Origin of the sequence: Lysobacter sp. CA199, from assembly GCF_052078715.1 — a bacterium.
In the GTDB taxonomy this organism is placed as follows: domain Bacteria; phylum Pseudomonadota; class Gammaproteobacteria; order Xanthomonadales; family Xanthomonadaceae; genus Lysobacter.
On the sequence record NZ_JBQJIL010000015.1, the window covers coordinates 57026 to 113337 of the forward strand.

The window sequence follows — 56312 nt, forward strand, 5'->3', positions numbered from 1 at the left end:
CATGCCGAAGTTGCGCACCGAGGCGCCGACTGCGCGGTCGTAGCGTTCCAGCACGGTGACGCGGTGGCCGCGCACGGCGAGCGCGCGGGCGATGGCCAAGCCGACGATGCCGGCGCCGATGACGAGAGCGGATTCGGATTTCATGCGGGTAAGGATTCGAAAGTCAGACGGGAGCGAGCGCGAGCGCCGCGGCATGGCGGCTGGCGCGATGATGGAAGTACAGCGCCGACAACAGCAGGCAGATGGCGCCCAGTGCGGCCAGGGCGATCACGATGTGGGCGAAGAACTGGGTCCACGACAGTTGCAGACCGGAGAACTCCTTGGTCAGCAGCACCGCCACGCTGCCCAGGTAACCGAAGGCATCGGACAGATACATCAGGAAGCCGACGTTGCCGGCGACGCGGAAGGTCGCGATCAAACGTTCGTAGAACACGCAGTTGAACGGTACGTAAGCCAGGTACAAGCCGAAGCCGACCAGCGCCAGCCACCACAGCGGCGGCAGCGCGCCGGCCTGGAACGCCAGCGTGCTGATGCCGGCGACGCTAAGCCCGGCGAACATCAGCGCGTGCAGCGCCATCAGGCCGCGCAAGTTGTCGCGGAACCAAGTGAGCCCGGCGGTCAACGCGAGAACCGCCAAAGCGATAGGCGTTTCGATCAACGCAAACACCCCCGCGCTCCCGCCGTAGCCCAGATCGTTGAACAACTCCGCCTCGAAGTTGTCGCGGAAATCGCGCACCACTGTCAGCGCGACGTAGCACAGGATCATCAACGACAGGCCAGGGAGGAACTTGCGCACGAACGCGCGGCGTTCCTCGCGGTTCATCGGCAGGCGTTCGCTGCGTTCGCGCAGGTCGTCCGCGTCGGGTTCGGGCACGCGTTCGAGCAGGTGCAGCGCGATCAGCAGCGGCGGCACGAACAACAGTCCGGTCAGGAACGGCATCCAGTACTCGCTCACGCCCGACAACAACAGCCACTTGCCCACGCTTTTGACGATGCCCGAGGCCATGATGAAACTCGACGCCAGAATCGCGCCCATCGCTTCGGTGGTGCGGCGTCCTTCCAGATAGCTGAACACCAATCCCCAGACCATGCCCAAGGGCAGGCCGTTGAGGAACAAGAACGGGATATTCCAGGGCGCCGGTGTCAGCGCGAAGCCGAGCAGGGCCAGCCAGGCCACGCCGATCAGCATCAGCAGCAGGCGCGCGCGGCGCTCGCGGCGCAGTCCGCCGATCACGCCGATGCCGATGAACTTGCTGCACATGTAGCCGAGGATCTGCGCGACCACCAGCCACACTTTGTAATCGACGTCGAACCACTGCTGGCCGTGGAACGACGCGGCCGCGAACGGCTTGCGGAATGCGTACATGCACGCGTAGGTGACCAGCGCCGCGCCGCCGGCGAGCAGGGTCACCTGCCACTGGCGCATGCGTTGGCTACGCGGGGCGTACGCGCCGATCATGCCGCCGCGCTGCGCGGATCGGTGGCGATGCCGAGCAGGGCCGGCAGTTCGAACAGCGAATCGATGATGCGGTCGGGCTGGTGGGGCTCCAGCTCGGCGCGGGTGTAGGCGCCGGTGGTGATCGACACCACCAGGCCGGCGCGCGCGCTGCGGCCTTCGCCGATGTCGACTTCGGTGTCGCCGATCTTGACCAGTTGCGCCGGATCGTCGATGCCCAAGCGCTGCATCAGCGCGCGCGCCATATGCGGCGCGGGCCGCCCTTCGGCGACTTCGTCGCTGGCGATCAGCGCGTCGATGCGATCGGCCCAGCCCAGGCGTTCGACGATCGCGTCGGCGATATCGCGCGAGAAACCGGTGTTGAGCGCCACCTTGATGCCGTTGGCGCGGAGCAGGGCGAAGATCGATTCGGCGCCCGGCAGCGGTTCGATGCCGGGCCATTCGCGATAGCACACCAGCATGCGCTGGACGAAGTCTTCGTGGATGAGCTTGATCGTCGCCTCGTCGGCCTGGCCGCCGAGCAGCCGCGCGATCGCCAGCGGCTTGGGATAGCCCATCAGCGGCCGGCAGGCCTCGTGGTCGATCGGATGGCCGGCGGCGGTCATCGCGCCGACGAAGGCCTGGGCGACGAAGCCGGGATCCGACACGGTGGTGCCGGCGATATCGAACAGAGCGAGGCGGTAGGTCATGGCGGTTGAAGGCACTGCGGAACAGGCCTTCAGCTTGAAGATCGCGCGCAACCCGGTGATGACAGGGCGGGGACAACCGGTTGGACCTGTCTAGTCGGTCCGGGCGTGGGCGGGGATCCGGGTCCGGCGCCACGGGTTCAGGGTGATGTGACGGCCGATGGCGTCCGCGGCGCCGGTCTCATGTCCGAGTTGGCCGGCTTACCAGATGATCTTGAAGTACCAGTCGCCCTCGGCATGGGCGTAGCCTTCCTGCCAATCGTTGGGGATCTTCGAACGCTGGAAATCGTCGAGGCTGTCCAGCAGCGGTCGCGGTGGGGTCGCTCGCCATACGACCAGGACGCGCCAGCCGCGATTGGCCATGCCCCAGGAGTCCAGCAGCAGTGCGGCTTCGTCGTGTTCGGAGCGGAAGGCGCGTGGTACGTCGATCTTCTTCATCAAGGACCGGTACGCGCCGGCGCGGGTATGGGAAAGATCGATTTTCTCCGCGCTCTTGAAGTTCCAACGCTCGTCTTTTTCGAACTCGCCGCCGTAGTGGAGGATGTCGGTGATTCCGTCCTCCTGCATCATTTTCCGCAGCGCTTCGTAGCCGGATCGCTCGGCGTGAAACTGCGCCATCAATGCCTGTTGCGTGGGCGGTGGCGAGAAACAGCCAGCGAGGCCGAGCAGGCTCAGCCAAAGCAAACCCGTCCGCGTAATCCTGGCTAAGTTCACGCGCCCGCCTCCGGCTTCAGCATGCAGCCCGCTTACCAAACGCATATACGGCCGCGTCGGTGTGACACGACGCGCCGGTCCGCTCAGCGCCGCCCGTTGAACAAAGCCTTCACCGAAGGCCGGGCGAGCACGATGAAGGTGAACACCCCCACCACCGTGCCGAAGGGCACCGACAGGCAGGTCAGTCCGGCGACGATCTGGCAGAACCCGCTGCCGCGACGGTCGCGCAGGCGGCGAGCGGTCATGAATTGCAGCACGCCGACCAGCAGGCTGAACAAGCCGACCAGGACGAATATGGGCAGCATGATGACCAGGAATTTGTCCGTTGCGGGCAGGCCCGCGGAGCTCTCCGCCACGGCCGGCGCCATGGCGGAGGTCGATGCGGCCAGCGTGACGAAGAACGCGACGAACACCACCGACAGCACGTTCAAGCCGGCGAATATGTAATAGAAGATGCCCAGAACCCGCAGATGCGAGGCGTCTTCGGGGCTGGCGGGCGCGGGTGCGGGCAGATCGGTCGGCGACATCGGTGGATCCTCCTTGGATCAGGGAGCGGACGCGAACGCGGCTTTGACGTCCGGCTTGAGCAGCAGCACCAGCGCGAACACGCCGAGCACGGTGCCCAGCGGCATGAACATGCAGCTGACGCCGGCGGCGACGAGGCAGAAGGTGTGGTTGCGGCGTTCGCGGATGCGCCGGCCGGCGAACGCGAACAATACCGCGCAGGTCAGGCCGCCGATGATGAAGACCGAGCCCATCACCACGAACATCCAGCCCATGAACTCCGGCGGCGGCGCCTGCTGGTTGGTGCCGGCGGGGAAGCGGTGCGACAGCATCGCCACGCCGATCGCCACGTGGATGGTGGGTAACAGCGAGAACAGCCCGGTGAAGGCCGCGAGCAGGTAATAGAACAGGCCGATCAGGTCCAGGTGTTTGGGATCCGACGAGGGCGGTGCGGCGACGGTTGCTTGGGGCGCGGGGTCGTTCATTACGCGGCGGCTCCTTCGGTGCGTGCGGCGCTGGCGGCATCCGCGCCGCCAGCGGCGGATCAGGCCCGCCTACCCGCCCGCGGCCACGCCGCGAGCGACCCCAGTGTCGCAAGAAACATGTCGGTGTGCGCGTCCCACACGTCGCCCTGCTGGCCGTTGTAGGACTCCGCGTCCTGCGGCGACATGGTCAGCGCGATCGCCCATTCGATCCATTCGTAGATCAGGCTGGTGCACATGATCGCCGCGACCGCCAGCACGAAGGCCTGGCGCGGCGACAGCGCCGGCCAGCGCTGGCGGAAATACTCGCGCACCGCCGGGGCGAAGCACACGCCGTAGAGGAAATGGATCAGCCGGTCGAAGTGATTGCGTTCCAAACCCAGCGCGCGATCCAGCGACCAGCCGCCGGTGAGCCACTGGATCCACTGGTCATAGGGCACATACGAATACAGCCAGCGCGCGGCGATGCAGTGCGCGATCATGAAGGCGCAGATCGCGACGAAATGGCCGCCGCGCAGCGGCCAGTGGCGATCGTGCCGCCACAGCCAGATCAGCCCGACCACGGTCAGCACGCTGTGCATGCCTTGTTCGTACGGGCTTTTCGGGTCGATCCAGGTGATGGCGAATACCGCCAGCACCAGGGCCAATGCGATCTTCTTGCTATACCGAGGCCCGATCGCGCTCATGCGTCCCTGCATTGCGGTGCTCATCCGATATGGACGCGCTCGCCTTCGCTGTGGCCGACCACTTCGCCGATGCGCCAGTGGGCCAAGCCCAGGCGCTTGAGATCGGCTTGCGTCGCGGAGACCGCTTCGTCGGGCACCACCAGCACGAAGCCGATGCCGCAGTTGAAGGTGCGCCACATTTCTTCGCGCGGCACCGCGCCTTCGCGCTGCAGCCAGTCGAACACCGGCGGCAGGGTCCAGGTGGCGGTGCGGATGTCCAGGCCGAGGCCTTGCGGAATCACGCGGATGATGTTTTCGGTCAGGCCGCCGCCGGTGATGTGGGCCATCGCGTGGATGCGGTGCTCGCCGTTGTTGGCGCGCAACAGTTCCAGGATCGGCTTGACGTACAGCGCGGTCGGTTCCATCAGCGCGTCGATCAGGCGCACGCCGCCGACGGCGACGTCGCCCGGCCGGCCGGCACGGTCGAAGATCCGGCGGATCAGCGAATAACCGTTGGAATGCGGGCCGCTGGAGGCTATGCCGATCAGCACGTCGCCCTTTTGCACGCGCGCGCCGTCGAGGATCTGCGATTTTTCGACCGCGCCGACGGTGAAGCCGGCCAGGTCGTATTCGCCCGGCGGATACATGTCGGGCATCTCGGCGGTTTCGCCGCCGATCAGCGCGCAGCCGGCGAGTTCGCAGCCGCGCGCGATGCCGCCGACCACCGACACGGCGGTCTCCACGTCGAGCTTGCCGGTGGCGAAGTAGTCCAGGAAGAACAGCGGTTCGGCGCCCTGAACCAGCACGTCGTTGACGCACATGCCGACCAGATCGATGCCGATGGTCTCGTGGCGGTTGAGTTCCTGGGCCAGCTTGAGCTTGGTGCCGACGCCGTCGGTGCCGGAGACCAGCACCGGCTCGCGGTACTTGCCCGACAGATCGAACAGCGCGCCGAAGCCGCCCAGCCCGCCCATGACTTCGGGACGGAAGCTGCGTTTGACCAAGGGCTTGATGCGTTCGACCACCTCGTTGCCGGCGTCGATGTCGACCCCCGCATCGCGGTAGGTCAGCGGCTTGGGGGAGGTGTCGGAAGGAGATGCGGTCACGGCGGCCCCGGCGGTCGCGGAAGGAAACGCGGGATTTTAGCAGCCGCGAGGCGGTCAGAAGTGAGCGCGGCCTGGCCGCGGACCGGCTGCGGTCAGGCTGGGAGCGGCTTTCGTCGATCCGCGGCCGCCGCGGCCGGCCTCCGGCAGCGGCCCGTTCAGGCCCCGAATGGACGTTCCGACTCCACTGCGGCACCATTTCGGACCTTGAGCGCCGACATCGGACTTTAGGTCCGCGGTTCGGCCTTCGGGCCGGGTTTGCGGCTCGCCATGCGGGCTGGAAGCCCGCTCCTCAGCGGTACCCGCTCTTCGGCGGTACGGATAGACATAGGGATAGCGATGGGCTTGTCGATGGGTAAGGCACTACGGGGTTGGGCGGTCGCAGCGATGCTGCTGGCGAGCTTCGCCGCGAGCGCGCAGCGCGTGGAGGGCGACCGCGCCCAGGCCGATGGCGCGTACTCGGCCGAGGTGCCGGTCGGCGGCCAGAGCGAGAGCGAGCGCAACGGCGCGATGGCGCGCGCGCTGGCCCAGGTGCTCAGCAAGATGTCCGGCGACCGCACCGCGGCCAGCCGGCCGGGCGTGGGCCAGGAACTGCGCCGGGCCAAGGATTACGCGACCGGCTACGACTACCGCCAGGACGAGGGCGTGTCCCAGGTCACCGGCGCGCCGACCTTCCAGACCACCCTGGTGGTCAATTTCGATCAGGAAAAGGTCGACAACCTGGCCTCGACCCTCGGCCTGCCCATTTGGCCGCAGCCGCGGCCCAAGCCGGTGCTTTGGCTGGCGATCGACGACGGCAGCGGTCCGCGCCTGGTCGGTCTGCCCCAGGCCAATGCGGCGCGCGCGGCGCTCAATCGCGCGATCGAACGCGGCTACAAGCTCGGCCTGCCGACCGGCAGCGCGGCCGAACAGGCCAGCGTCGGCGCGATCTGGCGAGGCGATGCCGCAGCGGTGGCCCGCGCCTCGGCGCGTTACAGCCCGCCGATGCAGCTGATCGGCAAGCTCTACCGGGTCAAGGCCGGCGGCTGGAAGGGCGAGTGGAGCTTCGTCGACGGCGGCAAGGTGGTCGGCAGCTGGGTCAGCACCGATCCGGACGCGCGCAAGGTCATGTCCGGCGGTGCCGACGGCGCCGCCGACGCCCTGATGAAGCGTTACGCCAAGCGCGGCGTGGCCGGTCCGCCGGGCACCTATCGCGTGGTCTTCACCGGCGTGCGCAGCGCCGACGACTACATCCGCCTAGCCGGCTATCTGCAGGGCCTGGCGGTCATCCGCAAAATCACTCCGGTGCGCGTCACCCCGGACAGCCTGGAGTTCGACTTGGAACTGTTGTCCGGCCTGCCCGGCCTCAAGCGCATGGCCGATGCCGGCGACACCCTGCTGGCGCTGGAAGGCCTGGAAGGCCAGCCGCCCGTGTATCAGTTGCACTGACGCATGGAACGGACTCCTCTGGAAGACATCGCCCTGTTCCTGCGCCGTCTGCAATGGACGGCGCTCGGCGTGGGCGCGTGCTGGCTGCTGTGGGTACTCGCCCCGGTACTGACTCCGTTCGTGGTGGCCGCGATGCTGGGCTGGCTGGGCGACCCGCTGGTCGACCGGCTCGAGCGCACCGGCCGTTCGCGCAACACCGCGGTGATCCTGGTGTTCACCATGATGGCGCTGCTGGTGGTGCTGGTGCTGCTGATCCTGGTGCCGCTGATCGAACGCCAGATCAGCACCCTGATCGTGTCGCTGCCGCGCTATCGCGACTGGTTCACCGGCACCGCGATTCCGTGGCTGGAGCAGCGCACCGGCTTCGAGATCAGCAACTGGCTCGATCTCAATCACCTGATCGAACTGCTGCGCAGCAACTGGGAGCGCGCCGGCGGCGTGGCGACCACGCTGCTGGGCTATCTGTCGCGTTCGGGCTTCGCGGTGATGGCGATGGTCGCCAACATCGCGCTGCTGCCGGTGCTGACGTTCTTCTTCCTGCGCGATTGGGACGTGCTGGTCGACCGGGTCGCCTCGCTGATTCCGCGCGATCACCTCGCCACCGCCAGCCGCCTGGCCAAGGCGTCGAGCGATGTGCTCGGCGCGTTCCTGCGCGGCCAGTTCCTGGTGATGATCACCCTGGGCGTGATGTACGGCATCGGCCTGTGGGCGGTCGGCCTGGATCTGGGCATCCTGATCGGCATCATCGCCGGCCTGCTGACCTTCGTGCCGTATCTCGGCCCGGCCAGCGGCATCGTCCTCGGCGTGATCGCCGCGCTGGTGCAGTACGGCGATTGGAAATACGTGGCCGGCGTGCTGGCGGTGTTCGGCATCGGACAGGTCGTCGAAAGCTACTGGCTCACACCCAAGCTGGTCGGCGACCGCATCGGGTTGCATCCGGTGGCGGTGATCTTCGCGGTGTTGGCCGGCGGCACGCTGTTCGGCTTCCTGGGCATGCTGCTGGCGCTGCCGATCGCGGCGGTGGTCAACGTGCTGTTGAGATATGCGCAGGAGCGCTACACCCACAGCCGGCTGTACGCGGGCGATCATCCGACCATCCTGCTCGATCCGGCGATCACGCCGAAGGAAACCGCTTCGGCCAACGGCAACAACAGCGGCAAGGCCGGCAACGGCGGTACGGAGCGCGAGACAGAGTGAGCGTTCCGCAGTTGCCGCTGGCCCTGCGCTATCCGCCGGACCAGCGTTTGGATACCTATGTCGATGCGCCGGCCGGCGCGATCGCGCAACTGCGCGCGCTGGCCACGCAGAGCCACGAAACCGCCGGTTATCTGGATCCGACCGGCGCCGATTGGGTGTACCTCGCCGGCCCGGCCGGCGTGGGCAAGACCCATCTGCTGCTCGGCGCCTGCGCCGCGGCCGAAGACGCCGGCCGCCGCGCCGCCTATCTGCCGCTCGCCGCGGCCGCCGGGCGTCTGCGCGATGCGCTGTTCGCGCTGGAAGGCAACGACTTGCTGGCGCTGGATGGGATCGAGGCGATCGCCGGCGACCGCGACGACGAGGTCGCGTTGTTCGATACCCACAACCGCGCGCGTCAGGCCGGCATCGCCGTGATCTACGCCGCGCGCGAAAACCCGGACGAATTGCCGCTGAACCTGCCGGACCTGCGTTCGCGACTGTCGCAATGCACGCGCATCGCGCTGACGCCGCTCGACGACGCCGGCCGCGGCGAAGTGCTGCGCCAGCGCGCGCAGCGGCGCGGACTTGCGCTGGAAGAGGCGGCGCTGGATTGGCTGCTCAAGCGGGTGGACCGCGACCTGGGCGGATTGACCGCCTTGCTCGACAAACTCGACCGCGCCTCGCTCGCCGCGCAGCGCCGCATCACCGTGCCGTTCCTGCGCCAGACCCTCGGCGCGGAGTAAGCCGAGTCCCTGGACTCCCGCGAAACCGCCGGGCTTGGCCATCGTGCGGAAGTGTTGGGCTTGCTCTGTAGGAGCGGCGCGAGCCGCGACCAACCGAAGCGACGCAATACCACTCAACCCACCGAAGCGATGAAATTCGGCGGCTCTAGAGCTTGAGGTGGATCGGCTTCGGAGGTGGCGCTGGCGTGAATCGCTTCGGTTGGTCGCGGCTCGCGCCGCTCCTACAGGGGACGCTTCGCGCGGTCTGAAGCGATGAAATTCGGCGGCTCTTGCAATGAGAGCTTGAAGTGGATCGGCTTCGGAGGTGGCGCTGGCGTGAATCGCTTCGGTTGGTCGCGGCTCGCGCCGCTCCTACAGGGGACGCTTCGCGAGCGACGCAATACCACTTAGCCCACCGAAGCGATGAAATTCGGTGGCTCTTGGAATGAGAGCTTGAGGTGGATCGGCTTCGGAGGTGGCGCTGGCGTGAGTCGCTTCGGTTGGTCGCGGCTTGCGCCGCTCCTACAGGGACGCTTCGCGCGGTTGGCGGCATCGCGTCAGGAGCAGTTCGAGCCGCGAGGTGTCAGGCCGGTTCGCCGAGCAACCGCTGATACACCGCCAGGTCGTTCGCGCTGAAACAACAAAACGTCACTTCCCGCAACTCGGGCGCGGCATGCGCGCGCGCCGTGGCGATGGCGATACGCGCCGCGGCTTCCAGCGGGTAACCGAAGATGCCGGTGCTGATGCAGGGAAACGCGATGCTCGTCAGCCCACGCTCGGCGGCGATCTCCAGCGAACGCCGATAGCACGAGGCCAGCAGGTCGGGCTCGCCTTCGCCGCCGCCGCGCCACACTGGGCCGACGGTGTGAATGATGTATTTCGCCGGCAATCGATAGCCGCCGGTGAGCTTGGCCTGTCCGGTCTTGCAGCCGCCGAGCAAACGGCATTCGGACACCAGTTCCGGCCCGGCGGCGCGATGGATCGCGCCGTCCACGCCGCCGCCGCCGAGCAGCGAGGAATTGGCCGCGTTGACGATCGCATCGACCGTCAGCGTGGTGATGTCGCCCTGGATCGCGCTCAGCCGCATCGCTCAGTCCCGCGCCGGCCAGTCGATGAATTCTGGCGCGACCGTGTCGGTCAGCCATACGCCGTTTTCCGAGCGGAAGAACGCGATCCCGCCGGCATGCATTTCGCCGGCGCGGATGCGCAGCACCAGCGGCTTGCCGTGACGGCCGCCGACCTTGATCGCGGTGGCCTGGTCGGACGACAGATGCACGTGCTGGCGGCTTTGCTTGACCAGCCCCAGATTGCGGATCGATTTGGCGAAGCGCGTGGCGGTGCCGTGGTACAGCGTGGCCGGCGGTTCCAGCGCGGTCAGGGCCAGGTCGACCTCGATCGAGTGGCCCTGGTTGGCGCGGATGCGCAGACCGTCCTCGCTGATCGCGAAGCGCTGTTTGTCGTTGTCGCGCACCACCTCGTCGATCAGCGCGCGGGTCACCGGCTTGCCGTTGGCGTTGGCCAGATCGATGAGTTCCTCGATGTCGGCCCAGCCGTTGGCGTCGAGGCTCAGGCCGATGGTCTCGGGTGCGTGGCGCAGCACCAGGCTGAGGAATTTGCTGGTCTTGGTAAGGCTTACGGCGGTCATGGGCGGTCCGGTGGGAGGTGGGGCGGCGGCGCGGTCGTCAGGCCGGATCTTGCGGAAACTAAGTATGGGTCGTCGTGGCCAGCGTGGCGTCGAGCCGTTGCAGGCGTTCGGGCGTGCCGACGTCGGTCCAGCGGCCACGGTGGTGGCTGCCGCCGAGCCGGCCGCGTTCGGCGCGGTCGCGCAGCAGCGGCACGGTGCTGAAGCGCGGCGGCGTGCGTTCGGTGCCGAGCGCGTCGCCGAGCAGCGCGCGCCAACCGTCGAACAGCGAAGCGCGGTACAAGCCGATGCCCGTGTAGGTCATGCGCGACTGGCCGAGGTTGCGCAGCCGATCGCCTTCGAGCTGGAAATCGCCCAGCGGACGTTCGGCCGGATTGTCCACCAGCAACAGGTGCGCGTCGCCGTCGAACTCGCGCGGCAGCGCGGCGAAGTCGTAATCGGTCCAGATATCGCCGTTGGCGACGATGAACGGCGCATCGGCGTCGGCGCCGTCGCGCAGCAGGTCGAGCGCATGCAGCATGCCGCCGCCGGTTTCCAACGGCGTATCGCCCTCGAAGGAATAGTGCAGACGCAGGCCCCAACGCGCGCCGTCGCCGAGCGCAGCGGGAAATTGTTCGGCCAGCCACGAGGTGTTGATCACCACCTCGCGCACGCCGATCGCGGCGAGTTTTTCCAGATGCCATTCGATCAGCCGCTTGCCGCCGACTTGCAGCAGCGGCTTGGGCGTATGCAGGGTCAATGGCCGCATGCGCTCGCCCAGGCCGGCGGCGAAGATCAGCGCCTTCATGCCGGCGCGCCTGCGTTCGCGGCCGGAGCCAGGGCAGGGCGCACGTAGCGTTCGACGATTTCGGCCAGCGGCGCCAGCTCGGGATAACGCGCCAGCACGATGTCCAGATACGCCAGGAACCGCGGCGCATCGGCCAGGTACTTGGGCTTGCCGTCGCGATGGTTGAGCCGCGCGAACAGGCCCAGGATCTTGATGTGGCGTTGCAGCCCGGCGAAATCGGCATCGCGGCGGAACCGGGCGAACTCGGGCAGCGCAATGCCGGCGGCGGTCGCGCGCGCGTGATAGCGCGCCAGCCACGCGTCGACCCGGTCTTCGGGCCAGCTGATGAAGGCGTCGCGGAACAGGCTGATCGGGTCGTAGGCGATCGGCCCCTTGAGCGCGCCCTGGAAGTCGATCACCGCCACGCCGCCGTCGACCGGCATCAGATTGCGCGGCATGTAGTCGCGGTGCACGAACGCCTGCCGCTGCGCGAGCACATTGTCGAGGATGCGGCGGTAAGCCAGATCGAGCCGTTCCAGATCGGTGCAATCGAGCGTGAGGCCCAGATGGCGGCCGAGGAACCACTCATCGAACAGGCGCAGCTCGCGCGCCAGGAAAGCCTCGTCGTAGGGCTGCAGATCCTCGGGGCAGGGCAGGGCCTGGATCTTCAGCAGCTCATCGAAGGCGGCATCGAACAGCGTGTCGGCGTCGGCATCGCCGGCTTGGAAGGCTTGCAGGAAGGTTTGCTGGCCCAGGTCTTCGAGCAGCAAAAAGCCCAGGTCCATGTCTTGAGCGTGCACCTGCGGTACGCGCACGCCGCCGTCGAGCAGCATGTCGCGGATGCGCAGCCACGGCCGCGCGTCTTCCAGTTCGGGCGGCGAGTCCATGACGATGACGCTGCCGGCCGCGGTGCGGCCGCGCCAGTAACTGCGGAAACCGGCGTCGAAGGAGGCGCGCACGAGGTCGAGGCGGTCGTCGCCGGTCGCGCTGCGGGCCCAGTTCAGGCGGGCGGCGTCGCGGTCGGTGGGGTGGGGCTGGGTCATGCGGGCTCCGTGCGGCCGGACTGGCTGCAGGCGCACAGGGTAAACGGCTGGGGCGTGCGGGTGAATGTCGCCGGCGAATACGCCCTCATCCGCCCCTCCGGGGCACCTTCTCCCGCAAGCGGGAGAAGGGCATTCCAGCGAATTCCGACTCCCTCTCCCGCTTGCGGGGTGAGCGGGCGCGGCTTGCGAGCCATTGGCTCGCGCGTCCGTGAAAGCCCAAACGCTACGCGTTTGTGCTGGGGCGGGCTGGGGTGAGGGCAGGCAAACTACCTGCACACGCGGACGTCAACGCAAAAAAGTAGGGCGAAGCCCACGCCACAGATCTCCCGAAAGCGGTCGCCACCGCCTCTTCCGGATTCCTTGCGCCGCGGACCCCGCCCTACGGGTGCCCGGGTACTGCTGAAAAACCTGATCCGATGAAGCGCGGAGCGGAGCCGGCGCGCTGCGTCGATTCCAGTGCGGCGGCACGTCCGCACCGCAATCGGGCGCGCACGGCTCCGCTCCACCTGTCACGGCTTACGCGGCGACGGTTTCCTCGCGTTCCAGCGAGGCCAGCCATTCGTCGTCGGAACCTTCCGATACGCCTTCGAACAAGAACGTGGACAGATAGCGTTCGCCGGTGTCGGGCAGCATCGCCAGCAGCACCGTGCCTTCCGGCGCCGACTCGGCGACCTGCAGCGCGGCGGCGACGGTAGCGCCGGCGGAGATGCCGACGAACAGGCCTTCCTCGGACGCGAGCCGGCGCGCGGTGTCGCGCGCGGTCACATCGTCGACCGGACGGATTTCATCGGCCACGCTGCGGTCGAGCACGCCGGGAACGAAGTCCGGCGTCCAACCCTGGATCTTGTGCGGCTGCCAGGCGTTGCCGCTGAGCAGCGAAGCACCGGCCGGTTCGGAGGTGACGATCTTCAGATCCGGCCGCGCGACCTTGAGCACCTGCCCGGCGCCGCTGAGCGTGCCGCCGGTGCCCCAGCCGGTGACGAAGTAATCGAGCCGCTTGCCGGCGAAATCGCGCAGGATTTCCGGGCCGGTGGTGCTGCGGTGATAGGCCGGATTGGCCGGATTGTCGAACTGCTGGGCCAGGAACCAACCGTGCTTCTCGGCGAGTTCCGCGGCCTTGCGCACCATGCCGGTGCCGCGTTCGGCGGCCGGGGTCAGGATCACCTTGGCGCCGTAAGCGCGCATCAGTTTGCGCCGCTCGATCGAGAAGGTTTCGGTCATCACCGCGACGAAGGGATAGCCGCGCGCTGCTGCGACCAGCGCCAGCGCGATGCCGGTGTTGCCCGAGGTCGCTTCTACGATGGTTTGACCCGGCTTGAGTTTGCCGCTGCGCTCGGCATCGAGCACGATCGCCAAGGCCAGGCGGTCCTTGACCGAACCGCCGGGATTGAACGATTCGACCTTGGCGTACAGCGAGACGTGCTTGGGCGCGACGCGGTGCAGTTTGACGATCGGCGTGTTGCCGATGGTGTCGAGGATGCTGTCGTACAAAGGCATGGAAGCTCTCCCGTGGCGTGGGTAAAGGGTCAGGCGGCCGCGGCGAACGCGGTGCTGCCGGAGGTTTCGTATTCGACGACGTCGGTCAAGGGCGCGTCGCCGAACCAATGCAAGCGTTGCGCCAGCGCGGCGACTTCGCCGACGATCAACAGGGCCGGCGATTGCACCCGATGTCCCTGCGCGCGTTCGGCCAGATTGGCCAGCGTGCCGGTCACCACGCGCTGTTGCCGGCGCGAACCGTTTTCGATCAGCGCGAACGGGGTCGAGGCGGCGCGGCCGTGTTCGATCAGCTTGTCGCGCAGCACGTCCAGACCCGACACGCCCATGTATACCGCCAGCGTCTGTTTTTCCTGCGCCAGCGACTGCCAATCGAGCGCGTCGGCCGAATCTTTCAGATGAGCGGTGACCACTCGCAGCGACTGGGCATGATCGCGATGCGTCAATGGGACGCCGGCGTAGGCGGCGCAAGCCAATGCCGCGGTGATGCCCGGCACGACTTCGAACGCGATACCGGCATCGGCGAGTATTTCCAGCTCTTCGCCGCCGCGGCCGAATACGAACGGATCGCCGCCCTTCAGACGCACCACGCGCTTGCCGGCGCGGGCGTGTTCGAGCATCAGCTCGTGGATGCGGTCCTGGGTGGTGTGGTGATTGCCGGCTTGCTTACCGACTTCGACCAGTTCTGCGTCGCGGCGCGCCAGCGCCAGCACTTCGGCGCTGACCAGGCGATCGTGCAGGATCACGTCGGCCTCGTTGAGCACGCGCAAACCGCGCAGCGTCATCAATCCGGCGTCGCCCGGGCCTGCGCCGACCAGCGCGACCGAACCGGCCGGAAGCGTATCGGGCTTGTCGTCGATCAAGGCCACGCCGAACGCGCGCTGGGCGTCGTCGAAGCGGCCCTCGCGAAGCAGCGCGGGAATCGGGCCGGCCAGCACGCGCTCGAAGAAACGTCGGCGCGCGCCGAGGTCGGGATAGTGGCGGCGGATGCGCGCACGTTCGCGGGTCAGCAGATGCGCGAGTTCGCCGAGCGATTCGTCGAGTTGGGTTTCCAGGGTTTCGCGCAGATGGCGCGCGAGCATCGGCGCGCCGCCGCCACTGGAGATCGCGATCTGCACCGGCCCGCGTTCTACCCGCGCCGGGACGTGAAAGGAGGAGGCGTGGACATCGTCGACCACGTTGACCCAGACCCGGCGCGCTTCGCCGGCCGCGGCGACGGCGCGATTGACTGCGGCATCGTCGGTGGCGGCGATCGCCAGCCAGACCTCGTCGAGCCATTGCGGCCGAAACGCGCCGTCGAGATGTTCGATGCGCCCCTGCTCGGCCCAGGCGGCCAGCGCCGGCAGCAACTGCGGTGCGCCGACCCGGACCCGGGCGCCGGCCTCGAGCAGCGCCGTGACCTTGCGCAGCGCCACCGTTCCGCCGCCGACCACCAGCACGGTGCGTCCGCGCAGATCGGCAAACAGCGGAAACAAGGGACTGGTCATGGCGGCGGGCGTGCGATCCAGGGACGATGGAGCGACCCTACGGCCGTCGGCGGGGTACCGGAAATGACGGGGCCGCCTTTGGACATGCCGTCACGTAATGAGCCGCTGCGTTGCGTCACGGATACTGGACAAGGCCACTATACGCCGGCTAGCCTATAAATCCCTTTATCCGAATAGAGCGATAAATACGTGGACGCGATGCGCCAGCGAATGTCCGGAACGCGACTGGACCACGGCAACGACGGCAAACCCGCGGTAGCGGGCTGTTGTCGCGCGCGCCGATTCGCCGCCGCCCGCTTCGCCCCGCATCGACTCTTATTCCGGACCGCTTCGCCATGACTCTGACTCAACTGCGTTACCTGGTCGCCATCGCCGATTCCGGCCTCAACATCACCCTCGCCGCCGAGCGCGTTCACGCTACCCAACCGGGCCTGTCCAAGCAGCTCAAACAGTTGGAGGACGAGCTGGGATTCCTGCTGTTCGTGCGCAAGGGCCGCAGCCTGGAAGCGATCGCGCCGGCCGGCGAGCGGGTGCTCGAACACGCGCGCCGCATCCTAGAAGAAGCCGGCAATATCCGCGCCTACGCCGCCAACGAGCGCGGCCAGCACGCCGGACGCCTGGTGCTGTCGACCACCCACACCCAGGCGCGCTATGTGCTGCCGCCGGTGATCGCCCAGGTCAAGCGTGATTTCCCGCAAGTCAGCGTGCATCTGCAAGCCGCGGCCGACGGCGAAGTGCTCTCGCATCTGTCGCACGGCAACGCCGATCTGGCGGTGATCAGCACCGCCGGCGCGCCGCCGGAAGGCGGGCTCGCGGTGCCCTTGTTCCGTTGGCGCCGGGTGGTGCTGGTGCCGCGCGGGCATGCTCTGGCCAAGCTTGATCGCTCGCCGACGCTGGCCGATCTGGCGGCGCAGCCGTTGATCAGTTACGAATCCTCGACCCGGCCGGAGTCCTCGTTGCGCCGAGCCTTCGCCGCCGGCGGACACGAGCCGCAACTGGCGATGACCGCGCGCGATGCGGACCTGATCAAGACCTACGTGCGCGCCGGTTTGGGCGTGGGCGTGCTGGCCGAGATGGCGGTGACCGCGCGTGATGAGGACCTCAAGGCCTTGATCGCGCCGGATGCATTCCCCGAATGCATCACCTGGGCGGTGATTCCGCGCGCCCGCGTGCTGCGCGATTACGCGCTGGAACTGCTGCACGGCCTGGCGCCGCAGATCGACCGTCGCGACTTGCGGCGGATCCTGGAAGGCAATCTGGAGCCGAACTGGCCCAAGGCGCCGACTTGGGTCGAACTGACTCAGCCGATCAGTTCATAAGCTTGCTTTCGCTCAGCTCCCTCTCCCGCGCGCGGGGTGAGTGGGCGCTGCTTGCGAGCCATTGGCTCGCGCGTCCGCGAACGCCCAAACGCTACGCGTTTGGGCTGGGGCGGGTTGGGGTGAGGGCGCGCGAATGCTGACTGCCCGCATCGGTTTCTATTCCGACTTTGCTGATGCGCTAGCCACGGTGTAGTCCGCACTTCTGTCCAGCTTCTTGCGCAGGTGGGAGAAGGGGTTTTGCTGTTCCCGCGGGCCCTCATCAGGCCCTTTGGGCCACCTTCTCCCGCAAGCGGAAAAGAGGTTTTGCCGGGAATTTTTCAAGCCGCCTGATTCTCCGCCGCCGGCTCGCTATCGAAATGCAACCCGCACTCGCGCTTGAGTCCGAAGAAACGCGTGTCTTCCTCGCGCATGCCCGGCTCGAGCTTGCGCGTGGTGTGGATGTCGCCGATCGAGACGTAGCCGTCGTGCCACAGTGGGTGATACGGCAGATCGTGCGCCTGCAAGTACTGCCAGACGTCGCGATCGCTCCAATCGGCGAGCGGATGCAGCTTCCAGCGCCCGTCCTTGATCTGCAGGAAATCCAGATTGGCGCGGCTGCCCGATTGGCTGCGGCGCAGGCCGGCGATCCAGGTGCGCACGCCCAGTTCGTTCAAGGCGCGCTGCATCGGTTCGACCTTGCGCATGCGGTTGTAGCGCTCGATGCCGTCGATGCCTTGTTCCCACAAGCGGCCGAAGCGCGCTTCCATCCAGGCCACGCCGATCTGCGGGCGATAGACCTTGAGGTTGAGCTTGAGCCGGTCGCCGAGCTCGTCGATGAAGCGGTAGGTCTCCGGGAACAGATAGCCGGTATCGACCACGATGATTGGAATCTTCGGCGCCTGCGCGGTCACCATGTGCAGCGATACCGCCGACTGCGCGCCGAAACTCGATGACAGCGCGTGCTCGCCGGCGGTGTTTTCCAGCGCCCAGGCAACGCGCTGTTGCGCCGACTGGGTGCCCAGCCAGGCGTTGAGTTCGGCCAGCGCGCGCGGCGATTCGGCGGCGGTCACGGGGTCGGTGGGAGCGCTCATGCGTGTGCCTTCGCAGCCGGGGCTGCATCGATCAGCGAAACGGGAATGCCGGTGGGAGTGGGGTAGGGAACGTTCACGACCTGGCTGCGCACCAGGAAATCGCCGAAGCCTTCGTCCGCATCGCGTTCATGGGCGTAGGCGCCCAGCAGCGGATCCAGCGCGGCCAGGATCTCGGCCTCGGCGATGTTTTCGCGGTACAGCGTGTTCAAGCGCTGGCCGCGATGATCGGCGCCCAGCATCAGGTTGTAGCGGCCGGGCGCCTTGCCCACCAGGGCGATCTCGCCCAGGTACGGACGCGAGCAACCGTTGGGGCAGCCGCTGATGCGCAGATTGATCGACGCATCGGGAATGGCATGCCGGGCCAGCAGTTTTTCGACTTCGCCGACGAAGTCGGGCAGATAGCGCTCGGCCTCGGCCATCGCCAGCCCGCAGGTCGGCAGCGCGACGCAGGCCAAGGCGTTGCGTCGCAAGTTGCTGGCCTGGGCGTAGCCGTCCAGGCCGTGCTGCGCGATCAGCGCATCGACCTGTGCGCGCACCGCGGCGGGCACGCCGGCGATCACCAGGTTCTGGTTCGGCGTCATGCGGAACTCGGCGCCGGCCTGGTCTTGCAGCAGACGCGCGATCTCGCGCAAGCCGCTCAAATGGGTCAACTCGTCGCCGAGGCCGTCGAGCGCGCCGTCGACGATGCGCCCGGCCGGAATGCGCAAGGTCAGATGGGCGCGGCCGTCGTCGCCCTCGACCCAACCGAAGCGGTCGCCGTTATGGCGGAAGGCGAACGGCCGCGCCGGGAGGAGAGGGAACCCGGCGCGACGTTCGACTTCCGCTTTGAACCACTCGAGCCCGCGATCGTCGATGGTGTACTTCAGACGCGCGCGCTTGCGGACCTCGCGATTGCCGAAATCGCGCTGCGCGGTCACCACCGCCTCGCCGACCTCGATCACCTGATCGGGCGTGACGAAACCGATCACGTCGGCCACCCGCGGATAGGTCTCCGGATCGCCATGGGTCGCGCCCATGCCGCCGCCGATGGTGACGTTGTAGCCGAGCAGTTCGCCGTTCTGGATGATGGCGATGTAGCCCAGATCCTGCGCGAACACATCGACGTCGTTGTACGGCGGAATCGCAAAACCTATTTTGAACTTGCGCGGCAGATAGGCCTTGCCGTAGATCGGCTCGTCTTCGCTGCCGCTGCCGTCGACGCGTTCCTCGTCCAGCCAGATTTCGTAGTAGGCGCGGGTATTGGGCAGCAGGTGTTCCGACAGCGCCGCCGCCTGGGCGAACACCGCCGCATGCGAGGCCGACAGCTGCGGATTGGCCGCGACCGCGACGTTGCGGTTGACGTCGCCGCAGGCGGCCAGGGTGTCGATCAGCGCGGCGTTGATCGCCTGCATGGTCGATTTGAGTTCGGTCTTGATCACGCCATGGAACTGGAAGGCCTGGCGGGTGGTCACGCGCAGGCCGCGTTCGGCGTAGGTGGTGGCGATCGCGTCGAGCTTGAGCCACTGCTCCGGGCTGACCACGCCGCCCGGCGTGCGGGTGCGGATCATGAAGCTGTAGGCCGGCTCCAGGCTCGCCTGACGGCGTTCCTCGCGCACGTCGCGATCGTCCTGCTGGTAGCTGCCGTGGTACTTGATCAGGGTCTGATCGTCGTCGTTGAGCGCGCCGGTGACCGGGTTGGCCAGGCTTTCTAGCAAGGTGCCGCGCAGACGCGCACTGGCTTGCTTGATGTTCTCGACCGAATGCGCGCTCATGCCGGCGCTCCGGTCCGCGACTGCGCGCGCGACCGCGGATGCAGCCCGAACGGAACGCGGACCGATCGCGACGGCGCGTTCTTGTCGACGCGCTCGATCGTGGCGGCATGGTTCCCGCGTTCCATCCGGACTGCCGGGGCAAGCTGCGGTCCGTGACGCTCAGTAGACTCCAGGCGCGCGGCGTCGGCCTGCGACGTGCGGCCCGATTCGACGAAATGGTGCTGGGACGAGCGGGGCTCGACCTGGCGAGTGACGACGGCGTACATCAATAGACATCCCGGGCGTAACGGCCCTGTTGCTGCAACTCGTTCAGATACTCTTCGGCGGCTTCATCGCTCTTGCCGCCGTGTTCGGCGATCGCCGCCAACAACGCGGCGTGCACGTCGCGGGCCATGCGGGTTGCGTCGCCGCACACGTACAGATGCGCGCCGCCTTGCAGCCAGTCGTACAGATCGCGGCCGTGTTCGCGCAGGCGGTGCTGCACGTAGATCTTTTGCGCCTGATCGCGCGAGAACGCCAAGTCCAGCCGATGCAGCTGGCCCGACTTCAACGCCGCCTGCCATTCGGTTTGATAGAGGAAATCGGTGCGGAAATGCGGGTTGCCGAACAGCAGCCAGTTGCGTCCACCGGCGCCGTCGGCGGCGCGTTCCTGGACGAAACCGCGGAACGGCGCGACGCCGGTACCGGGGCCGATCATGACGATGTCGCGGCTGCCGTCGGCGGGCAGACGGAAGCGCTCGTTGTGTTCGATGAACACCGGCAGGCGCTCGCCTTCCTCGGCCGCCGCGAGCAAGTGCGAGGCCGCGCCCCAGCGCGTGCCGTGCTCGCTGGCGTACTCCAGGTGGGCGACGGTGAGATGCGCTTCCTCGCCGACCGCTTTCTGGCTGGAGGCGATCGAGTACAGCCGCGGGGTCAGCGGACGCAGCGCGGCGACCAGTTCTTCGGCCGACCACTGTCCGTCGTAGCGCTGCAGCAGATCGATGACCTGGGTGCGCGCGAGCAGCTCGCTCAACTGCGCGGCGTTGTCGGGCGCGAGCAGGCGATTGAGTTCGTCGCTGCGCGCATGTGCGGCGTGGCTGGCGATGAACGGCCGCGCCAGCTTGGTCAGCTCGCGCTTGTCGCTCAGCCATTGGCGCAGCGGCAGATGCTGGGCGCCGTGGCTGACCGAGGCGTCGCCATCGAGCTCGAGCGTCTCCAGCACCGCCTGCACCAGCTCGGGCGGATTGCGCGGCCACAGGCCGAGCGCGTCGCCGGGCTGGTAATGCAGGCCGGAGCCTTCCAGCGACAGTTCGATATGGCGGATGTCCTTGTCGGCGGCGATCGGGCCGCGCGCGCTGGTACCGCGCGCGATCAGGCGCCGGTTGGCGATCAGCTCGGCCGCGAACGGCGCATCGCGATGGAACGCCGGCGCGGCCGGCAGCGGCCGCAGCGGTGTCACCGTGGCCAAGTGGGCGGCTGCCGGCTTGAGGGTGTCGCGGGCGTGGCTCAACGCCTGCTGCAGCCACGGCGTTGCGACGGTTTCGATGTCCAGATCGGCTTCGCCGCGCGCGAACAGGCGGTTCGCGCCGAGTTCGCTCAGACGCGCGTCGAGGCGGGCGCCGATCGCACAGAATTGCGGATAGCTCGAATCGCCCAGGCCCAGCACCGCGTAGTTCAGGCCCTTGAGTTCGGGCGCGCGCTTGCCGGCGATGAATTCGACCAGGCCGCGGGCATCGTCGGGCGGATCGCCGTCGCCCTGGGTGCTGATGACCACATAGAGCAGGCGTTCGTTCTTGAGTTCGCGGGTCGGGTAGGCGTCCGCGCGGACCAGGCGCACGCCGAGTCCGGCGGCTTCGGACTGGCCGGCGAGCTGCTCGGCCAGGCGCTTGGCGTTGCCGGTCTGGCTGCCGTAGACGATGGTCAGGCGTTCGCTGCTCTTGGCCTCGGGCACGGCCGCGGCCACGGTCGGGGCGAGCGCGCCGCCACCGGAGCGGGCCAACCCGGCCGCGTAGCCGGACAGCCACCACAGGCTGTTGCTGTCCAGGCCGTCGGTGAGGCGGGTGAGCGAATCGAGCCGGTCGGCCGGCAACGGTGTGGCCAGCAGAACGGGTGGGGACAAGGGGGCGGCGGTCGTGGCGGCGGCGGGCACGGCGGTCGGCCTGATAGCTTCGGAGAATGCAGGCTACGAGCCGCGCCGGGTCCGGCGGAAAGGATGCGCGGTTATGCGGACATGACCCGCGCTCATTTCTCCTCGAATCCGGGGGGATTTCTAATGGACCCCGTCGAGGCCATGGCCGGAGCCGGGTTTCGCCCCGGTTTCGGGGTGGCCGCCGCGCCGGTCCGGGCGGTATCCCCACGGGGTCCGATGTGGTTCGATGGATGCGCGCGGAGCTTCGCGCCGGCATCCGGGCCGCGATCGCCCACTGCATGTCGTTACAGGCCGGACGCCGCCGCGTCGCCCGGCCGCTCCTGGAACGCGGCTTTGCGACGAGTCCGCCTGAGATGAGTGCGTCACCCGATCTGAGCGTCCTGTTCGATCCCTCCGCCGATCCGGCCCAGCGGCTGGCGCCGCACGCGCTGAGCCACCTGGACCGGTTGGAGGCCGAAAGCATCCACATCCTGCGCGAGGTCGCCGCCGAGTTCGGCAATCCGGTGATGCTGTATTCGGTCGGCAAGGACAGCTCGGTGCTGCTGCACCTGTTGCTCAAGGCCTTCTACCCGGCGCGCCCGCCGATCCCGCTGCTGCACGTGGACACCGGCTGGAAGTTTCGCGAAATGATCGCCTTCCGCGACCACCGCGCCGCCGAAACCGGCGTGGATCTGCGCGTGCACATCAATCCCGACGGCCTGTCCCAGGGCATCGGCCCGGTCAGCCATGGCGCGGCGGTGCATACCGACGTGATGAAGACCCAGGGACTCAAGCAGGCTCTGGACTGGAACAAATTCGACGCCGCGATCGGCGGCGCGCGCCGCGACGAGGAAAAATCGCGCGCCAAGGAACGCATCTTCTCGTTCCGTAATCCGCAGCATCGCTGGGATCCGAAGAACCAGCGTCCGGAGCTGTGGAGCCTTTACAACACCCGCATCCACGGACGCGAAAGCGTGCGCGTGTTTCCGATCTCCAACTGGACCGAACTGGATGTGTGGCTCTACATCTACCGCGAGCGCATTCCGGTGCCGTCGTTGTATTTCGCCGCGCAGCGCCCGGTGGTGGAACGCGAGGGCAGCCTGATCCTGGTCGACGACGAGCGCCTGCCGCTGCGCGAGGGCGAAGTGCCGCAACAACGCAAGGTGCGTTTCCGCACCCTGGGCTGCTACCCGTTGACCGGCGCGATCGAATCCGAAGCCGATACGCTGGAGAAGATCATCGCCGAGATGCTGGTCGCCACCACCTCCGAACGACAGGGGCGGATGATCGACCACGACCCGTCCGCGTCGATGGAGCGCAAGAAGCAGGAGGGCTATTTCTGATGGCCGTGCAATTCGAATTTCCGCCCGGAGGCCGCGACGCGTTGCGCACGGCCGACCGCGCCGCGCCGGCCGCCAACGACGAAGGCATCGCCGCCTATCTGCAACAGCACGAACGCAAGAGCCTGCTGCGTTTCATCACCTGCGGCAGCGTCGACGACGGCAAGAGCACGCTGATCGGCCGTTTGCTGCACGACACCCAGCGCTTGTTCGAGGATCAGCTGGCCGCGCTCGACGCCGACAGCCGCCGGCACGGCACCCGCAACGGCGAGATCGACTACGCGCTGCTGGTCGACGGCCTGGCCGCCGAACGCGAGCAGGGCATCACCATCGACGTCGCCTACCGTTATTTCGGCACCGATCGGCGCAAGTTCATCGTCGCCGATTGCCCCGGCCACGAGCAGTACACCCGCAACATGGCCACCGGCGCGTCCACCGCCGATCTGGCCGTGGTGCTGGTCGATGCGCGCAAGGGACTGCTGACCCAGACGCGCCGGCACAGTTACATCGTCTCGTTGCTCGGCATCCGCCATGTCGTGCTGGCGGTCAACAAGATGGATCTGGTCGATTTCGATCAGGCGGTGTTCGAGCGCATCGTCGCCGAGTACCGCGAACTCGCCGACAAGCTCGGCATCGAGCATGTGCACGCGGTGCCGTTGTCGGCGCTCAACGGCGACAACCTCACCACCGCTTCGGCGGCGACGCCATGGTTCGGCGGCGCCAACGTGCTCGAGTATCTGGAAACGGTCGACACCGCGCGCGATGCGGCCGAACTGGGCCTGCGCCTGCCGGTGCAATGGGTCAATCGCCCGCACCAGGATTTCCGCGGTTTCGCCGGCACCATCGCCGCCGGTGCGGTAAAACCCGGCGATGAAATCGTCGCGTTGCCCTCGGGCCGGCGTTCGCGGGTGCAGCGCATCGTCACCGCCGACGGCGATCTGGAGCATGCGGTCGCCGGACAGGCGATCACGCTGACCCTGGAGGACGAACTCGACATCAGCCGTGGCGACGTGATCGCCAGCGCTCGCCAGCCCGCTCAGGTGGCCGATCAGTTCGCCGCGCACCTGCTGTGGATGGATGCGAACCCGTTGCTGCCCGGCCGTTCCTATTGGTTGAAGCTCGGCACCCGCACGGTCAGCGCCAGCATCACCGAGATCAAGCACAAGATCGACGTCAACAGCCAGGCGCAGTTGGCGGCGCGGCAGTTGGAACTCAACGAAGTCGCGTACTGCAATCTGGGCCTGGATCAGGCGATCGCGTTCGAGGCCTATCGCGACAACCGCGAACTGGGCGGCTTCATCCTGATCGACCGCCAGACCAACGCCACCGTGGCGGCCGGCACGCTGGACTTCGCCCTGCGCCGCGCCGAGAACGTCCACTGGCAGCCGGTCGATGTCGACAAGGCCGCGCGTGCGCGCAACAAACGGCAGAGGCCGCGTTGCGTGTGGTTCACCGGTCTGTCGGGTTCGGGCAAGTCGACCATCGCCAATCTGGTCGATAAGCAACTGCATGCGCTGGGCCACCACACCTTCATCCTCGACGGCGACAACGTGCGCCATGGTCTCAACAAGGACCTGGGTTTCACCGATGCCGACCGGGTCGAAAACATCCGCCGCGTCGCCGAGGTCGCCAAGCTGATGACCGACGCCGGGCTGATCGTGCTGGTGAGCTTCATCTCGCCGTTCCGCGCCGAGCGCGGACTGGCCCGCGAGCTGTTCGAGGACGGCGAGTTCGTCGAGGTGTTCGTCGACACGCCGCTGGAGGAAGCCGAGCGGCGCGACGTCAAGGGGCTGTACGCGAAGGCGCGCGCCGGCAAGATTCCCAACTTCACCGGCATCGATTCGCCGTACGAAGCGCCCGAATCGCCGGAACTGCGCTTGGCCACGTTGGAAGAAGACGTGCAGAGCCTGGCGCAACGCGTGGTCGATTACCTGCGCGATTGAGGACCGATGGCCGGCGCCGATATGAAGTTGTTTGTGAGAGAGGCTTTAGCCCCGACCGAGGTCCGAACATACTTCCAGCCATCGTCGTGGCCATGGTTCGCAGTCGGGCCTGAAGGCCCTCCCACAACAGATTCCGCGGCAGCGGCATAAGCTTGAAGTTTTTTGTGGGGGGCTTTAGCCCCGACCGAGATCTGGTCGCGCGCTCAAGCGCTCGAATGAAAACAAAAACCCCGGCCGGAGCCGGGGTCTTGCGTCGCGATTCGTGAGTTCCCGAAACTAGGACTTCGCGGTCTTGCTGCGGATCATCTCGTACAGGAACAACAGCACGATCGCGCAGACCACCGACACGATGATGCCGATGAAACCGCCGCCGCCGTAGATGAGGCCGCCGATATAAGCGCCGGCGATGCCGAGCAGGATGGTCAGGATCCAGCCCATCGGGTCCGCGCCCGGCTTGAAGAAACGCGCGAGGATGCCGATGATCGCGCCGATGATGATCGTGGAAATGATGCCGCCGAACATGGCTTGCCTCCTGGGGAGGATAGTGGGACTGCGGCAGGATCATGTGACCGGCGCCGTCGCCGCCGCGTGAGGGGGCGCAGCCGGGTTGTCTCGCCGTTAAGCCAACCGCCCAGGCACAATCGCGCGCCGCTGCGCGAACCGTTTCGCAACCCGTCCGCCGGCTCGTTCTGCGAGGCAGTTCCGCTTTATCGATCATCGAAGCCGCCGATCCGCATCCGCCGCGCGGCGACGCGCGTACAGCCCTCGACATGGCCGCGATGGAGCGGTCGTGGCGATCGTACATCCCGCCGTTGCGCACCGCGCCGCGCGTTCAACGCGCGCGGCCGCTCACGACCTTGGAGAGTGATCATGAAATCCGAACGTCTCGTATCGATGGCATTCGCGGTACTGGCCGCGGCTGCCGCGCCGGCCTACGCGCAAACCGCCGACGACGGCTGGAGCGGCTTCTACATCGGCGGCAATCTGGGCTCATCCGAACCCGACGGCGACGGCGGACGGTTTTCGTTCGACAACAATCTCGATGGCACCTATGGCGATACCGTGCGCACCGCGGCCGGGGCCGATGCGTTCTCGCCGGGGTTCTGCGACGGCGCCGCCGGCGGACGCACGCCGGGCTTGGGTTGCCGTGACGACAAGGGCGGCGCCGATTACGGCGTGCGCGCCGGTTACGACTGGCAGGCCGGGCGTTGGGTCTTCGGCCTGCTGGCCGAGTACACCCAGGGCGACATCCGCGACAGCGTATCGGCGTTCAGCACCACGCCGGCGTTCTACACCATGACCCGCGATCTCGACGATACCTTGGCCCTGCGCGGTCGCGTGGGTTGGACCTTCGGCGGCGAAGGCGACTATCTGCTGTATCTGACCGCTGGCGCGGTGCGGGCTACGATCGATCACAGCTTCGCCACCAGCAACGCAGCCAACGCATTCACCCTGAGCGGCGACGATCGCGCCGACGGTTGGCAGGCCGGATTAGGGCTGGAACGCAAAGTGCTCGACCATTTCTCGGTCGGCCTGGAGTATCTGTTCAGTCGCATCGACGACGACGATTTCCGCGTGCGCACCTCGCGCGGCACCGCGCCAGCCAACAATCCGTTCCTGTTGGTCAACGCCAACGGCACCGACTTGCGTCGCACCGACAAGGACTTCGAATTCGGCAGTTTGCGTTTGACCGCGACGTATCGGTTCTGAGAGCGCGGAAATTTGAATCGACGGGTGTCGCGATCGTTCGATGACCTTCGCAAAGAAAAAGGCGGACCCGATGTGGGTCCGCCTTTTCTGTTCGGGGCGTCTTACTCTGACGACGCAGGCGCGAGGTCTCTGTGGGAGGGGCTTTCAGCCCCGACCGAGGTCCGGCCTCATCCCACGCCCTTATCGCCGCTTCGGCTCAGCAGCAGCCGTGATCGCCGTGACGATCGCCGCTGTCGGCCGCGACCGCGGCACCGGTCGTCTCGCCGCGCTGGCTGGCCTGATGATGCTCGGCCACCACCCGCGCCACGCACGCGGTCACGCGCTTGCCCATCGGGATATGCAGGAACTCGTTCGGCCCGTGCGCGTTGGAATGCGGACCCAGCACGCCGGTGATCATGAACTGCGCGCCGGGGAACTTCTCGCCGAGCATGCCCATGAACGGAATCGAGCCGCCTTCGCCCATGTACATCGCCGGCTGGCCGAAGAATTCGCGGCTGGAGGTGTCGATGGCGCGGCTCAACCACGACGACATCGCCGGCGCGTTCCAACCGCTGGAGGATTTCTCCAGTTCCAACGTGACCTGCGCGCCGTTGGGCGGATCGCGCAGCAACACTTCCTTGAGCAACTCGCCGGCGCGCTTGCCGTCCAGGGTCGGCGGCAGACGCAGCGACAACTTCACCGAGGTATGCGGACGCAGTACATTGCCGGCCGAGGCCAGCGACGGCATGCCGTCGACGCCGGTCACCGACAACGCCGGGCGCCAGGTGCGGTTGAGCACCAGTTCCGACAAGTCCTCGGCGGCACCCTGGTTGAACATCGGCTTCATCCCCGGCAGGAACGGGAACTTGTCGTAGATCGCCGTGCCCAGCACCTTGGCGGCCTGACGCGCCTGCTCCAGGCGTTCCTCCGGCACGTCTACGTACAGGCCTTCGATCAGGATCTTGCCGCTGGTTTCGTCTTCCAGGCGCGAGAGCAACTGGCGCAGCAGGCGGAAGCTCGACGGCACCACGCCGGAGGCATCGCCCGAATGCACGCCTTCGCTGAGCACCTTGACCGTGAAATTGCCGCCGGCCAGACCGCGCAGCGAAGTCGTGCACCACAACTGGTCGTAGTTGCCGCAGCCCGAGTCCAGGCACACCACCAGCGAGGGCTGGCCGATGCGGTCGGCGAGGTGATCGACATAGGCCGGCAGGTCGTAGCTGCCGGATTCTTCGCAGGCCTCGATCAGGATCACGCAGCGCGAGTGCGGAACCTGCTGCTCCTGCAGGGCGAGGATCGCCGCCAGCGAACCGAAGATCGCGTAGCCGTCGTCGGCGCCGCCGCGGCCATAGAGCTTGTCGCCCTTGATCACCGGCTTCCATGGGCCGAGGTCGTCGTCCCAACCGGTCATCTCCGGCTGCTTGTCCAGATGGCCGTAAAGCAGCACGCAATCCTCGTCGCGTGTTTGTGCCGATGCCGAGGCATCGGCGGCGCCGTGGTCGGGCATGCCCGTAAAAGCCGGAATATCGAGGAAGATCAAGGGCGTACGGCCCTCAAGGCGGACCACTTCAACCTGCATGCCGGGGATGGACTGGGACTTGGCCCAGGACTCCATCAACTTGACCGCGTCGTCCATGTAGCCGTGCTGGACCCAGTCGGCGTCGAACATGGGCGATTTGTTGGGAATGCGGATGTATTCGACCAATTGCGGGACGATTTCGTCGTCCCATTTCTGACCTACGTAGCGGTCGACCTTGCTGGCGTCCATGGTTCGGGGCCTTCGAAGCTGGGAAAGCCGCCAGTTTACGCCTGCCGGGGCATGTAGGACTTTTCCTACCCTGCGCTGCGGCTCTGCCCGACTTCGCGTAGGCCGGCACGGCGATAACCTGTGCCCATCGAGACATGGAGACTGTCTCCACCGGCGGACACAAGGACTCAGGGATGTACGTCCGCCGGATCGGAAAGGAATCCAATCTCAGGAGCTAACTTTATGAAATCTTTTGCCCTCATCGCCAAGTCGCTGGTTCTGTCGTTGCTGCTCGCCGGCAGCGCCTACGCCTCGGAGAAGGTCAATATCAACAGCGCCGACGCTGCCACGCTGGACCGCGTGCTGCTTAACGTCGGAGCGTCCAAGGCCGAAGCCATCGTCGCCTACCGTAAGGCCAATGGAGCCTTCCGCAGCGTCGAACAGCTGGCCTTGGTCAAGGGGATCGGGTTGAAAACGGTCGAAAAGAACCGTGACCGCATCGTGGTGGGGGGCGCGCCGCAAGGCCGGCCGACCAACACCGCCGGCGCCATCGCAGCACCGCGCGCCGCCAGTAAACGCTGAAACAACCTGCCGGCACCGTATGGATGCGGAGTCGGTAGCTGATCGGGCAAGGATGCCCGAAGGATTCGGGGGGAGGTCCCTGGACACGGAAGTATGTCGCTCCGCCGCGGAAGGATCCGCGGCGGGGCACACCAACCGAAACAACGCAGCCCCGCCGCTGCCACCCGAAGCAACAGATCCACACCCGCGCTTCACCCGCGTCGCATCCAAGGCCAAGCTAACTCCGCGGCCCACGGAAATGCCCTCGGCCATCAGCCGCCATCGCGCGAATCTCACCCGCGACACCCGAGCCTCCACTGCTCGCGCCCACGCTCGCCGTGTCCGTCCTTCCGGCTTGGGGCATCGGCCGCTAACGACTAGACTGCGGCATCGCTCAATTCAGCCCGCGCCATGTCCGACAGCCTGTCCTGGTCCATCCCCGCCAACGAGTACCGGCGCGAGCGCTGGCGCAACCAGTTCGGTTGGACTCGCCAGATCGTGTGCATGCGCCGCAGCGGCGACGACCTGGACCGCCCCACCGATGGCGAAGCATGGGACTGGCGCCTGTCGATCGCCGAGATCGAGCGCGATGCGCCGTTCTCCGCGTTTCCCGGTATCGATCGCGAACTGGTGCTGCTCAGCGGCAACGGCCTGCGCCTGCGTTTCGACGACGGCGAGGCCCACGAACTGCTGCCGCCGCACGACCGGTTGCGCTTTGCCGGCGAGCGCGAAGTGCACGGCGAACTGTTCGACGGCCCGACCCACGATTTCAACCTGATGTGGCGTCGCGACCGCGTTCGCGCCGAACTCTGGCACCGGCCGCTGGTCGGTCCGATGGTGATCTTCGCCGAGCCCCATCAAAGCTGGGCCGTGCACCTGCTGGCCGGTCAGGCGCGCTTCGCCGATGATTCCGGTCTGCCGCCGCTGCAGGCTGGCGACACCGCGATCCTCGCAGCCGGCAGCGAACGCCTGCGCAACGTGCTTGAAGGCGGCGGCGAGGTGCTGTTGGTGCGGGTCGCAGGGTTGCTTTGAAAGATACGACCAGAGCGCTTGCGCACGGCGACGACTTCGATGCTTGTTGCGAGCTGCGGGCTAAGCATGTGGACCAAGCAGAGTGTCGGGGCTGAAGCCCCTCCCACAAAAAACTTCGTGCCTACGAGGTCTGTTGTGAGGGGCTTCAGCCTCCCGCTCAGATCGCCGCTTCCAATCACCCCACTCACTATCGGCCTTCGTCAGCGCGAGGTCTTTTGTGGGAGGGGCTTCAGCCCCGACGCCTTTCGATCCCGTCGCGGCGCCCCAACCACTCGGGCTCAGTACACATCGCGCCGATAACGCCCGTCGGCTGCCATGCCTTCAAGTGCCTCGACGCCGACCGCCTCGCGCAAGGCCGTTTCCACGCCCGGCGCCATGCCCTCCAGGCTGCCGCAGACGTAGACCGCGGCGCCGCCGGCGATCCATTCGCGAACCGCTTCGATTCGCTCACGCAGCAGCTCCTGCACATAGATACGGCGCTGCCCATCGCGAGAAAACGCATAGTCGGCGCGTTCGATCAGTCCCTGCGCCAGCCAGGTTTCGAGTTCGTCGCGATAGTGCAGATCGCAAGCGGCGTTGCGTTCGCCGAACAGCAGCCAATTGCGATGGTGTCCGGCGGCGATGCGGGTCTTGAGCAATGCGCGCAAACCGGCCAGTCCGGTGCCATTGCCGATCAGGATCATCGGTCGCGCGTCGCCTGGCGCATGGAAGGACGCATTGCTGCGAATGCGCAGATCGATCCAAGCGCCCTGCGCCGCGTATTCGGTCAACCAGCCGCTGCCGACGCCCAGACTGCCGTCGTCGCGGCGCATCTGTCGGACCAACAGGCGCAGCGAGCCTTCGGCGGGAATCGAAGCGATCGAATACTCGCGATGCGGCAGAGGCGCCAACGCGTCGGCGATGGTTTGCGCGCTCATGCCGCGCATAGACTTGGGATCGGGCAGGCGCGAGCGCGCCAGCAGTTCGCCCAGCGTCGCGCTCGCGTCGTCCGTGCGCACTTGCGCGGAGCCGTCGTTGGCCGCGGCGACGAGCCAACGCGTGAGTTCGTCGGCGCCGTTGCGCGGCCCGATCTCGGCGATGTCGCCGGCCTGCCAGCTCAGCGGCGCAGCGTCGCCCGGCACCAGGTCGATATGGAACGCCGCGGCGCCGGCGCTGCCGGGATTGGACAGGCGGCGCTCGCGCAGGCGCCAGGATGCGTAGGACGGCGCGCTCCAGTCGGGCAGATCGGTGCGTCCGGCCAACAGGCCCAAATGGTGTTGCCAATGCCGCAGCGCGCCGGTTTCGCCGTTGTCGACCTCGACCAGGTCGAACAAGGGCTGCGCGCCGCAGTGGCGCAACCAATGCTCCAGGCGATGGCCGAACGCGCAGTACTCGTTGTATTCGCGATCGCCGAGTGCGAGCACGCCATACCCCAGTCCGGGCAGTTGCGCGGCGTGGCCCATGATCTTGCGCACGAAACCGGCCGCGATGTCGGGCGCATCGCCTTCGCCGGTAGTGCTGACGACGAACAAGGCGCGCGAATAGCGGGCGAGTTGCCGGGCATCCAGTGTGCCGAGCACGGCCAGATCAGCGCGCAGTCCGGCATCGCGCAACGCATCCCAACTGCGTCGCGCCAGTTGTTCGGCGAAACCGGTCTGGCTGGCGAACGCGACCAACCACTCGCCGCGCCCCTCGTTGGCGATCTGCGGCAAGGCCTGTTTGCGTGCGCTGCGCGCGCGCGATATCGCCACGTTGACCACGAAGCCGACGTAGGCGGCCACCAGCGCTGCAGCCGCCCACAGCCGCCCGCGGCCGGGCGAGGTCCAGCGCAGCGGCTCGGTCTGCCATTGCGACAGTGCGATCGCGAGCGCGGCCAGGGCGAGCAGGATCAGCGCATGGCCGATCAGCGAAAGATCGAGCGAACGCGGCTTGGGATCGGGGATCGACGGATCGGACATCGAATTCATGCGCAACGTTGCCGGGCGACGAAGCCCGGGGTGGTGCGGGTGACCAGACCATCGCCTTCGCGCAGCACGAACAGCGCGGCGAGCCGGCGGCGGTTGGCATAGGCCATGCCGGCGTGCGCGCCGAGCACGGTCAGCGCGGTGGCGAGCGCGTCGGCATGCATGCAGTGCGGGTGCAACACCGTCACCGAAGCCACCGTGTTGTCGATCGGCGCGCCGCTGTGCGGGTCGAGCGTGTGGGAGTAGCGTCGCTGGCCGGCGTCGAAGTAGCGACGGTAATCGCCCGAGGTTGCGATCGACAGCCCGTCGAGCGTGATCACCGCGGCGGCTTCCTCGTCGCTGCCGCCGGGTTGTTCCACCGCCACGCGCCACGCCGAGCCGTCGGGCTTGCGTCCGTGCCCACGCAGTTCGCCGCCGACTTCGACCAGACAATCGGCGATGCCTTGCGCGAGCAGCCAGTCGGCGACGCGGTCGATGCCGTAGCCCTTGGCGATGGACGACAGATCGAGGCAGGCGCCGCCGGGTTGCGACAGTCGCCGCTGGGCCGGGTCGTAAGCGAGCCGGCGCCAATCCACGCGTCGGCGCGCGCGGCTCAGCGCATCGTCGTCGGGTGCCTGCGCGCGAGCGCCGATCGGGCCGAAACCCCATGCGTCGGTCAACGGCCCCACGGTCGGGTCGTAGGCGCCGTCGGTGTCGGCGGCCAGCGCGAGCGCCGCGTCCAGCACCTGCGCGAACTCGGCCGGCAGCGTATGCGTGCTGCCGGCCTCGGCGCGGTTATAGCGGCTGATGTCCGAATCGTCCCGCCAGGTGCTCATCTGCTCGACGACCTGGTCCAGGCAGGCCTGGATGCCGCGTTCGAGCCCAGGCAGCGCCGTTGCAGCGGCGACCAGCTTGACCGACCAGCGCGTGCCCATCGTCGCACCTTGCAAGGTGTGCAAGGCCGATGGCGTGGCGGCGAAGCCGTGCGGATGCGTCGCGGTCGTGCTCATCGCGCCCGACCACGACCACATCGTTGGCGGCTCCGCCCGACGCATGCCGGTTTACTGCGGCAGCACTTCGAACACGGCCACGTAGCTCAGACGGCGCTGTTTGGCGTCGGGCAGGGTGGTCTTGTTGTCTTCGCTGGCCGTTTCCAGCCAGTACATGCCGGCTTGCGGCCACTTCACTTCGAACTTGCCGTCGGCGCCGGTGGTGACGTGGATTTCGTCCTGCTGATTGCGGTAGCGGGTCGCGCCCGGAACGATCTCGATCTTTAGGCCCGAAGCCGGCTTGCCGTCGACGAGCAGTTGGAAGCTCGCCGACTCGCCGGCGAACAGATCGTTGGGATGGGTCACCGGCACCAGCTCGATGCCCTTGCCGGTGGTCTTGAACACGGTGGTGCTCGGCTTGCCGACGGTGGCGAAGGTCTCCACCCGGCCCAGGCTTTCGGACGCGCTGATCTCGGTCGCGCCGGCCGGGATGCCGGTCTTGAACTCGCTGGCCTTGCCGCGCCAGCGCTTGGCTTCGCCGCCGAGCTTGTAGCTGGCGAACATGCCCTCGTTGTTCATCGCGATCTTGTAGGTGCCTTCCTGCTCGAGCTGCAGGTCGAACACGCTGCGCAGCTTGCCGGTCGAGCCGTTCTGCGCCTTGACGCTGCTGCCGTCCGGCGCGGTGACTTGCAGACGTTCCAGCGGCAACGGCACGTGGTTGAAGTAGAACAAGTCGTTGGACACGGCGGCATCGACCGTGATCCACGAGCCCTTCTCGGAAAACACGGTCTGCGACGGCTGCAGCCAGGCCTTGTGCGCTTGCGCGGTGCCGGTCAGTCCGAGGGTGAGCGCTGTGGCGATGGCGAGGATTTTGAGGTTCATGGCTTGGGGTCCGGGAGTCGTGATTGGGGATTCGGGATTGGCAAAAACGGATGCGTAGCGGGCGGGAGAGACGTGGGCATGGGCGGCTGTCGAATCCCAAATCCCGAATCTCCAATCCCGGCTCTTAGGGCTTCACAGCCACCTTGACCTTGCCCAACTCGGTCTTGCCCTGCGCCGACAGGCTCTGCGCCTTGGCCGGCCACTCGAACGGGATCGTCAGCATCTCGCGGCCGCCGACTTCGCGCGCGGCTTCCACGACCAGGGTGTAGCTGCCCGGCGCCAGGCCGGCGAGCTGCTTGCTGTTGCCCTTGAAGTTCAGCGCATGCGCGCCGACCGGACGGGTGGCCCCGCTGACGCCGTCGACCGGCATGCTCAAGGTGCGGCCGCTGCGCCGCCACCACTGGCGCATGTCCTTGAGCCACTTGGTGCCTTCGTCGTTCTTCATGTCGACGTCGTACCAGACGGCGAGGTTGCTCGCCACGGTGTTGTCGGCTTTCTCGATCCACGCCGCGACGTAGGGACGGTGGTACTCGGCGGCGTTGATCCGCGGAATCTCGATGTTGAGTTCCAGATCGGCCGCGAACGCGGGCAGCGGCAGCGCCAGCGCGGGAATCAGAACCTTGAACGACGACAATTTCATGACTCGCTCCTGCAGTGCTTGAAGACGGTTGTTCGAAGACGGATGTTCAATGCATGAAAAGAACGATGACCAGCAGCGGAATCGCCAGACCGGCCGCGACCAGCGGCCAGGTCTTGCCGCGCTGGCGTGCGTGCAACTGCAACAGCCACAGGCCGGTGAAGGCGAACAGCAGGCAGGCGATCGCGAACAGGTCGATGAACCAGCGCCACGCAGCGCCGGTGTTGCGGCCCTTGTGCAGATCGTTGAGCCAGGCGATCCAGCCGCGATCGGTGCGTTCGTACTCGATCGCGCCGCTTTCGCGGTCGATGCTGATCCAGGCGTCGCCGCCGGGACGCGGCAGTGAAACGTAGACCTCGGAGTCGGACCACTCGCCCTTGCGGCCGACGGTACGCACGTCCAACGCATCGTTGAGCCAGTCGTCGACGGCGCCGGGCAACGGCGCATCGGCGGGGTGTTCGCCCTTGAGGCCGCGCAACAAGCTCGCCGGCAAGACTTCCTTGACGTTGACCACGCGCGGTTCGGACTCGATCTGGGCGGCGTGGTTCAAGGTGATGCCGGTGACCGAGAACAGCAGCAGCGCGATCAGGCTCAGCGCGGCGCTGATCCAATGCCAGCGGTGCAGGGTCTTGAGCCAATAGGAGCGACGATTAACATCGATCGTCCCCGAAGCGGCCTTGACCCGCCCAGCTTTGACCGATCCGGTCCTGACCGCGCGTTCGTCGTCGCCTGCCGCATTCACGTCTGGCTCCAGCGCCGCAGCAGGTTGTGATACACGCCGGTCAGCTGCACCAGCGCCGGATGGTCGGGCACGTCCGCGGTCAATCGTCGGATCGACACATCCAGTTCGAACATCAGCCGACGCTGCGAATCCTCGCTGACCAGGCTCTGGATCCAGAAGAACGAAGCGATGCGCTCGCCGCGCGTGACCGGCGTGACCTTGTGCAGGCTGGTGCCCGGATACAGCACCAGATCACCGGCCGCGAGCTTCACCGGGTGGGTGCCGTAGGTGTCTTCGATGACCAGTTCGCCGCCGTCGTATTCCTCCGGCGCACTGAGGAACAAGGTCGCCGACAGGTCGGTGCGCACCGCGTCCATGCCGCCGCGGCTGCGGTCGTAGCGGATCGCGTTGTCGACGTGGAAGCCGAACGACTGGCCGCCGGCGTAGCGGTTGAACAACGGCGGATACACCCGTTGCGGCAACGCGGCGGAGAAGAAGGTGGGATTCTTCGACAGGGCGTCGAGAATCAACGGGCCCAGTTCGCGCGCGACCGGATCGCTCTCCGGCAATTGCGCGTTGTCCTTGGCCTTGGCCGACTGATGGCCGGCGGTGATGCGTCCATCGGCCCACCCGGCCTGATCCAGGCGCGCCCGGCAATGAGCGACCTGTTCGGCGGTGAGAACCTTGGGAACGTGCAGCAGCATGGGTTTCCTCGATGCGGCCGCCCGGGGGAGAGACCCGGGCGGCGCGCGCGGACGGTGGAAGTCCGATTAGAACGTGAACCCGGCGCGGCGTGCTACTGGCCGCGCCGGGGTGTCTCGCTCCAACAGATCGATCAGAACGAGAAGTTGGCGCTCAGCACGAACTGGCGGCCGTCACCCGGCGTCGCCCAACCGTTGTTGCGGATGCGGGTGTAGTACTTCTCGTCCGTGAGGTTGTTGACGTTGAGCTGCAGCTGGGCCGAGCGGTTGATCTTGTAGGCGGCCATCGCGCGGTGGGTCCAGAAGCTGTCGTAGGTGGTCAGCGGGCCGTTGACGTTGGTGGCGCTGTGCTGGGTCATCCAGATCTTGCCCTGGTAGGTCGCGCCGTAGCCGAGCTGCCACTTCGGGCTGAGGTCGTAGGTGGTCCACAGGCTGAAGGAATGCTCCGGCACCGAAGTCAGGCGATCGCCGCGGGTGTAGTCCTGGTTCAGGCCGGCCTGACGGTCGGACACGCCCTGCAGCACTTCGCTGTCGAGGAAGGCGTAGTTGGCGTAGACCGCCCACTGGTCGGTGATCAGGCCCGACACACCCAGCATCACGCCGTCGACGCGCGCCTGGCCGTCGAGCTGCTGCAGGCCGGACAGATTGTTCGGGTTGTCGAGGTCGGCGACCTTGTAGTTCTTGCGGTCGTTGCGGAACACCGAGCCGGTCAGCGCCAAGCGGCCGTCCATGAAGTCCCACTTGGTGCCGATCTCATAATTGACCGTGGTTTCCGGATCGACCGAGCAGGTCTGCGCGGAGCACTGACCGTTGACCGAAGCCTTCGACGGGGTCTTGGAGTTGCCATAGGCGATGTAGATGCTGCCGTTCTCGACCGGCTTGAACACCAGGCCGGCGCGGTAGGAGAACAGATCGTCGTTGCTCTTGAGCGGCACGCCGTAGCCGGTGACCGTGCCGATCGGCTGCGGCGGCAGCGCGCCGCCGACGGTGGTCGGCGCCTGCACCACGGCGGCGATATTGGTTTCGCCCTCGTTGCGCTCATAGCGCGCGCCCAGGCTCAACTGCCACTGTTCGTTGAACTTCAGGGTGTCGAACACGTACAGCGCGCGGTTGTCGAGCTCGCCCTCGGTGCGGCCGGTCAGGGTGCGGTTGAGCGGGCCGCGGTAGATGTGGTCCGGGTTGGCGATGTTCATCTGCGGCAGGCCGTTGATGAACGGGTTGGTGCCGTTGGGATTGCGGAAATCGCTGGTGACGTCCAGGTCGAAGGTTTCGTGCAGGATCGAGAAGCCGGCGACCAGGGTGTGCTCGATCGGACCGGTGTCGAAATTGGCGGTCAGGTCGGTCTGGTTGTAGATCGTGGTGTTGCGGGTGTCGCGGCCGTAACCGCGCGGGCCGCTCGGGCTGTAGTTGCCCGGACGGGTGGCGCCGCAACTGGCGCCGGTCGGGGTGAAGCCGTTGTCCAGGCACCAGGTGCCCTGCACGGCATCGACCAGCGAGAACTGGTCGACTTGCTGCCAACGGGTCAGGTTGCGGACCTTGAAGTCATCGTTGAAAGAATGCTCGATGATCGAGGTCACCGAATCCAGATCGATGTCCTGCTTGTCGATGTTGCTGTAGCCGTAGTAGTTGCCGCGGTCGATGCCGGGCAGCACGTCGCCGTTGAAGAACGGCAGGCCGTATTGCGGGGTGTTGTCGTCTTCCTGGTGCAGGTAATTCAGCGTCCAGGTGGTGTCGCTGCCCAGGCCGAAGGCGAGCGAGGCGGCCACGCCCCAGCGCTGATTGCTTTCGACATCGCGGCCCGGCACGTCGTTCTGGTGCGCCATCGCGTTCAGGCGCAGCGCGGTGCTTTCGCCGATCACGAAGTTGCTGTCGGTGGTCAGTCGCGCATAGCCGTCGGTGCCGCCGCCGATGGAGGCCTTGTGGAACTCGTTGAGGCCGGCGTACTTGCTGACCAGGTTGATGGTGCCACCCACGGACCCAGCGCCCGAATACACCGAGTTCGCGCCGTTGATGACTTCCACCGCTTCCAGGTTGAACGGATCGGTGCGGCTGTACAGACCGCTGTCGCGCACGCCGTCGACGGTGATGTCACTGTCGGCGTTGAAGCCGCGCAGGTTGATCTTGTCGCCGAAACCGCCGCCGCCTTCGCCGGCGCCGAAGGTGATGCCGGGCAGGGTGCTGAGGATGTCGGTCAGCGAGAGCAGGTTCTGCCCGTCGATGGTGTTGCGGTCGATCACGGTGATGGTCTGCGGGGTGTCGCGCAGGTTCGCGGTGTACTTGCCGCTGCTGGCCTTCTGGATGCGGTGACCGTGGACTTCGACGCCTTCGACGTCCTTGGCCTGCGGAGCGGGCGCCGGAGCGGCGAAAGAGGGCAGGCTGATGGCTAGAGCGAGCGCGCCGGCAAGCGGCGACACGACGAACTTCGTGGTCGACATGGGAATCTCTGGGGCAGGAAAAAGGCGGTGCGAAACAAGTCCGCGAAAACAGGCGACGGCACGAAGCCGCGCGTCAGGCCGCGATCTTAATGAGATGAATTCTCATTTGCAACGAAAAATGAACGCGATGGGCTGCCTGTAACCGTTTTCGCCGTATGGATGTGCGTAAACGGGTTGCTGAATGAGCGATTGGTCGCGTTTTTGGGGGCGCGACACAGCCGGCTGGAAGTCGGGAAGTCGGAAGCCAGCCTGGGAGGCTGGACAGATGAAGCTGGGAGCAGAAGGCCGTCGGGCCAGAAAGAAGCCAGGAAACCCTGCGGGCCACTGCGGCCACCGCCCGACCCGACCAAGTCGCGGCCCCCAACTCAGCGCAGCCACGAGGTCTGTTGTGGGAGGGGCTTCAGCCCCGACGCTTTCTTCTCAGATCGCGGCATTGCCTTGACCCGAGAAGGGAGCTCAGTTGCGTGGCAACCGGATAAAAAAGCGTCGGGGCTGAAGCCCCTCCCACAAAAGACTTCGAGGCTGCAGCTCCATCCACAAAAGACTTCGAGGCTGCAGTTCCACCCACACAGCGCGCGGGGCTGCACTCCTCCACCCAGACATCGCGGTACCTGTAGGAGCGGCGCGAGCCGCGACTGCGAATTCGCAGTGACCGCGCAGGTTTCGGCGTGGTTGCATTGGCGTAGTCGCGGCTTGCGCCGCTCCTACAGGGGCTGGAGGCTCGATCTCGGGACTTCGTTGCCCAAGCCCGTCCAAAGAGATGTCGCGGCTTCGCGACGCGCGCTATCTGCGCGAACGGCGTCGCTCCGCGCGTTTATTCGCGGTCATCGCGGGTCCACACCCCGCCGTCTTCGATCTTGACCGGGAACTTCGGTACCGGCTCATATGCCGGCGCGCACAGCGGCCGACCGTCGCGGACGTCGAAGCGCGCGCCGTGCAGCACGCACTCGATGGTCGCCGCCTCGCCGTCGAAGGCGCCCGAGGATAGTTCGAAGTCCTCGTGCGAACAGCGATCTTCCAGCGCGTAATAGTCGCCGTCGTAGTTGCAGACGAAGATCGCCGTGTCGCCGTCCCAAGCGACGGTGGATTCGCCGGGCAGCAATTGCGAGGTGGCGCAGACGAAGACCCAATCGCCCATGGCGTGCTTTCCTGAAGCTGGCGGTGCGAGCGGCTAGTTTAAAGCCGGCGGCCGGTCGGCACGAGGCGCGGCCGCACGGCGGGTCAGAGGGTCTTTTCCAGCACTTCGAAGCGCAGGTCGTCGCGCTTGGGCAGGCCGAAACGTTCGTCGCCGTAAGGGAAGGGCTTGAGCCGGCCGGTGCGGACGTAGCCGCGGCGCTCGTAGAAGGCGATCAACTCGTCGCGGATATCGATCACGGTCATGCGCATCGCCGGCAGGCGCCATTCCTCGCGGACGATGCGCTCGGCTTCGTCGATCACCTGCTTGCCGATGCCGCCGCCCTGCAGGTTGGGCTGGACCGAGAACATGCCGAAGTAGCCGGCGCCTTCTTCTTCGGCCACGTGCGCGCAGGCCAGCAGCGCGCGGGATTCGTCGCCGCGTTCGGCGATGAGAATCACGCTGTGCGGCTTGCCCAGGCATTCGTTGATGTCGTCGGCACCGGTGCGGCGGCCTTCGAGGAAGTCGGCTTCGGTGGTCCAGCCGGCGCGGCTGGAGTCGCCGCGGTAGGCCGATTCGACCAGCGCGACCAGCGCATCGGTGTCGGCGGCGGTGGCGTGACGGAAAACCAGGGGAGTAGCGGCGATGGCGGATGACATGGCGGGCGGGGCCGTTGCGAATGGATGAAGGCGTACGTGGATACGGTCGGGGCGAGGGCCGTTGCGATGTTAGTACGGAACCGGTGCGGCGCCGCCGCGACCCAGGCACGGGCCGCGGTGTCCGGCCGCGCGCTCCGGCTCAGGCCAGCAGCTTGCGCACCTTGTGCAGGGCGGCGACGAAGGCGTCGATCTCTTCGAAGGTGTTGTAGTAGGCCAGCGAGGCGCGGCAGGTCGCCGGCACGCCGAAGTGCTGCATCAGCGGATGCGCGCAGTGGTGGCCCGAGCGGATCGCCACGCCTTCCAGGTCGAGCAGGGTGGCCAGGTCGTGCGCGTGCGCGCCTTCGATCAGGAAGCTGACCACCGCGGCCTTTTCCTGCGCGGTACCGAAGATGCGCAGGCCCGGGACGTCGCTCAGCGCCTGGTTGAAGCGGGTCAGCAGCGCCTGTTCGCGCGCTTCGATGTTGACCATGCCCAGGTTCGACAGATAGTCCACCGCCGCGCCGAGCCCGGCGAAACCGGCGATGTTGGGCGTGCCGGCTTCGAAGCGGCGCGGACCGTCGGCGAACACAGTGCCTTCGAAACGCACTTCCTTGATCATCTCGCCGCCGCCGATGAACGGCGGCATCGCTTCGAGATGTTCGCGTCGCGCCCACAGCGCGCCGGTGCCGGTCGGGCCGCTCATCTTGTGGCCGGTGATCACGTAGAAATCGCAGCCGATCGCGGCGATGTCCAGCGGCCGGTGCGGTGCGGCCTGCGAACCGTCGATCAGGGTGGCGATGCCGCGCTTTCGCGCTTCGCGGCAGATCTCGCGCACCGGGTTGACGGTGCCGAGCACGTTGGACACATGGGTCAGCGCGAGCAGCTTCACCTCGGGGGTGAGCAGCGAATACAGCTGATCCAGATTCAGCTGGCCGCGTTCGTCGATCTCGGTGACCTTGATCGTCGCACCCGTGCGCTGGGCGACCAACTGCCACGGCACGATGTTGGCGTGATGCTCCATGCGCGTGAGCACGATCGCATCGCCGGGCTTGAGCCGCGGCAGCGCCCAGGAGTAAGCGACGAGGTTGATCGCGAAGGTCGTGCCGCTGCACAGCACCAACTCATCGACACGCACGTTCAAGAAGCGCGCGAGCTTGGCGCGGGCGCCTTCGTAGGTTTCGGTCGCCTCGGTGCCCAGCGTATGCACCGCGCGGCTGACGTTGGCGTTGTGATGGCGATAGAAATCGTCGACCGCCTCGATCACCGCGTTGGGCTTCTGCCCGGTATTGGCCGAGTCGAAATAGATCAGCGGCTTGCCGTGGACCTGGCGGGTCAGCACCGGGAAATCGGCGCGCACGGCGGCCCAGTCGATGGCGGTCGGATGGAGAGCGGCGTTCATCAGGTGGGGGCCTCGTGGTCGCCAGGGTTGGGGTGGTTACGGTCTATCGGAACGGGCGAGCGCCGATGCGCGCGACGCAGCGCGGCGCCGGCGGGCGCTCAAACGATTTGCAGACGCTCCAGCGCCAGATTCAGCCGCACCTCGAGCATCGCGTGCGCGGCCGGATCCTCGATCACCGCCAAGGTCTCGCGACAGAACGCGGTGGTCAGCAGCGCCCGCGCCGTCTCGGCCGGCAGGCCGCGCGAACGCAGGTAGAACAAGGCGTTGGCGTCGAGCTGGCCGACGGTCGCGCCGTGCGCGGCCTGCACTTCGTCGGCGTGGATCTCCAACACCGGCTGGGTGTCGATCTCGGCGCCTTCGCTGAGCAGAAGATTCTTGTTCGACAGCGAGGCATTGCTGCCGTCGGCGCCTTCGCGGATCAGGATGCCGCCGTGGAACGCGGCGCGCGAACGGCCGGCGCCGAGGCCGCGCCAGGTCAGCTCGCACTGGGTGTCGCGGCCGACATGGTCGATCCCCAGGCGGGTATCGAGATGGCGCCGGCCGGTGGCCAGCAGCACGCCGTTGGCGTGGACCTGCGCGCCTTCGCCGTGCAGCGCCGCGTTGAGTTCGTGACGCGCCAGCGCAGCGCCCAGTTCCAGGTCAATGCGGCGGTAGCGCGCGCCGCGTGCGAGCACCGCGTCGGTGCGCGCGAACACCGTCGCGCCGAGCGCTTCGTCCTGCACGCGCGCATGCGACAAGGTCGCGTTCGGTGCGAGATGAACGTGGGTCAGGCTGTTGGACAGATGATGGTGGATGTCGGTGGCGATCTGATGCTCGACCACGCTCAGCGATGCGCCTTCGCGCAGTTCGATCAGGTGGCGCAAATGCCAGGCCAGATCGCCGGAATTCGGGTTGCCGAGGAACACCAGATGCACGGTGGTGGCTTGCGCCTGCACGCCCGCGTCCACGCGCAACACCGCGCCTTCGTCGGCCAGCGCGGCGTTGAGCCGGGCGAAGACTTCGTCGGCGCGATCGAAGCGGCGGGCGAGGAAGTTGGCTTCGCGCGCGTCGTCGGCGGCCAGCACTTGCGACAGCGGCAGCAGCGACACGCCCGCCGGCAGGCCGGACAGGTCCGAATGCGCGGCGTCGAAGCGGCCGTTGTGGAACACGATGCGCGGCGCGGGAATGCCGGCGATCGCAGCCGCGTCGAAGCCGGCCGGCGCGTGCCCGGCGCTGGCGAAGGCGCGCCGTTCCAGCGCGCGCAGCGGCGTGTATTTCCAGGCCTCGGTGCGCGGCCCGGGCAGGCCGTCGCGCAGGACGGCGTCGAGCGCGGCGCGGCGGGTGGCGCCGAGTCCGGCGGCCTCGCGCGCGGCCAGGGCGTCGAACGACGCGGCGAATGCGTCGAGCAGGGCGCTCATCGCGCGCGCTCCTGGACCGGGTTCGCGCCAATCACGCCGCGTTCTCCGGAGCGACGCGGTCCTTGAGCCATTCGTAGCCGTGCGCTTCCAGCTCCAGCGCGAGTTCCGGACCGCCGGTTTCGACGATGCGGCCGTCGGCGAGCACGTGCACCACGTCGGGCTTGATGTAATCGAGCAGGCGCTGGTAGTGGGTGATCACCAGGAAGGCGCGTTCGGGCGAACGCAGCGTGTTGACGCCGTGGGCGACGGCCTTGAGCGCGTCGATATCCAGGCCCGAGTCGGTCTCGTCGAGGATCGCCAGCCTGGGTTCGAGCAGGGCCAACTGGAAGATTTCGTTGCGCTTCTTCTCGCCGCCGCTGAAGCCTTCGTTGACGCCGCGGTGCAGCAGCTCGTCCTTGAGGTGCAGCACGGCCAGCTTCTCGCGCACCAGCTTGAGGAACTGCATCGAATCCAGTTCCGCCTCGCCGCGCGCCTTGCGCTGGGCGTTGAGCGCGGCGCGCAGGAAGTAGGTGTTGTTCACGCCCGGAATCTCGACCGGGTACTGGAACGCCAGGAACACGCCGGCGGCGGCGCGCTCTTCGGGTTCCAGCGCGAGCAGGTCGCGGCCGTCGAACTGGATCGAACCCTGGGTGACCTCATAGCCCTCGCGCCCGGCCAGCACGTTGCCCAGCGTGGACTTGCCCGCGCCGTTGGGGCCCATGATGGCGTGCACCTGGCCCGGCTGCAGATCCAGCGAGAGGCCCTTGAGGATGTCCTTGCCGGCGACTTGGACGTGGAGGTTTTCGATCTTCAGCATGATTGGCATCTTGGTTGGTTCAATCGGCAAGTCGTTCCAGGTCCGCCAAGTCTTGCAGGCGGCCGACGGTTTTCTTGTTTTTACGCAGGTCGTCGATTCCGATGACCGAGACCTCGGCTCCCGCAAGCGGAGGCTCGCCAGTCGTCAGGGAGTCGGGACATCGCGCAACTCGATCACGTAGGCGAAGGGCGGGTTCCCGTTCTTGAACAGTTCGTTTCCTTCCCGATGCAGGTTCAAGGTTTCCTGCAGCCGTTCTTCCACAGGGCGCGAACGCCAATAGCGCACGGATCCGCTGTTTTGCTCTTCCGGCGCCGCGAAGCGCGCGGTACGGGCGATGCGCGCATTCATCCGACCGAACCTTCCAGGCTCACTTCCAGCAACTTCTTGGCTTCCACCGCGAACTCCATCGGCAGTTCGCGGAACACCGACTTGCAGAAGCCGTCGACGATCATCGATACCGCGTTTTCCGTGTCGATGCCGCGGCTGCGGCAATAGAACAACTGGTCGTCGCTGATCTTGGAGGTGGTCGCTTCGTGTTCGACGGTCGCGTCGGGGTGCTTGACCTCGATGTAGGGGAAGGTGTGCGCGCCGCACTTCTTGCCGATCAGCAGGCTGTCGCACTGGGTGTGGTTGCGCGCGCCGGCGGCGTTCTTTTCCACCTTGACCAGGCCGCGGTAGGTGTTCTGGCCGCGGCCGGCGCTGATGCCCTTGCTGATGATCTTGGACTTGGTGCGCTTGCCGACGTGGATCATCTTGGTGCCGGTGTCGGCCTGCTGGCGGTGATGGGTCAGCGCGACAGAATAGAACTCGCCGGTCGAATCGTCGCCGAGCAGCACGCAACTGGGGTATTTCCAGGTGATCGCCGAACCGGTCTCGACCTGGGTCCAGCTGATCTTGCTGCGCGCGCCGCGGCATTCGCCGCGCTTGGTCACGAAGTTGTAGATGCCGCCCTTGCCGTTCTCGTCGCCCGGGTACCAGTTCTGCACCGTCGAATACTTGATCTCGGCGTCTTCCAGCGCGACCAGCTCGACCACCGCGGCGTGCAGCTGGTTCTCGTCGCGCATTGGCGCGGTGCAGCCCTCCAGGTACGAGACGTAGGCCTTGTCTTCGCAAATGATCAAGGTGCGCTCGAACTGGCCGGTATGGCCGGCGTTGATGCGGAAATAGGTGCTCAGCTCCATCGGGCAACGCACGCCCTTGGGAATGAAGACGAAGCTGCCGTCGGAGAACACCGCCGAATTGAGCGCGGCGAAGAAGTTGTCGCCGGTCGGGACCACGCTGCCCAGATACTGCTTGACCAGCTCGGGCTGCTCCCGGATCGCTTCCGACATCGAGCAGAAGATCACGCCCTTCTCGGCCAGTTCCTTGCGGAAAGTGGTGCCGACGGAGACCGAGTCGAACACCGCGTCCACCGCCACGCCGGCCAGGCGCGCGCGTTCGTGCAGCGGCACGCCGAGCTTGTCGTAGGTGTCGAGCAGTTCCTGCGGCACTTCGTCGAGCGAGGCGTACTTGGCCTTGGGCGCGCTGTAGTAGCTCAGCGCCTGGAAATCGATCGGCGCGATGTTGAGCTTGGCCCAGTGCGGCATCGGCATGGTCAGCCAGTGGCGATAAGCCTCAAGCCGCCATTGGGTCATCCACTCCGGCTCGTCCTTCTTGGCCGACAAGGCGCGGATGACGCCCTCGTCCAGGCCCGGCGGCAGGCTGTCGGATTCGATGTCGGTGATGAAACCGGCTTCGTAGCGGCGGCCCAACTGCTCGTGGATCTCACGGTTGGCGATGTCGCCCGCCTGCGCGGGAGTGGGTTTGATGTCGGTGGCCATGGCGGCTGCCTACTGTCTATGCGCCGGCCAGACGCAGGTCGATGCGCTTGGCGGAGGCGGCTGTTTCGGGTGAAAGTGCTGATGCAAAAGCGGGGGTAGGGGCCAACATCTGCGCGAGGGTCACGTTGCTGAGCGCTTCCACGACCACATCGTTGATCCGGCGCCAGTTGGCGCGCACGCCGCACTGTTGCTCCAGACCGCAATTGCCTTCATGGACGCTGCATTCGGTCATGCCGAGCGGGCCTTCCATCGCCTCGACGATCTCGATCAGGCCGATATCTTCCGGCGCCCGCGCCAGGCGGTAGCCGCCGTTGGCGCCGCGGAAGCCCTCGACCAGGCCAGCCTGGGCCAGCGGCTTGAGCACTTTGCTGACCGTCGGCGCTTCCAGACCCGCCCGTTCGGCCAGTTCGGCCGCGCTGAGAACGCGGTCGTGCTGGGCCGCCAGGACGGTCAGGACGACCGTGGCGTAGTCGGTGAGTTTGGTGACGCGGAGCATCGGCGTGGAGGCCAGCAAGCGGGTGGGGTTAATTCGTACCGAAATTGTACGGTTTTATCCCGGTCGAGGCCAGCGCCCGGGTTTTGCCCAATTCAGCCAGCGGGGCGGGGTCGCGCGCCTGCGCCGGGCCGGGGCGCCGTGCGAGGGCGCGAGACGGGCGCGGAGCACGACTGGCGCTGGCGACGATGGCGGCCGAACCCCCGCTCGGGTCAGAATGCGCGTTCGTCATTTCGGAACTCAACATGCCGCGCAAGATCGCCGCCCGTCGTTCAGCCATCCACGGCAACGGCGTATTCGCCGTCGCCCCGATCGCCAAGGGCGAACGCGTCATCGAATACAAAGGCCGCCGCCGGACCCACGAAGAAGCCGATGCCGGCGATACCGGCGACGCCGATTCGGGCCACACCTTTCTGTTCACGCTCAATGACGAGTACGTGATCGACGCCAATCACGAGGGCAATACCGCGCGCTGGATCAACCACAGCTGCTCGCCCAACTGCGAGGCGCTGCTGGAAGAGGACGACGGCGACAACCGCCGCCAGGACAAGGTGTTCATCGAGGCGATCCGCGACATCGCCCCGGGCGAGGAGCTGTCGTACAACTACGGCATCACCTTGGAAGAGAAGCACACCAAGGAACTGAAGAAGATCTGGGAATGCCGCTGCGGATCGCCGGATTGCACCGGCACCATGCTGCAGCCCAAGAAAGACAAGAAGTCCAAGAAAAAAGACAAGAAGAAGGGCAAGAAAAAAAAGAAAGACAAGAAGGGCAAGAAGAAGGATTAAACCGGGTCGGCTCGCGGATTTCCTGGCGCCCAATGATGGCGCCCGGCGCAGGACGAGTTCTTGATCTTCCCTTCTCCCGCTTTGCGGGAGAAGGTGGCCCGAAGGGCCGGATGAGGGCATGCGACCAGTGGGCGCCCTTATCCCGACTACACCCCGGCCCAAACGCATTGCGTTTGGGCGTTCGCGGACGCGCGAGGCAGTGCCTCGCAAGCCGCGCCCACTCTGCCCGCTGAGCGGGAGAGGGGCTTGTCACGACGGTCAACCTTTGACCGCGTACGAACGTCCGATGGCTCTCCACGTCCCGCAACGGGACACTGCGATGCATCCGTCGCCACGCCGCGATAACACGCCGCGGAGACAATGGCCGCCGGTTCGCCGTATTCGGCGCTTGGCTTCTTCGAAGAATCCCCCGCATCGCATCCAGGAGTAGTCGTCCATGAGCTCGATCCAAGGCAAAGTCGCCGTCGTCACCGGAGCCGCCAGCGGCATCGGCAAGGAAATCGCGCACGAACTGGCCCGCGCCGGCGCCGCGATCGCTATCGCCGACCTCAACCTGGCCGGCGCGCAGGCGGTGGCCGACGAGATCGCCGGCAACGGCGGCCGCGCGATCGGCGTGGCGATGGACGTCACCGACGAGGCCGCGGTCAATGCCGGCATCGAGCAGGTAGTGGCCGAACTGGGCGGCATCGACATCCTGGTCTCCAACGCCGGCATTCAGATTGTCAATCCGATCGAGAATTACGCCTTCGCCGATTGGAAGAAGATGCTGGCCATCCATCTGGACGGCGCGTTCCTGACCACCCAGGCCGCGTTGCCGCACATGTACAAGGGCGACAAAGGCGGCACTGTGATCTACATGGGTTCGGTGCATTCGCACGAGGCCTCGCCGCTGAAGTCGGCCTACGTCACCGCCAAGCACGGCCTGCTCGGCCTGTCGCGGGTGTTGGCCAAGGAAGGCGCCAAGCACAACGTGCGCAGCCACGTGGTCTGCCCGGGTTTCGTTCGCACGCCGCTGGTCGACAAGCAGATTCCCGAGCAGGCCAAGGAACTGGGCATCAGCGAGGACGAGGTGATCAAGAAGGTCATGCTCGGCAACACCGTCGACGGCGTGTTCACCACGGTCGAGGACGTGGCGCAGACGGTGCGCTTTTTGGCCGAGTTCCCCAGCGCCGCACTGACCGGGCAGAGCTTCGTGGTCAGCCATGGCTGGTACATGCAGTAACTCGGTAAGTCGCAAGTGGGTTCTGCACTCGATATCCCCGCCTTTGCCCGTCATCCCCGCGAAGGCGGGGATCCAGAGACTTCAGAGTCATTCGGCGATAACGCCCTGGATCCCCGCCTTCGCGGGGATGACGGGCAAAAAGCAGCGGACAATGAGGCTTACGGTCTTTCAACAGGCAGACCGATCTTCGCAGTTCGAAAGATGCGTTTCCGGATATCACGGTAAGAGGTGGTAAGCATGGCAACCAAGCGCACCCCGACGCGGCGCAAAGCCGCTCCCTCCCGCGGAACGCGCAGCGCCGGCAAACCTGCGCCGGCCAAACGGGCGTCCGGCAAGCGCGAGCCGGTCAAATCCGCGGCTACCAAACCTTCAGCAAAATCTGCAGCCACGTCGGCGGTCAAACCCGCATCCAAGCCCACGCCCGCGGCGCAGAAGCGCAAAAGCGCGCAAGCCGCCTTCATAGATACAGCCATCGAAACCACCGCGCCGGCCGGTGCCGGCCGGCGCAAACTCGTGTCCGATTCGCAGGCTCCCTCACCGCGCGCGCCCAGCAAACAAGCCGTTTCGCGCGCGGCCAAGGCCGCCGGCGCGCGCATCCGCGAGACCGCGCCGGTGCTGCCGGACAACATCGCCCTGGTGCTGCAAGGCGGCGGCGCGCTCGGCGCGTATCAGGCCGGCGTCTATCAGGGCTTGCACGATGCGGGCATCGCGCCGAACTGGATCGCGGGTATTTCCATCGGCGCGTTCAACACCGCGATCATCGCCGGCAATCCCGCGGACCGGCGCATGGACGCGTTGCGCGAATTCTGGGACACGATCTCGCGGCCGGCGCTGCTGCCTTCGACCACCTTCGGCCAGGAAGCGCGGTTGCAGGAACTCGACGCAGATACCCGCGCCTGGCTCGATACCTGGGAGGCCTGGCGGGCGATCGTCGAAGGCCAGCGCGGTTTCTATCAGCCGCGTTCCTGGCTCGGAGTCGACACCGCGCTGCTGTTCGGCGAACAGCCCGGTCCCGCCGCGGCCAGTTTCTACGACACCTCGCCGATGATCGCGACGCTCGAACGCATGGTCGATTTCGATCGGCTCAACGACGGCGGCATCCGCGTCAGCGTCGGCGCGGTCAACGTGCGCACCGGCAATCTGGAGTATTTCGACAACACCCAGATGCGTTTGGACGCGCGCCATATCCTCGCCTCGGGCGCGTTGCCGCCGGCGTTTCCGGCGATCGAGATCGACGGCGAGTTCTACTGGGACGGCGGCCTGGTTTCCAACACGCCGCTGTCGCAGGTGCTGACCGCCTCGCCCCGTCGCGACACCCTGGTGTTCCAGGTCGACTTGTGGAACGCGCGCGGCGAGTTGCCGCAGAACCTGCTCGATGTGACCGAGCGGCAGAAGGAGATCCAATACTCCAGCCGCACCCGGCTCATCACCGACACCCAGCGGGTGTTCCAGCACTACCGCCGTCTGTTGCGCGAGTTGCTGGAGGAAATTCCCGAAAAGGTGCGCAAGACCAATCCCTGGGCCCAGCACGCCGCCGAGCTGGCCTGCGACCGGCGTTACAGCGTGATCCATCTGATTTATCGCGACAAAGCCAAGATCGGCCACTTCAAGGATTACCAGTTCGGGCGCGTGGCGATGCGCGAGCATTGGCTGTCGGGGCAGAGCGACATCGCGCGCGCATTGGCGCATCCGGACTGGTTGCAACTGCCGCATGGGGAATCGGCGTTCGTCGCTCATGACGCTACCGCGCCTTGAGCCGCGAATCGGTTCGCGGTTTGGTTTCCGGGCGCGTGCGCTTGATGGTTGCGTGGTGACCGATCGAAGCGCGTCGGGGCTGAAGCCCCTCCCACAAAATCCCTTGGAGTCGCGAGGTCTATTGTGGGAGGGGCTTCAGCCCCGACGCTCTTGCCGCACGAAGCGACGATCATCCCCATCCCCACCCCCGCGCCCCGTCGAGGCCCGCCGCCCGCCCGAGCTGACAATCGTCACGACACCCCCATGCCCGGCCCACCACCGCGGACCGTAAACACTGCGATGCGCCTCGCCCACCGATGGTTGCCATGACTAACGCCAGTTAGAGACAAGTCGGCGCCCGGCTAGTCTGCGCGGCATCGCGGTGCCGTATGCCGCGATTCGACATCGACCGGCGCGGGGGACGCGCCGGCGATGCGATCCACCGCCGCACGGGGCCGCAGCATGCGCAAGAATCTGATCACCGCTCTCTCCGTCGCCTGCGCGGCCGTCGCCGCGCCGTGCGCACAGGCGCTCGACATCGACGGCCGCATCGATCCGCAGGAATGGAGCCAGGCCCAGCACATCCAGGATTTCCGCCTGACCCAGCCGTTGTCGCGCCAGGCCGCTTCGCAGCCCACCGAAGCCTGGCTGATGGCCACGCCGCAAGGCCTGGCGATCGCGTTCCGCAACCACCAACCCGCCGGCGTGACGCGTCTGCGCCAGCACACCCAGCGCGACGGCGACGGCACCGTCGACCGGGTCAATCTGTACGTGGATTTCGACGGCGATGGACGCGCGGGCTACAACTTCACCGTGACCCTGGCCAACAGCATCACCGACGCCACCATCACCAGCGAGAACCAGTTCAACAACGATTGGGACGGCGATTGGCGCCACGCCACCGGCGAAGACGAAGACGGTTGGTCGGCGGAGATGCTGATTCCCTGGCATATCGCGCCGATGCGCCAGAGCGAAGGCATGCGCACGCTCGGCGTCCAGCTCGACCGGGTCATCGCCTCCACCGGCGAGCGCACTTCGTGGCCGGCGGTGCATTACACCGAGGCGCGCTATCTGTCGGCGTTCAATCGCATCCAGGTGCCCGCCTATAAGCAATCGCTGCTGGCGATCACGCCTTATGCGATGGGCGTGCAGGACGCGGTGAAGCATCGCGGCGATTTCGACGGCGGCATGGATCTGTTCTGGAAGCCCAGCGGCAAGTTCCAGCTCAGCGCGACGGTGAATCCGGATTTCGGCCAGGTCGAGAGCGACGAACTCACCGTCAACTTCAGCGCCACGGAAACCTTCAACAGCGACAAGCGACCGTTCTTCACCGAAAACCAAAGCTTCTTCGACGTCCAGTTCGGCTCGTACAACAATTACAGCCGGCTGATCTACACCCGCCGCGTCGGCGGGCCGGCCGACGATGGCGACGGCTCGGGCGACGTGACCGCCGCGGTCAAGCTCAACGGCAGCGCGGCCGGACTCAACTACGGCGTGTTCGCCGCCAGCGAAGGCGACGCCGTTGGCCGCGATTTCTACGCCGCGCGGGTAACCCGCGACTTCGCCCGCTTCGGCCTGGGCGCGATGGTGACCCGGGTGGAGCGGCCGTACCTGGATCGCGAAGCCAACGTGTACGAGTTCGATCAACGCTGGACGCCCAGCGCGCAGTGGGCGATCCGCAGCACCCTGGTCGCCTCGCAGGTCGAACAGGCCGGGCGCGGTTTCCGCGACAGCGGCGGCCAGTTCCGCATCGACTACGACATGGGCCGCGGCTGGCGCCAGCAGTTGTACGGTCTGCACCTGGGCCGAGACCTGATGCTCAACGATTTCGGTTATCTGGAGCGCAACAACTTCAACTATCTGCGCTACGACCTGGGCAAGCGGGGGAGCGATCTGCCGGCCGATTCGGCCTATGCCGGGCAGGACTGGCATTTCGCGATGTCGCGCCGCTACAGCGACGACGGCGTGCATATCGCCGATGCGGTCGCGGTCAATCGCCGCAGCGACATGCGCGATGGCGGCCGCGAGTTCATCGAGGCATCGCTGTGGAGCGGCGGCTACGACGATCTGATCACCCGCGGCCACGGTGTGCTGCGCGTACCGGAGAAAATGTTCCTGGCCTACGAGCGTCTGCGCCCGCGCCAGGGAGCCGGCCGATGGTCGCTGTATACCGAAGCGGGCTACAGCGCGGAGGGCCTGGGCGGCATCGACGAGGGCGAACTGAGTCTGTACCTGGAACCGAACTATCAGTACAGCGACCGCATGCTGCTGTTCGCGGGCCTGGAATACAGTCACAACCCCGATTGGCTGCTGTGGCGCGGCGACAACCGCGTCGCCAGCTTCCGCGCCGATCTGCTCAATCTCAACGCGGGCGTGCAGTGGTTCATCGACGACAAGCAGGAACTGCGTCTGCGCCTGGAGACGATCGGCGTGAATGCGCGCAGCCGACAGGCCTATCGCGTCGGCGCCGACGGCCGCGCGCTGGCGGTGGCCGAAGCGATTCCGGATTTCAGCGTGCGCAACCTGGGATTCCAGGTGCGCTATCGCTACGAACTGGCGCCGCTGTCGTATCTGTACGTGGCTTACGTGCGCGGCGGGGAAGTGTTCGAGGAAGGGCTGGGACAACGCAATGTCGGCCATCAGTTCCGTGATGCGTTCGATCTGCGCGACAGCGAGCAGTTGTTGGTGAAGCTGTCGTATCGGTTCGAGATCTGATTGTTCGCTGTTGTTGTGGGAGGGCTTGAGTCGCAGTCCTTCCTGGTTTTTAACCTTGATCGGAAAAGAGAGCGTCGGGGCTGAAGCCCCTCCCACAATAAACCTCGCGACGGCGAAGCTCTTGTGGGAGGGGCTTCAGCCCCGACGCTTTCCTTTCAGACAGCGGCGCAAGCCGGAAACAGTCGCCGTTAGAACTCAGCCCTCAAATCCGGACGATACCGGTTCAATCCTTGCGCCACTCCACCCCGAAGTAAATCGACCGGCCATCGCCCGGCAGGAAATTGCGCCCGTCCAGCCCACGCGCATCGGCGATCACATTGGTGCTGGCGATCCAGCGCTTGTCGCCGAGATTGCGCGCATCGGCGAACCAGTTCCATTGCGAAGCGATCTTGCCGCCCACGCGCAGGCCGGCAACGGTGTAGCCTGGCGCCTTGAAGCTGTTGGCGTGGTCGATGTAGTAATCCTGCGGCGTCCATTCGACGCTGGGCGCGAGGTAAAAACGCGGGTCGGGCTGCCAGCGCAGTTCGGCGCGCAATTGTTGCGGCGGCACCCCGGCCAGATCGTTGTCACCGTAGACCCGATCGTGATCGAAGCGGAAATCGTTGTAGAGGTAGTTCGCCGACAGCGACCAGTCCTCGGCGAAGGTCCAGCCCAGACCCAGCTCGATGCCCTGGTGAATCGTGCGGCCGGCGTTGACCGTGCCGAGCGGGTTGCCGTTGCCGTCGCTGAGCGAAAGCAGTTCGCCTTCGACGCGGGCGCGATACAGCGCGACATCCAGCGACAAAGCGTCGCGGCTCAGGCGCAGGCCGATCTCGCCACTGTCGGCGCGCTGCTTGTCGGCCGGGGTCACGCCCGGGCCGCCGCTGAGTTCGCCGAAACTCGGCGGCTCCAGGCTGCGGCTGAGGTTGGCGTAGAGCTGGGCGTGGTCGTCTATCAGATAACGCAGGCCGAGCTTGGGACTGAGGCCGGAGTAGTCGATGTCGAAGCTCTCGTCGCGGCCGCCGGTGATCAGCAAGTCGCGCGAGCTGCGCCGCGAGCGCAGCGCCTGCGCGCCCAGCGACAACACCCAGCGCGGGTCGAGCCAGGTCTGGTTCTCCGCGTAGAGCTTGCCGTTGCGCGCGCGTTGGTCGAAGCGATTGCTGCGCGCGTCGGGGCGGCCGGCGATGTTGAAGTAGCGATCATCGTCGATATCGCCCTGGGCGAAGGCCGCGCCGGCGATAAGCACGTTGCGCAGGCCGAACCATTGCGTCTCGTCGCGCCAGCGCAGGTCGATGCCGTAGTCGCGACTGTCCTGGCGCAGCACCTGGAAGATCGGGTGATCCAGGGATTTGTCGGCGTAGTGGACCGACAAAGTCAAGCTGCCGGTGGGCGAGGGCGCCCAGGCGAGCTTGCCGGCGATGCGATCGAGCCGGTAGTCGCGGCGCTGGTTCAAAGCGAGGTTGCCGGGCGCGGCCAGGCGTGGGTCGCGGCGCGATTCGTCCAGGGTCAAATTACCGGGCAGGGCCGAACGCGTGTCGATGTGGGTGAGGTAAACGCGGCCGTCGAGGTTGTCGGCGAATCGATAACCGGCATTGGCGAACAAACGGTAGTTCTCCTGCTCGGCATGATCGCGGTAACCGTCCTGACGCAAGCCGCTGAGGCTGAGATAGCCGTCGGCGCGTCCGGACACGCCGGATGCGGCGATCTGGCCGCGCCGGTAACCGAACGCTCCGGCTTCCGCGCGCAGGCTCAGCGGCGCGGCGTCGTAACCGGTGGGCGAGACGAAGTTGATCGCGCCTCCGAGCGTGGCCGCGCCGAACTCCAACGCGTTGGCGCCGCGATAGACCTCGATGTAGCGCGCCGACAAGGGTTCGACCGCCTGAAAATCGAAACCGCCGTCGGCGAGGTTGAGCGGGCTGCCGTCCTGCAGCAGTTCCAGGCCGCGGCCGTGGAACGTGCGTTGCAGGCCCGAGCCGCGTATCGCCAGACGCGCTTCCTCGGCGCCGAAACGCGGCTGCACGAACACGCCGGTGGCGTAACCCAGCGCATCGGCCAGCGTGCTCACGCGACGATCGCGATACTTCTCGCCATCGACCAGCGAGGTGGCGCCGGCGCGTTGGTCGAGCCGGCTACGGGCCTGGTCGAGGCTGTCGACCGCGAGCGAAGCGTCGGCGTGGCCGTGCACGCGGACCGTCGCGAGCGTCTTGGCCTCGGACGCGGTCTGCGCCTGCGCCGCGGAAGCGAACATCAACGCCAGCGCGAGCGATGCGGGAGGAACTGTGACGGTGCGCATGACGGCTTCCGTGCTTGAGAAGCCCGACAGGGTAGTGAGCGCGGCATAGGCCCGGGTGCGGCATATCGCCGCACGGCGCAATGTGTCCGGTGCGGCTGCATTTATCCGTAGTGGTCACGATCGCCTCGCGTTTTCGCGACGCCGATGCGCGTCGCGCGGTTCAGTGCGCGGTGTCGCTGAGCGGCACCGGTTTGACCCGCAACGCCCAGACCACGCCGGCGATCAGCAGCGCGATGCCCACCAGGGTCAGCGGTCGCGGAAACTGCCCGCGCAGGATGAAGGCGTAGCTCAACGCGAACAGGGTTTCGAACACGATCAGCTGTCCGGCCAGCGCGGTGGGTAGTCGCTGGCTGGCTTCGTTCCAGCACAAGGTGCCGACCCAGGATGCGAACAGGCCGATGACGACCATCAAGGCGATGAAGATGCCCGGACGCGGGCCGAACGGCATCGGGAACTCGTTGCCGCGCGCGCTCATGAACGACCATAGGGCGATGTAACCGATCGACGCCAGCGGCAGTGTCGCCACGCCCTGTGCGGTGGCCCAGGTACGCGGACTGCGGCCGGGATGGGCGCGCAACCAATCGGCGTTGCGCAGCGGATACCAGGTCCAGCATGCGACCGCGCAGAACGCGAGCGCGGCGCCGATCGCATAACGGCTCACATCGGCGTCGGCGTCGGCGCGCAGCGCCTCAAGCTCGACCTGATTGACGCAGCCGATGCCCGCGGCGATCAGCAGCAGCGAAGGCGCCAGCCGCGGCCACGGCAGGCGGCCGTCACGGCGTGCGTTGCGCAGGTTGGCGCTGATCGCGATCATCACCGGCAAGGTGCCGATGATCATGGTCGGCAGCGGTCCGCCGGCGCGTTGGATCGCGCTGGCCAGGCACAGGTAATAAAGCAGGTTGCCGATCGCCGATAGCTTGAGCGCTTCGATCCAATCGGCGCGGGTGAGTTGGCGCAGCGCGGCGCGGTCCAGCCACGCCAGCGGCAACGCGATCAGGCCGAAGGCGAGATAGCGCCCGACCGACTGCAGTGCCGCCGGGTATTCGGGCAACAGCAACGGGCCGACGAAGACCAGACCCCAGATCAGGCCGGCGAGCAGGGCGTAGAGGGTTCCTAGCAACATGGCGCCAGCTTGCCCGGCGGATCGGGTCGCTGTCTTGTATCAGATTGCGCTGCGGCGCCGGTCGCTCAGCCGCGCACTTGCTTCTGGTAGCGCGCCGGGGTGACGCCGTAACGGTGCGCGAACGCCCGGGTCAGATGCGCCTGATCGGCCAAGCCGGTATCGGCGGCGATCCGGGCCGGCGCGATGCCGGCGGCGAGCAGGCGCTTGGCCCGGTGCAGGCGCAGCGCCATCAGCATCTGCTGCGGGGTCACGTGATACTGAGCGCGAAAGCGGCGCAAGAAATGGAAAGGGCTCAGCCCGGCGACCGCGGCCAACTGTTCCAGGGTGATCCGTTCGGCCAGATGCGCGTGCAGATAATCGACGACCGGCGCAAAACGCATGGCTGGCTCGTCGCGCGCGCGGCGAGGGATGCGCGCGTGATCGCGGAACTCGCTGAGCAGTGCGTGCAATTGACTGTCGAAGTCCAGCGGGTCGTCCGCGCGCCACAGCGCATCCAGGCGCGCGGTGATGCGGCGCGCGCGGACAGGATCGTGGCGCACCGCCTCGTCGAACCACCAGCCGGCTTCGCCGGTGATCTGTTCGGCCGC

52 protein-coding genes and 1 pseudogene (2 of these 53 running past the window's edge) are annotated in these 56312 nt (G+C 66.8%); 13 read left to right on the forward strand and 40 right to left on the reverse strand.

Annotated elements, in window-relative coordinates; translation table 11 throughout:
• The 8 genes from ACTOWJ_RS25045 to purM all read right to left on the reverse strand — a co-directional run.
• Positions 1 to 144 carry the start of a TIGR03364 family FAD-dependent oxidoreductase gene (locus ACTOWJ_RS25045; protein ID WP_441337340.1) on the reverse strand. 1011 nt of this gene lie to the left of the window's left edge, so only the first 144 of its 1155 coding nucleotides appear in the window; it begins with the start codon at positions 142 to 144; its stop codon lies beyond the left edge, outside the window.
• A gap of 19 nt (positions 145 to 163) precedes the next feature.
• Entirely contained in the window at positions 164 to 1426 is a 1263-nt protein-coding gene (locus ACTOWJ_RS25050) for a DUF5690 family protein (protein ID WP_441337341.1), read from the reverse strand.
• Positions 1427 to 1455: 29 nt separating this feature from the next.
• Positions 1456 to 2145, reverse strand: coding sequence for an HAD family hydrolase (locus ACTOWJ_RS25055; protein WP_441337342.1), 690 nt, complete (start codon positions 2143 to 2145; stop codon positions 1456 to 1458).
• Between the two features lie 198 nt (positions 2146 to 2343).
• Positions 2344 to 2901, reverse strand: a complete 558-nt coding sequence (locus tag ACTOWJ_RS25060) for a hypothetical protein (protein ID WP_441337343.1) — start codon at positions 2899 to 2901, stop codon at positions 2344 to 2346.
• A gap of 38 nt (positions 2902 to 2939) precedes the next feature.
• Positions 2940 to 3383 (reverse strand): hypothetical protein, encoded by a 444-nt coding sequence (locus tag ACTOWJ_RS25065; protein ID WP_441337344.1) that lies wholly within the window; start codon positions 3381 to 3383, stop codon positions 2940 to 2942.
• Between the two features lie 18 nt (positions 3384 to 3401).
• Entirely contained in the window at positions 3402 to 3845 is a 444-nt protein-coding gene (locus ACTOWJ_RS25070; protein ID WP_441337345.1) for a hypothetical protein, read from the reverse strand.
• Between the two features lie 59 nt (positions 3846 to 3904).
• On the reverse strand, positions 3905 to 4528 hold the full coding sequence (locus ACTOWJ_RS25075) for a DUF2238 domain-containing protein (RefSeq protein ID WP_441337346.1): 624 nt from the start codon (positions 4526 to 4528) through the stop codon (positions 3905 to 3907).
• A 20-nt stretch (positions 4529 to 4548) separates the two neighbouring features.
• Positions 4549 to 5613: a phosphoribosylformylglycinamidine cyclo-ligase gene (gene purM, locus ACTOWJ_RS25080; RefSeq protein ID WP_441337347.1), complete on the reverse strand. Its 1065-nt coding sequence runs from the start codon at positions 5611 to 5613 to the stop codon at positions 4549 to 4551.
• A gap of 336 nt (positions 5614 to 5949) precedes the next feature.
• On the opposite strand from purM, the gene ACTOWJ_RS25085 reads away from it, so the two are divergent.
• The 3 genes from ACTOWJ_RS25085 to hda are packed head-to-tail and all read left to right on the forward strand — an operon-like array spanning position 5950 to position 8957.
• The gene (locus tag ACTOWJ_RS25085) at positions 5950 to 7038 is read left to right on the forward strand and encodes a DUF2066 domain-containing protein (protein ID WP_441337348.1); all 1089 of its coding nucleotides are present in this window, start codon (positions 5950 to 5952) and stop codon (positions 7036 to 7038) included.
• Positions 7039 to 7041: 3 nt separating this feature from the next.
• On the forward strand, positions 7042 to 8235 hold the full coding sequence (locus tag ACTOWJ_RS25090; protein ID WP_441337349.1) for an AI-2E family transporter: 1194 nt from the start codon (positions 7042 to 7044) through the stop codon (positions 8233 to 8235).
• Entirely contained in the window at positions 8232 to 8957 is a 726-nt protein-coding gene (gene hda / locus ACTOWJ_RS25095) for a DnaA regulatory inactivator Hda (protein ID WP_441337350.1), read from the forward strand. Before ACTOWJ_RS25090 ends, hda begins: the two co-directional genes overlap by 4 nt.
• A 562-nt stretch (positions 8958 to 9519) precedes the next feature.
• Here hda and ACTOWJ_RS25100 read toward each other — a convergent pair.
• From ACTOWJ_RS25100 to cysG, 6 genes are all read right to left on the reverse strand, one after another.
• Positions 9520 to 10023: an O-acetyl-ADP-ribose deacetylase gene (locus ACTOWJ_RS25100; protein ID WP_441337351.1), complete on the reverse strand. Its 504-nt coding sequence runs from the start codon at positions 10021 to 10023 to the stop codon at positions 9520 to 9522.
• 3 nt (positions 10024 to 10026) lie between these two features.
• Positions 10027 to 10581, reverse strand: coding sequence for an RNA 2'-phosphotransferase (locus ACTOWJ_RS25105; RefSeq protein ID WP_441337352.1), 555 nt, complete (start codon positions 10579 to 10581; stop codon positions 10027 to 10029).
• Positions 10582 to 10639: 58 nt separating this feature from the next.
• Complete coding sequence (gene murU, locus ACTOWJ_RS25110) at positions 10640 to 11365, reverse strand: N-acetylmuramate alpha-1-phosphate uridylyltransferase MurU (protein ID WP_441337353.1); 726 nt, start codon at positions 11363 to 11365, stop codon at positions 10640 to 10642.
• Positions 11362 to 12387: an aminoglycoside phosphotransferase family protein gene (locus tag ACTOWJ_RS25115; protein WP_441337354.1), complete on the reverse strand. Its 1026-nt coding sequence runs from the start codon at positions 12385 to 12387 to the stop codon at positions 11362 to 11364. The genes murU and ACTOWJ_RS25115 overlap by 4 nt, the downstream gene beginning before the upstream one ends.
• A 516-nt stretch (positions 12388 to 12903) precedes the next feature.
• Positions 12904 to 13884 (reverse strand): cysteine synthase A, encoded by a 981-nt coding sequence (gene cysK / locus ACTOWJ_RS25120; RefSeq protein ID WP_441337355.1) that lies wholly within the window; start codon positions 13882 to 13884, stop codon positions 12904 to 12906.
• Between the two features lie 29 nt (positions 13885 to 13913).
• A complete protein-coding gene (gene cysG, locus ACTOWJ_RS25125) occupies positions 13914 to 15368 on the reverse strand; it encodes a siroheme synthase CysG (protein WP_441337356.1) in 1455 nt (484 codons plus the stop codon).
• A 335-nt stretch (positions 15369 to 15703) separates the two neighbouring features.
• Here cysG and ACTOWJ_RS25130 point away from each other — a divergent pair, with 335 nt between their 5' ends.
• Positions 15704 to 16687, forward strand: a complete 984-nt coding sequence (locus ACTOWJ_RS25130; RefSeq protein WP_441337357.1) for a LysR family transcriptional regulator — start codon at positions 15704 to 15706, stop codon at positions 16685 to 16687.
• Between the two features lie 317 nt (positions 16688 to 17004).
• Here ACTOWJ_RS25130 and ACTOWJ_RS25135 read toward each other — a convergent pair whose 3' ends face one another.
• From ACTOWJ_RS25135 to ACTOWJ_RS25150, 4 genes are read right to left on the reverse strand one after another with little or no spacing between them, the layout of a single operon-like run.
• Entirely contained in the window at positions 17005 to 17757 is a 753-nt protein-coding gene (locus ACTOWJ_RS25135; protein WP_441337358.1) for a phosphoadenylyl-sulfate reductase, read from the reverse strand.
• Complete coding sequence (gene cysI / locus ACTOWJ_RS25140) at positions 17754 to 19508, reverse strand: assimilatory sulfite reductase (NADPH) hemoprotein subunit (protein ID WP_441337359.1); 1755 nt, start codon at positions 19506 to 19508, stop codon at positions 17754 to 17756. The genes ACTOWJ_RS25135 and cysI overlap by 4 nt, the downstream gene beginning before the upstream one ends.
• Positions 19505 to 19774, reverse strand: a complete 270-nt coding sequence (locus ACTOWJ_RS25145; RefSeq protein WP_441337360.1) for a hypothetical protein — start codon at positions 19772 to 19774, stop codon at positions 19505 to 19507. The genes cysI and ACTOWJ_RS25145 overlap by 4 nt, the downstream gene beginning before the upstream one ends.
• Positions 19774 to 21636, reverse strand: a complete 1863-nt coding sequence (locus ACTOWJ_RS25150) for an assimilatory sulfite reductase (NADPH) flavoprotein subunit (RefSeq protein ID WP_441337361.1) — start codon at positions 21634 to 21636, stop codon at positions 19774 to 19776. Before ACTOWJ_RS25150 ends, ACTOWJ_RS25145 begins: the two co-directional genes overlap by 1 nt.
• 353 nt (positions 21637 to 21989) lie before the next feature.
• Between ACTOWJ_RS25150 and cysD the strand changes: the two genes are divergently transcribed.
• A complete protein-coding gene (gene cysD / locus ACTOWJ_RS25155; RefSeq protein WP_441337362.1) occupies positions 21990 to 22958 on the forward strand; it encodes a sulfate adenylyltransferase subunit CysD in 969 nt (322 codons plus the stop codon).
• Entirely contained in the window at positions 22958 to 24898 is a 1941-nt protein-coding gene (gene cysN / locus ACTOWJ_RS25160) for a sulfate adenylyltransferase subunit CysN (RefSeq protein WP_441337363.1), read from the forward strand. Before cysD ends, cysN begins: the two co-directional genes overlap by 1 nt.
• Before the next feature lie 276 nt (positions 24899 to 25174).
• Here cysN and ACTOWJ_RS25165 read toward each other — a convergent pair whose 3' ends face one another.
• Positions 25175 to 25420, reverse strand: a complete 246-nt coding sequence (locus ACTOWJ_RS25165; RefSeq protein WP_441337364.1) for a GlsB/YeaQ/YmgE family stress response membrane protein — start codon at positions 25418 to 25420, stop codon at positions 25175 to 25177.
• Between the two features lie 348 nt (positions 25421 to 25768).
• Between ACTOWJ_RS25165 and ACTOWJ_RS25170 the strand changes: the two genes are divergently transcribed.
• Positions 25769 to 26608: an outer membrane protein gene (locus ACTOWJ_RS25170; protein WP_441337365.1), complete on the forward strand. Its 840-nt coding sequence runs from the start codon at positions 25769 to 25771 to the stop codon at positions 26606 to 26608.
• A 196-nt stretch (positions 26609 to 26804) separates the two neighbouring features.
• On the opposite strand, the gene ACTOWJ_RS25175 is transcribed toward ACTOWJ_RS25170, so the two are convergent.
• Positions 26805 to 28355 (reverse strand): M20 family metallopeptidase, encoded by a 1551-nt coding sequence (locus ACTOWJ_RS25175; RefSeq protein ID WP_441337366.1) that lies wholly within the window; start codon positions 28353 to 28355, stop codon positions 26805 to 26807.
• A 222-nt stretch (positions 28356 to 28577) separates the two neighbouring features.
• Here ACTOWJ_RS25175 and ACTOWJ_RS25180 point away from each other — a divergent pair, with 222 nt between their 5' ends.
• Positions 28578 to 28916, forward strand: coding sequence for a ComEA family DNA-binding protein (locus tag ACTOWJ_RS25180; RefSeq protein WP_441337367.1), 339 nt, complete (start codon positions 28578 to 28580; stop codon positions 28914 to 28916).
• Positions 28917 to 29306: 390 nt separating this feature from the next.
• On the forward strand, positions 29307 to 29927 hold the full coding sequence (locus ACTOWJ_RS25185; RefSeq protein ID WP_441337368.1) for a HutD/Ves family protein: 621 nt from the start codon (positions 29307 to 29309) through the stop codon (positions 29925 to 29927).
• A 60-nt stretch (positions 29928 to 29987) separates the two neighbouring features.
• Here the strand turns inward: ACTOWJ_RS25185 and ACTOWJ_RS25190 are convergent, their stop codons facing one another.
• From ACTOWJ_RS25190 to ACTOWJ_RS25265, 16 genes are all read right to left on the reverse strand, one after another.
• Positions 29988 to 30209, reverse strand: coding sequence for a DUF6053 domain-containing protein (locus tag ACTOWJ_RS25190; RefSeq protein WP_441337480.1), 222 nt, complete (start codon positions 30207 to 30209; stop codon positions 29988 to 29990).
• Positions 30206 to 31873 (reverse strand): sulfite reductase subunit alpha, encoded by a 1668-nt coding sequence (locus tag ACTOWJ_RS25195; protein WP_441337369.1) that lies wholly within the window; start codon positions 31871 to 31873, stop codon positions 30206 to 30208. Before ACTOWJ_RS25195 ends, ACTOWJ_RS25190 begins: the two co-directional genes overlap by 4 nt.
• Positions 31870 to 32880 carry an FAD:protein FMN transferase gene (locus ACTOWJ_RS25200; protein ID WP_441337370.1) on the reverse strand — a complete coding sequence of 337 codons (1011 nt, stop codon included), beginning with the start codon at positions 32878 to 32880 and terminating at the stop codon, positions 31870 to 31872. Before ACTOWJ_RS25200 ends, ACTOWJ_RS25195 begins: the two co-directional genes overlap by 4 nt.
• Before the next feature lie 30 nt (positions 32881 to 32910).
• Positions 32911 to 33720, reverse strand: a complete 810-nt coding sequence (locus tag ACTOWJ_RS25205) for a DUF4198 domain-containing protein (RefSeq protein ID WP_441337371.1) — start codon at positions 33718 to 33720, stop codon at positions 32911 to 32913.
• 124 nt (positions 33721 to 33844) lie between these two features.
• Complete coding sequence (locus ACTOWJ_RS25210; RefSeq protein ID WP_441337372.1) at positions 33845 to 34360, reverse strand: DUF2271 domain-containing protein; 516 nt, start codon at positions 34358 to 34360, stop codon at positions 33845 to 33847.
• A 46-nt stretch (positions 34361 to 34406) separates the two neighbouring features.
• Entirely contained in the window at positions 34407 to 35018 is a 612-nt protein-coding gene (locus ACTOWJ_RS25215; protein ID WP_441337481.1) for a PepSY-associated TM helix domain-containing protein, read from the reverse strand.
• A gap of 77 nt (positions 35019 to 35095) precedes the next feature.
• Positions 35096 to 35782: a Fe2+-dependent dioxygenase gene (locus tag ACTOWJ_RS25220; RefSeq protein WP_441337373.1), complete on the reverse strand. Its 687-nt coding sequence runs from the start codon at positions 35780 to 35782 to the stop codon at positions 35096 to 35098.
• Positions 35783 to 35913: 131 nt separating this feature from the next.
• On the reverse strand, positions 35914 to 38214 hold the full coding sequence (locus ACTOWJ_RS25225) for a TonB-dependent receptor (protein WP_441337374.1): 2301 nt from the start codon (positions 38212 to 38214) through the stop codon (positions 35914 to 35916).
• 814 nt (positions 38215 to 39028) lie between these two features.
• Positions 39029 to 39352 (reverse strand): Rieske (2Fe-2S) protein, encoded by a 324-nt coding sequence (locus ACTOWJ_RS25230; protein ID WP_441337375.1) that lies wholly within the window; start codon positions 39350 to 39352, stop codon positions 39029 to 39031.
• Between the two features lie 83 nt (positions 39353 to 39435).
• The gene (locus tag ACTOWJ_RS25235; protein WP_441337376.1) at positions 39436 to 39987 is read right to left on the reverse strand and encodes a GNAT family N-acetyltransferase; all 552 of its coding nucleotides are present in this window, start codon (positions 39985 to 39987) and stop codon (positions 39436 to 39438) included.
• Positions 39988 to 40126: 139 nt separating this feature from the next.
• A complete protein-coding gene (locus tag ACTOWJ_RS25240) occupies positions 40127 to 41365 on the reverse strand; it encodes a cysteine desulfurase (RefSeq protein ID WP_441337377.1) in 1239 nt (412 codons plus the stop codon).
• A gap of 98 nt (positions 41366 to 41463) precedes the next feature.
• A complete protein-coding gene (sufD, locus tag ACTOWJ_RS25245) occupies positions 41464 to 42762 on the reverse strand; it encodes a Fe-S cluster assembly protein SufD (protein ID WP_441337378.1) in 1299 nt (432 codons plus the stop codon).
• A gap of 31 nt (positions 42763 to 42793) precedes the next feature.
• Positions 42794 to 43558 (reverse strand): Fe-S cluster assembly ATPase SufC, encoded by a 765-nt coding sequence (gene sufC / locus ACTOWJ_RS25250; RefSeq protein WP_441337379.1) that lies wholly within the window; start codon positions 43556 to 43558, stop codon positions 42794 to 42796.
• 144 nt (positions 43559 to 43702) lie between these two features.
• Entirely contained in the window at positions 43703 to 43906 is a 204-nt protein-coding gene (locus ACTOWJ_RS25255) for a hypothetical protein (RefSeq protein ID WP_441337380.1), read from the reverse strand.
• The gene (gene sufB / locus ACTOWJ_RS25260; RefSeq protein WP_441337381.1) at positions 43903 to 45378 is read right to left on the reverse strand and encodes a Fe-S cluster assembly protein SufB; all 1476 of its coding nucleotides are present in this window, start codon (positions 45376 to 45378) and stop codon (positions 43903 to 43905) included. The genes ACTOWJ_RS25255 and sufB overlap by 4 nt, the downstream gene beginning before the upstream one ends.
• A 16-nt stretch (positions 45379 to 45394) precedes the next feature.
• Entirely contained in the window at positions 45395 to 45874 is a 480-nt protein-coding gene (locus ACTOWJ_RS25265; protein ID WP_441337382.1) for an SUF system Fe-S cluster assembly regulator, read from the reverse strand.
• A gap of 242 nt (positions 45875 to 46116) precedes the next feature.
• Between ACTOWJ_RS25265 and ACTOWJ_RS25270 the strand changes: the two are divergent.
• Together ACTOWJ_RS25270 and ACTOWJ_RS25275 are read left to right on the forward strand one after the other, a co-directional pair.
• A pseudogene (locus ACTOWJ_RS25270) lies at positions 46117 to 46581 on the forward strand (SET domain-containing protein); the annotation flags it as partial.
• Positions 46582 to 47095: 514 nt separating this feature from the next.
• Complete coding sequence (locus ACTOWJ_RS25275) at positions 47096 to 47881, forward strand: 3-hydroxybutyrate dehydrogenase (RefSeq protein WP_441337383.1); 786 nt, start codon at positions 47096 to 47098, stop codon at positions 47879 to 47881.
• A 158-nt stretch (positions 47882 to 48039) separates the two neighbouring features.
• Here the strand turns inward: ACTOWJ_RS25275 and ACTOWJ_RS25280 are convergent, their stop codons facing one another.
• Positions 48040 to 48282, reverse strand: coding sequence for a hypothetical protein (locus tag ACTOWJ_RS25280; protein WP_441337384.1), 243 nt, complete (start codon positions 48280 to 48282; stop codon positions 48040 to 48042).
• Between the two features lie 112 nt (positions 48283 to 48394).
• On the opposite strand from ACTOWJ_RS25280, the gene ACTOWJ_RS25285 reads away from it, so the two are divergent.
• Complete coding sequence (locus tag ACTOWJ_RS25285; RefSeq protein WP_441337385.1) at positions 48395 to 49636, forward strand: DUF3734 domain-containing protein; 1242 nt, start codon at positions 48395 to 48397, stop codon at positions 49634 to 49636.
• Positions 49637 to 50077: 441 nt separating this feature from the next.
• Positions 50078 to 52330: a DUF5916 domain-containing protein gene (locus tag ACTOWJ_RS25290; protein ID WP_441337386.1), complete on the forward strand. Its 2253-nt coding sequence runs from the start codon at positions 50078 to 50080 to the stop codon at positions 52328 to 52330.
• Between the two features lie 223 nt (positions 52331 to 52553).
• Here the strand turns inward: ACTOWJ_RS25290 and ACTOWJ_RS25295 are convergent, their stop codons facing one another.
• The 3 genes from ACTOWJ_RS25295 to ACTOWJ_RS25305 form a co-directional block, all read right to left on the reverse strand.
• Positions 52554 to 54602 carry a TonB-dependent receptor family protein gene (locus tag ACTOWJ_RS25295; RefSeq protein ID WP_441337387.1) on the reverse strand — a complete coding sequence of 683 codons (2049 nt, stop codon included), beginning with the start codon at positions 54600 to 54602 and terminating at the stop codon, positions 52554 to 52556.
• Positions 54603 to 54762: 160 nt separating this feature from the next.
• Positions 54763 to 55725: a DMT family transporter gene (locus ACTOWJ_RS25300; RefSeq protein ID WP_441337388.1), complete on the reverse strand. Its 963-nt coding sequence runs from the start codon at positions 55723 to 55725 to the stop codon at positions 54763 to 54765.
• Positions 55726 to 55790: 65 nt separating this feature from the next.
• On the reverse strand, positions 55791 to 56312 hold the 3' portion of the coding sequence (locus ACTOWJ_RS25305) for an AraC family ligand binding domain-containing protein (RefSeq protein ID WP_441337389.1). The gene runs 303 nt beyond the window's last position; only the last 522 of its 825 coding nucleotides appear in the window; its start codon lies beyond the right edge, outside the window; the stop codon is at positions 55791 to 55793.

Bases quoted from the DNA above. Each gene is read 5' to 3' on its own strand.
- ACTOWJ_RS25090 (WP_441337349.1), top strand. From the start codon at position 7,042: ATGGAACGGACTCCTCTGGAAGACATCGCCCTGTTCCTGCGCCGTCTG.
- cysD (WP_441337362.1), top strand. From the start codon at position 21,990: ATGAGTGCGTCACCCGATCTGAGCGTCCTGTTCGATCCCTCCGCCGAT.
- ACTOWJ_RS25265 (WP_441337382.1), bottom strand. From the start codon at position 45,874: ATGCTCCGCGTCACCAAACTCACCGACTACGCCACGGTCGTCCTGACC.
- ACTOWJ_RS25295 (WP_441337387.1), bottom strand. From the start codon at position 54,602: ATGCGCACCGTCACAGTTCCTCCCGCATCGCTCGCGCTGGCGTTGATG.
- ACTOWJ_RS25290 (WP_441337386.1), top strand. From the start codon at position 50,078: ATGCGCAAGAATCTGATCACCGCTCTCTCCGTCGCCTGCGCGGCCGTC.
- ACTOWJ_RS25115 (WP_441337354.1), bottom strand. From the start codon at position 12,387: ATGACCCAGCCCCACCCCACCGACCGCGACGCCGCCCGCCTGAACTGG.
- sufC (WP_441337379.1), bottom strand. From the start codon at position 43,558: ATGCTGAAGATCGAAAACCTCCACGTCCAAGTCGCCGGCAAGGACATC.
- ACTOWJ_RS25100 (WP_441337351.1), bottom strand. From the start codon at position 10,023: ATGCGGCTGAGCGCGATCCAGGGCGACATCACCACGCTGACGGTCGAT.
- ACTOWJ_RS25055 (WP_441337342.1), bottom strand. From the start codon at position 2,145: ATGACCTACCGCCTCGCTCTGTTCGATATCGCCGGCACCACCGTGTCG.
- ACTOWJ_RS25210 (WP_441337372.1), bottom strand. From the start codon at position 34,360: ATGAAATTGTCGTCGTTCAAGGTTCTGATTCCCGCGCTGGCGCTGCCG.
- ACTOWJ_RS25235 (WP_441337376.1), bottom strand. From the start codon at position 39,987: ATGTCATCCGCCATCGCCGCTACTCCCCTGGTTTTCCGTCACGCCACC.
- ACTOWJ_RS25170 (WP_441337365.1), top strand. From the start codon at position 25,769: ATGAAATCCGAACGTCTCGTATCGATGGCATTCGCGGTACTGGCCGCG.
- ACTOWJ_RS25135 (WP_441337358.1), bottom strand. From the start codon at position 17,757: ATGAGCGCTCCCACCGACCCCGTGACCGCCGCCGAATCGCCGCGCGCG.
- ACTOWJ_RS25205 (WP_441337371.1), bottom strand. From the start codon at position 33,720: ATGAACCTCAAAATCCTCGCCATCGCCACAGCGCTCACCCTCGGACTG.
- ACTOWJ_RS25075 (WP_441337346.1), bottom strand. From the start codon at position 4,528: ATGAGCGCGATCGGGCCTCGGTATAGCAAGAAGATCGCATTGGCCCTG.
- sufD (WP_441337378.1), bottom strand. From the start codon at position 42,762: ATGAGCGCCCTGCTCGACGCATTCGCCGCGTCGTTCGACGCCCTGGCC.
- ACTOWJ_RS25200 (WP_441337370.1), bottom strand. From the start codon at position 32,880: ATGTGGTCGTGGTCGGGCGCGATGAGCACGACCGCGACGCATCCGCAC.
- ACTOWJ_RS25050 (WP_441337341.1), bottom strand. From the start codon at position 1,426: ATGCGCCAGTGGCAGGTGACCCTGCTCGCCGGCGGCGCGGCGCTGGTC.
- ACTOWJ_RS25175 (WP_441337366.1), bottom strand. From the start codon at position 28,355: ATGGACGCCAGCAAGGTCGACCGCTACGTAGGTCAGAAATGGGACGAC.
- ACTOWJ_RS25180 (WP_441337367.1), top strand. From the start codon at position 28,578: ATGAAATCTTTTGCCCTCATCGCCAAGTCGCTGGTTCTGTCGTTGCTG.
- sufB (WP_441337381.1), bottom strand. From the start codon at position 45,378: ATGGCCACCGACATCAAACCCACTCCCGCGCAGGCGGGCGACATCGCC.
- cysN (WP_441337363.1), top strand. From the start codon at position 22,958: ATGGCCGTGCAATTCGAATTTCCGCCCGGAGGCCGCGACGCGTTGCGC.
- ACTOWJ_RS25145 (WP_441337360.1), bottom strand. From the start codon at position 19,774: ATGTACGCCGTCGTCACTCGCCAGGTCGAGCCCCGCTCGTCCCAGCAC.
- ACTOWJ_RS25185 (WP_441337368.1), top strand. From the start codon at position 29,307: ATGTCCGACAGCCTGTCCTGGTCCATCCCCGCCAACGAGTACCGGCGC.
- ACTOWJ_RS25060 (WP_441337343.1), bottom strand. From the start codon at position 2,901: ATGCGTTTGGTAAGCGGGCTGCATGCTGAAGCCGGAGGCGGGCGCGTG.
- ACTOWJ_RS25255 (WP_441337380.1), bottom strand. From the start codon at position 43,906: ATGAATGCGCGCATCGCCCGTACCGCGCGCTTCGCGGCGCCGGAAGAG.
- cysK (WP_441337355.1), bottom strand. From the start codon at position 13,884: ATGCCTTTGTACGACAGCATCCTCGACACCATCGGCAACACGCCGATC.
- ACTOWJ_RS25085 (WP_441337348.1), top strand. From the start codon at position 5,950: ATGGGCTTGTCGATGGGTAAGGCACTACGGGGTTGGGCGGTCGCAGCG.
- ACTOWJ_RS25165 (WP_441337364.1), bottom strand. From the start codon at position 25,420: ATGTTCGGCGGCATCATTTCCACGATCATCATCGGCGCGATCATCGGC.
- ACTOWJ_RS25105 (WP_441337352.1), bottom strand. From the start codon at position 10,581: ATGACCGCCGTAAGCCTTACCAAGACCAGCAAATTCCTCAGCCTGGTG.
- ACTOWJ_RS25070 (WP_441337345.1), bottom strand. From the start codon at position 3,845: ATGAACGACCCCGCGCCCCAAGCAACCGTCGCCGCACCGCCCTCGTCG.
- ACTOWJ_RS25130 (WP_441337357.1), top strand. From the start codon at position 15,704: ATGACTCTGACTCAACTGCGTTACCTGGTCGCCATCGCCGATTCCGGC.
- ACTOWJ_RS25065 (WP_441337344.1), bottom strand. From the start codon at position 3,383: ATGTCGCCGACCGATCTGCCCGCACCCGCGCCCGCCAGCCCCGAAGAC.
- cysG (WP_441337356.1), bottom strand. From the start codon at position 15,368: ATGACCAGTCCCTTGTTTCCGCTGTTTGCCGATCTGCGCGGACGCACC.
- ACTOWJ_RS25275 (WP_441337383.1), top strand. From the start codon at position 47,096: ATGAGCTCGATCCAAGGCAAAGTCGCCGTCGTCACCGGAGCCGCCAGC.
- ACTOWJ_RS25225 (WP_441337374.1), bottom strand. From the start codon at position 38,214: ATGTCGACCACGAAGTTCGTCGTGTCGCCGCTTGCCGGCGCGCTCGCT.
- ACTOWJ_RS25230 (WP_441337375.1), bottom strand. From the start codon at position 39,352: ATGGGCGATTGGGTCTTCGTCTGCGCCACCTCGCAATTGCTGCCCGGC.
- cysI (WP_441337359.1), bottom strand. From the start codon at position 19,508: ATGAGCGCGCATTCGGTCGAGAACATCAAGCAAGCCAGTGCGCGTCTG.
- ACTOWJ_RS25195 (WP_441337369.1), bottom strand. From the start codon at position 31,873: ATGAATTCGATGTCCGATCCGTCGATCCCCGATCCCAAGCCGCGTTCG.
- ACTOWJ_RS25220 (WP_441337373.1), bottom strand. From the start codon at position 35,782: ATGCTGCTGCACGTTCCCAAGGTTCTCACCGCCGAACAGGTCGCTCAT.
- ACTOWJ_RS25240 (WP_441337377.1), bottom strand. From the start codon at position 41,365: ATGAACGCCGCTCTCCATCCGACCGCCATCGACTGGGCCGCCGTGCGC.
- ACTOWJ_RS25300 (WP_441337388.1), bottom strand. From the start codon at position 55,725: ATGTTGCTAGGAACCCTCTACGCCCTGCTCGCCGGCCTGATCTGGGGT.
- murU (WP_441337353.1), bottom strand. From the start codon at position 11,365: ATGAAGGCGCTGATCTTCGCCGCCGGCCTGGGCGAGCGCATGCGGCCA.